The following is a 57,671-nucleotide window of genomic DNA, read 5'->3' on the forward strand; positions in this document are numbered from 1 at the left end:
TTAATAATAAATCTAAGGTAGTGATTGATTTATGATGTTTTTTAACAAAAGCGGATTAACATCTTATGGGCTTATTTCGAAATTAATACTAAAGTGGATCAACATTATCATGAAAAAAACATCTAAATACTTTTTAGTCAGTATCGCCTTATTAGTAGCTATAATGGCTTGTACTAAAGAAATAACAGACGATTTAATAATTTCTTTTAAAGTAGAATTTAGTGAAACAACTTTAAACTCTTTTCTTAACACTCCAAAAGCTACAGAATTTAGGATTACAGACAGTCCAGAACAGCCAGAAAATTTTAGTGTAAAATATAAAGTTAACGAAGGTTCAGGAAGTTATTTATTGAATAATCAATTGATAGAAGAAGATGAGTTCATAGTATTGTCGGATTTAACAAATACTATTTCTTATACGGGAGCCACAGTAGGAACTAATAAAGTAACGGTAACCATAAGAGATCAATATCAACAAGATAGAGAGTTTGTTTTAACCTACAATGTAAAAGATACAGCGTTTGATATAGAAATTATGCCTACGCCATCCTCTGCATATATAGGAGGAACGATCGATCTTAATTTTGAGATTAATAACGAAATTAGTCCAGCGGATTATACAATATCTTACAAGTTTGTAAATACTGGTGTTGATGGCAGTGGAACTGGCATTATGTATAAAGAAGGAGAAGTTTTAAGTCAGGAAGAATTTATCGCTATAGATCAAGGGAATACGTTCTCATGGCAATTAGAAGGAACTACCGTAGGGGATTTAGCGATAGAGTTTATTGTAGAAAGCAGCCTAAATGTTACGTTAGAAAAGAGTTTTATAATTCCTGTAACAGAAACTCCGGATTTCACTTTTACAGTAGAGGCGGTATCCTCAGAACTTGCAACAAATAGCGAGGCGATACTTAATTTTAAAATTACAGAAACTGTAGGGAGTTCTAGTTATAAAATGATATATAATACATCTAACACAGGTGTTTTGAGATTGAATGAAGTGGAATATCAATCAGGAGATGAAATACCTGTTGAGACAGGAGATTTTTCAGGGATTTATACAGGAACCGTTATGGGAAGTCATGAAATTCAATTTAATGTAATAAATGCGAATTCTACACCAATAGAAAAATTAGGTTCATTAATACTTATCTATACAGATTTAGATACAGAAGCACCAGTTATTGAACTTATAGGAGAACCAGAAATTACCATACGAGTAGGAGAAGAATATACAGATGCAGGAGTAACAGTGACAGATAATGTAGATATTAATGTGGAAGTGGAAACTACGGGTACTGTGGATACATTAACACCTGGAACATATATCATTACTTATACCGCTACGGATACCTCAGGTAATTCATCATCTATCACTAGAAAAGTAACGGTGATAGATGACGAAGCACCGGTTATAACCTTAATAGGAGATAACCCTTTAAGAATATTAATAGGGACTGTTTTTACGGATCCTGGAGTTACGCTTTCTGATAATGTAGATACTATGGCAATACTGCAAGAAAACCTTACGGTAACCGAAAATGTGAATGTAAATGTAGAGGGAGATTATACTATTACTTATAGCGTTACAGATTCATCAAGTAATACAACAACACTAAATCGAATAGTGACGGTAGTAGGTGATACTCCTCCAGTAATTCGAATTTTAGGACAGAATCCTTTAACTTTTAATGCCACTACAAGCTATATGGATGCTGGAGTAGAAGTTTCAGATGATATCGATCAGGATTTCGATATAAATATAGAAAACAATGTAATAAGTAATGATCCTGGTGAGTATAAAGTTATATATACAGTAACTGATTCAGGTGGTAATACTGTGAGTGCAGAAAGAGTGGTTATCGTCATTGATACCGAAGTACCTGTAATAACATTAAGTATATCAGGTTCTGAGATAATACATACTGTAAATACTCCATTCACCAATCCAACGGCCGTAGTAACTGATAACGCTAATGATCCTTTAACAGCAATGATAAGTGGATCTGTTGATATAAATACCTTAGGAGAGAATATACTAACATATACAGCAACAGATGTTGCAGGGAATACAGCGACGAAAAACCTAAAGGTTACTGTAGTAGATAATATAGCTCCAGAAATTACATTAAAAGGTTCATCTTTTATTCCGGTTCTAATTGGTTCATCCTATACAGAAGAAAGTGTGTTAGTTTCTGATAATTACGATCCAGTTCAGGATATAAGAATTTCTACTTCTGGAACTGTAAATGTAAACACTGCTGGTTTTTATACGATATCATATTTTGCTACAGATACTTCAGGAAATAATAGTGCAACTATTACCAGAACTATTCAGGTCTATAATCCTCCTGTTGCAAGATTTGATCCTAGAAATGTAACCGGTAAATCCCCACTAACTATTACTTTTAATGCAGGAGGATCTACAAGTGATGGTATTATTATAAATGCCAAATGGAATTTTGGAGATGGATCTCCTGAAGTGAATAGTGATATATTTGATAATGTAACACATACATTTACTGGTGCGCCAGGAACTGTTTTTAATGTAGGAATAGAAATAACAGATGAATTTGGTGCAACAGACATTACCGGAACTACGGTAACCATAACGAATTAATTCATCTAAATCATAACGATTAATAAAAATCACCTGATTCATCACATTGTATGAGTTGGGTGATTTTATTTTATAAAGAATGATCAGAAATCTTAAAAAGATGTAGTACTGTTAATGGAGTATGAAAAACTAGAGAATTATCCTTCAAACTCTTCATCACCACCGTTAAAGTTTCCTCTAGAACGTTGTCTCTTTTTCTTTTGATTGAATCGATATGTAAATGATAACGTAAAACTTCGCTCTCTCCATTGAAATTCACCATCTGTAGTAAAGGTTTCTGTAGTAGATACGCTTTGACGTTTCCTACTATTAAATAAATCACTTACATTGAAAGTTAATGATCCTTTATCTTTAAAAAAATCTTTACTAAAAGCTAAATTCACGCTCAGAAGTCCTTCTCTTTTAGTTTGTGCATTTTCACTTGGACCAGCATAAAAAGCGGTAGTTTGCCAGTCAATTTTTGCAGGGAGTGTAATTTTGTTACTTAACCTTGCAAACCAACTAAAGTTATCCGCATCAAAATTTTGACCATTGAAATCACCTCTGACATTGTTTTGAAAGGCGTTAAAATTACCATTAATCCTCCATTTTCTATTGGGACTATAGGTTAGTGTAAATTCAAATCCATATCGATCAGAACTGGATAAATTAATAGGTCTTCTTCGTATAATAGGAACTTCTGTTCCATCACCAATAATTGCCGTATCTCCAGTATCTTCAGCAATAAAAGTGAATACCTGAGTTGATCTATTATAATAAATAGAAGAGTTTAAGGTTAGTTTACCCATTCTATTAAGATATCCAAGATCAAAAGCATTGGAATAGCTAGGGTCTATATCTGGATTTCCTTGAAAAATGTTTGTAGCACTGGATCTGGACGGAAATGGATTAATAAAACGGGAACGAGGTCTTCGGATTCTACGATTATATCCAAGGGTTAAACTTTGCTTGTCAGATAATTTATATCCCAAATTGACGGTTGGAAAGATATCAGTGTATACTTTTTTGTTAAAGTCACCACTTGTTTTTTGATCTATTGTAATTCTGGTTCCTTCTACTCTTAAGCCCAGTAAATAAGAAAACTTTCCTGCTTTACTTCCAAACTGAGTGTAAGCGGCATTTACTTGTTCCTTAAAAATTAAATTGTTGGATAAATTAGTATCTGTAGTTATGGAACCATTGTTATCAAATTGAACTAAGAATTCTGTATCTAATTCATTAAAGTTCCCTCTATATCCCAATTCAAACTGACTCTTTTTACCAATTGGTAATACATAGTCGGTTTGAATAAGGATACGGTCTTGTTTCTCAATAGTATTTACCAGTTCTATAGTAGAAATATTTTCTTGAGTAATCCTAGAGTCTTCCTCCTCCTCACTGTTTTCTATTTGAAAATCAAAGGTAAGTTTGTGACCGCTATCGTTAAAATCTTTATTATAATTTAATGAATATTGTTTAGTCACATCATCCTCTACTTCAGGATCGATACGTAAATTACTGCTTAGGATATTTCCATTAGCATCTGGTTCCGTAATGAGATTAGTAGTATTTCTTTCATTGTCGCTAGAACGGTATAGAAAAGAAGTCGTAACAGAAGAACTATTATTGATATACCATTCTAGACCAACATTAGTATTAAGTCCTTTACGTATTCTATCAAAATCTCTTTTTTCATTTAGAAAAGTATCAGGATTATCAACTAGAGTTTCGGAGTCAATATTAAAAAACCGTGTTTCTGATAATGAATTTCCAGGTACTTCTCGATAGTTATATCCAGAGGTAGTGAAAAAATTTAGATCACCAGTTCTGTAGTTTAAGTTTCCAGATATACCAGCTTGCAGAGGATATCCGGTATTTACAGTTAGCGCCCCGTTTAAGCCTTGTAATTTGCTGCGACGTAAAATAATGTTAAGAATCCCTGCAGTTCCTTCAGCGTCATAACGAGCAGAAGGAGATGTGATTACCTCTACACGCTCAATAGATTCTGCGGGTAATTGGCGTAACGCGTCAGTACCGCTTAACCCGACAAGACCAGAAGGTTTTCCGTTAATCAATATCCTTACATTGTCATTTCCACGAAGTGCTACATTTCCTTCCACATCAACAGAAACAGAAGGGACATTGTCCAGTACATCACTAACGGTTCCACCACTTACGGTAAGATCTTTTCCTACATTGTATATTTTCTTATCTAGTTTTATTTCTACTGTTGTTTTTTCGGCAATAACGACAACATCGTCTAATGCTTCAGTATCTAATCCAAGATTTATAGTTCCTAAATTCGTGTTTTTAAAAATCTTTTGCTTTGTTAGTGTTTTTGTTTTAAAAGAAATAAATTCAACAGATATACTGTAAATACCTACCGGAACTTGAATGTTAAAATTACCATTTACCTCAGTTATTCCACCTGTAACAATTTTATTTTCTTTAGGATTTAGAAAAGAAATAGTGGCATATTCTAAAGGCTCTTTAGTTTCTTCATCAATAATTTTTCCAGTTACTTTTACTTCATTTTGTTGAGCGAAAGAAGATAATCCGATAAATATCGCAATTAACATTAAAGTAATTTTTCCCATATTTTTTTGATAGTAAGTGCTCAAAAATATGATTAGGGCGCAGTTATGAGGGTTAAAGGGGTGTTAAATATTGTATTTTACTTAATGTTAGGTGGTTATGGTCTTATGTTGTTAGGTTAATTTAACAATAATCTCGTCAAATTGAAAGTTTTTTATGATTTGAAAGAATTTAGTTACAACAAAGACACAATAATTATAGTGTAAAATACGTTTCGGTTTTTTAGTTTTGCAGCTCTTTTTTAAATAAAAAAGGTAAAACTAAATAATATCACAAATCAATAAAACAGGGTTTATGAAAAAACGTCTAATTAATAAGTCTTTATTAATTGTAGTTATTCTTTTTTCTTCAATTTCGATGTATTCTCAAAGTCATAAAATTGCACTATCGTTAACTGGTGGTTATGTTGATGGAGGTTTTGGAGGCATGGCAACAGTAGATTATAAAGTTAACGAATTTGATTACTTACAGTTTAATGTCCAGACTAATTTCACAAAATTAGAGTATGAGGATATAAAAATCCCTGTTGATCTATATGCTTTTAATGCAGGTTTCTTTTTTGATGTATTAAGAAATAATAAGAGAACTTTTGCTCTTGCTCTTGGAGCTGGAGGAACGGTGGGCTATGAGACCGTTAATAATGGAGATGAAACTTTAGAAAATAATCTACTACTGGATATAGAAACTAGTACTGTGGTTTTTGGTGCATATGCGGGATTGGATGCAGACATCTTTTTGATCCCTACGATAGCAATTAACATAAAAGCTCAAGAGATATATCATGTGAATAGTGAAATAGGAGAATTTACTCCTTATTTTGGCCTTGGGATTAAATTAATATTAAAATAGTTTTTTAAACGAGTTGATCATTATAATACTGTTTAAAATAAAAAATATAAAAGATGAAAAAGTTTAATCAATATATAATATCAGGAGTAGCTTTCTTATTTTTAGTAATTGCATGTACAAAAGAAATTACTGATGATTTAGTGCTGTTTTTTAAAGTAGAATTTAGCGAAACTACTATTGAAGCTTTTGTTGATACCAGAAAAGCATCTCAATTTACCATTACAGGTGGAGAAGATTTTAATGTTGGAGATTACCAAATAAAATACAATGTAACTGAGGGTGCGGGTTCTTATTTCTTAAACGACATAGCCGTAGTTGCAAATGAATTTATCGATTTACCGGAAGGCCCAGAATATACTATCGAATATTTGGGAACTCAGATAGGAACTAATAAAGTAACTATAACTATTAAAGATAGATCTAATAGAGAAGAAGAATTTTTATTGACATATAATGTAAATGATACTGATTTTACGTTTGATGTAGTACCATCTCCCGAAGCTACATATGTTAGCGGGGAAATAGATTTAAATCTTAATATTTCGGAAGTTAGTGAGGCAACTTATGATGTTCAATACGTTTTTGGTGCTGCAGTAGATGCAGATGTCTTAGGATCTGGAAATATAACTATAGGTGGAGCACCATTAGATCCAGAAACTACTACGGAAACTCCTATTGGCGATTCTACTTGGAAGTTCACCGGTGTAACGGTTGGAACTGTTGAGGTTGAATTTACAGCAACTAGTAGTTTAGGTATTTCCAAGACAAAAACTCTTCTAATAGTAGTAGGAGAGACACCAGATTTTACATTTACAGCTGCGTTAGGTAATGATATTATATATACTACAAACTCTGGTGCTGCGATTGATTTTAATATTACCGAAACTGTTGGTACATCCAGTTATGTAATGAACTATGCATCTTCAAGCTCTGGTAGCATAACTTATAATGGAGAAACTTATCAACCAGGAGATAATATTTCTGTACAAGTAGGTTCAAGTATTGGTACATATATTGGAACTGTAGAAGGCGCTCATATTTTAGATTTTAAAGTAGATAATGCTAATACTGTTACTATATCTAAAGAAGCATCTTTAACTTTAAATTTTAGAGATCCTGATGGTACAGCTCCAGTTATACAATTGATAGGAGATAGCGAAATTACTATTAATGTTGGGGATTCTTTTACAGATCCGGGAGCAACGGCAATGGATGATATAGATGGTGATATTTCTGCAAATATTGTAGTTACTGGTACCGTGAATGTAAATGTTCCTGGAACATATACTATAGTTTATAGTGTAGAAGATTCTTCAGGAAATACATCGTCGGTAGAGCGAATTGTAAATGTTATTGATAATATTCCTCCTGTGATTACGGTATTAGGGGATAATCCTTTAATCTTAAGAGAAGGGAATACTTTTAATGACCCTGGTGCAACTGCAACAGATAATATTGATGGAGATCTAACTTCGCAGATAGCAGTAACTGGTTCAGTTAATGTAAATGCGATAGGAACTTATGTATTGACTTATACAGTTAGTGATGCTGCTGGTAATGAAGTCTCAGAAACTAGGACTGTTAATGTTATAGGTGATAATCCACCAGTTATTACATTATTAGGAGATAATCCTCTAGAAATAAGTTATGGAAGTACTTTTACCGATCCAGGAGCAACAGCTGCAGATGATCTCGATGGCGATATTTCTGGTCAAATAACAGTTACAGGAACAGTTGATGTTAATACTCTCGGATCATATACCATAACATATAGTGTTACAGATTCTTCAGGAAATAATACACAAGCAACAAGAACGGTTAATGTCGTAGATAATATAAGTCCTGTAATTACTTTAGTTGGGGCTAATCCATTTATAGTGAATGTAGGAAGTACTTTTACAGATCCGGGAGCTAATGCAAGTGATAATGTCGATGGTAATTTAACATCAGATATTTCTGTTACAGGAACTGTAGATGTAAATACACCTGATGATTATATATTGACATACAGTGTCACGGACTCTTCTAATAACACCGCTACAATTACAAGAACTGTAAGGGTTATAGATAATGTAGTTCCTGTAATCACTTTAATCGGAGCACCTTCTTTTAATATTCCATTAGGAGGTAGTTATACTGATCCTGGTGCTACAGCATCAGATAATGTAGACGGGGATTTAACTTCGGCTATTGTTACAACCGGGAATGTAGATTTGAATACAGAGGGAACATATACAATAAGATATAATGTGACCGACTCTTCAGGAAATCAGGCTGTAGAAGTTACTAGAACAATAACCGTATTTAATCCTGATACAATTCCTCCTGTGATTACTCTAATAGGTTCATCTCCTACTATTACTCTTTTAAATGATCCGTATAGGGATCAAGGTGCTACAGCAACTGATAATGTGGATGGTGATATTTCTGCAAATATACAAGTAAGCTCTAATGTAAATACCAATGTAGTTGGAGTATATCAAGTACGATATAATGTGCAGGATAATGCAGGAAATCAGGCAACTGAAGTTATTAGAACTGTTAATGTTATTCAATTAACTGATGATTGCAACTGCCCTCCAGGACAAACTGCTTGTGAACCATTTCCAATATGTAATTGTATAGATCCAACAACTCAAGGTTGTCCATAAAAGGTATAATTGTGAATGAGTTGTAATAAAAAAGCCTTGAAATCGAATTTCAAGGCTTTTTTATTTTGCTATAAAATGTCAATAACTTTTTCGGGAGGTCTTCCTATAATTGCTTTATTGTTTTTTATAACAATAGGTCTTTCAATTAATTTAGGATGATCACACATCGCTTTTACAATTTGTTGATCTGTTATGTCTTTTCCTTTAAAATTTTCTTTCCAGATAACTTCATTTTTTCTAACTAAATCTATAGGCTTTATACCAAGAAGTTCGATAATCTCTGTAAGCTTTTCTTTTGTAACTGGAGTGTCTAAATATTTAACAATTTCTAAATCTTCATTTTTTTCTTCTAGAAGAGCAAGACATTGTCTGGACTTACTACATCTAGGGTTATGATATATTGTTGTCATATTTCTAATTATTAATCTTCATTTTTTTGTCCCATCATCATAAGATATGCTTTTAAGAAAGCGTCAATATTTCCATCCATTACGGCATCAACATTTCCTGTTTCTTCTGCAGTTCTGACATCTTTAACCAGTTTATATGGATGCATGACATAATTACGTATTTGAGATCCCCATTCAATTTTCATTTTAGAAGCTTCAATCTCATCACGTTGCGCTTGTTGTTTTTTGAGTTCAAGCTCAAAAAGCTGCGATTTAAGCATTTGTAATGCTTTTAATCGATTCTCTTGCTGTGATCTAGTATCTGAACATGAAATTTGAATTCCAGTAGGAAAGTGGGTAAGTTGTACTTTTGTTTCTACCTTATTAACATTTTGTCCTCCAGCACCACTTGATCTAGATGTGATAATCTCATAATCGGCAGGGTTAATATCGATTTCAATAGAGTCATCAGCCAATGGATATACATATATTGAAGCAAAAGATGTATGTCTTTTGGCGTTACTGTCAAAAGGAGAAATACGTACTAATCTGTGTACACCATTTTCACCCTTTAGCCAACCAAAAGAATACTCACCTTCAATTTCTAATGTTACAGTTTTAATTCCAGCAACATCTCCTCCCTGATAGTTAAGTTCTCTAATCTTATACCCTTGTTTTTCTGCCCACATCATATACATACGCATCAACATACTGGCCCAATCACAACTTTCCGTACCTCCAGCACCGGCCGTGATTTGCAGAACAGCACTCATATTATCTCCTTCTTCGCTGAGCATGTTCTTAAACTCAAGACTTTCTATAAGGTCTAAAGCTGTAGAATGACGTTCTTGTACTTCTGCTTCTGTTGCATCTCCTTCTTTATAAAACTCGTAGAGTATTTCTAGATCATCAACAAGAGTAACGCCTTTTTCGTACTCAGAAACCCATTTTTTTTCTGCATTTAGTGCACGCATTATTTTTTCCGCTTCCTGGGCATTGTTCCAGAAATCAGGCGCATACGTTTTTTCTTCTTCGTTAGCTATTTCGATAAGTTTGGCATCAATGTCAAAGATACCTCCTTAACGCAACCAGGCGCTCCCTAAGATCTTGTAAAGTCTCAGTATTAATCATATTTAAATTATTTTTGACAAAAATAGGATTTAACAGTTCAGTAGGAAATAATTTTACTATTATTTTATAGTTTTAATGCTTTTGCAAAATCACATAAATCATTTCAGAATGAAAATAAATATTACTTGCTTGTTTCTAGTAGTTTGTCACATAGTTTCCGGCCAATTTTTAGAAAAACAAAAAGATTTACAATTACAGAAAGGATATTTTAATTTCTACTATAATCAAAGTAAGGATGAAATATATTTAGAAGTAAATAAATTGAACACAGAATTTTTATATGTTCATTCTTTGGCCACAGGTCTGGGATCTAATGATATCGGATTGGATAGAGGACAGATAGGCGATGGTGTGATAGTCAAGTTTCAAAAAGCGGGAAATAAATTGTTATTGGTACAACCTAATCAGCGATATAGAGCTATTACTGAAAATGAGTTGGAGAAAAAAAGTGTGGAACAGGCATTTGCTAAATCCGTTTTGTTTGGTTTTCCTATAAAGGAAGAAAAATCAAGTACTTATATTATTGATTTAACACCATTCTTATTACAAGATACTCACGGAGTTATAAATAGATTAAAAAATCAAAATGAGGGTAATTATAGTATAGACAAATCTAAAAGTGCTTTAAGCTTAGAAAGAACGAAAGCATTTGCAAAAAATGTAGAATTTGAGGCATTGATCACTTATAAAGGATCTCCTAAAAGAGGAAATATCTGGTCGGTTGCACCAGATTCCAAATTTCTTACTGTCACTCAACATCACTCTTTTGTTGAATTACCTGATAATAATTATAAAAAACGAGAATTTGACCCAAGAAGTGGAGCTTTGTCTATTGCATATTTGGATTATGCAACACCTATACAAGAACCTATTGTTAAAAGGTATATAACAAGGCATAGGCTGGAAAAGAAAAACCCTGAATTAGCTGTAAGTGAAGCTAAAGAACCAATTATTTATTATCTGGATCCTGGCACCCCAGAACCAGTAAGATCTGCGTTGTTGGATGGAGCTAGGTGGTGGAACCAAGCTTATGAAGCTATTGGGTTTAAAGATGCTTTTCAGGTAAAAATGCTTCCAGAAGGTGCAGATCCTATGGATTTACGATACAATGTGATTCAATGGGTGCATAGATCTACAAGAGGTTGGAGTTATGGAGCTAGCGTTGTAGATCCTAGAACTGGAGAAATATTAAAAGGACATGTTAGTTTGGGTAGTTTACGGATTCGTCAGGATTTTCTGATTGCTCAAGCACTATTAAGTAAACCCTTTGCAGACAATGACGATAATTATCAACCCATGTTAGAAATGGCTTTGGCTAGAATTCGACAATTATCGGCTCACGAGGTAGGACATACCATTGGGTTTGCACATAATTTTGCAGCTAGTACTAGTAATAGAGCATCCGTAATGGATTACCCACATCCTACGGTGAGATTGAAAGACGGTAATATCGATTTGTCAGATGCTTATGATACCAAGATTGGTGTTTGGGATAAGGTAACGGTGGCGTACAGTTATTCTGAGTTTGGTAATGATGTTAATGAAAAAGAAGCTTTAAATGGCATTTTAAGTAATGCTTATGGTGCTGGTTTGCGTTTTATATCTGATAGTGATGCAAGGCCTCAAGGAGGTGCTCATGGTTTAGCGCATTTATGGGATAATGGTAAAAGCGCTTCTGAAGAATTAAAAAATCTACTAGAAGTAAGGAAAGTAGCGATAAATAATTTTTCTGAAGATAATATAAGAAATAGCGAACCGTATTCTGTTCTCGAAGATGTGTTTGTTCCTTTGTATTTTTTTCATAGGTATCAAACAGAAGCAGCGGTAAAATTGATAGGAGGTCTTAATTATAATTATTCTGTTAAGGGAGATGAGCAAACGATCGTAGAAGTAATTTCTGAAAATGAACAAAAGGAAGCATTAGAACAAATTTTGAAGACTTTATCGCCAGAAGTTTTGGCAATTCCAGAGGATAAGCTAAAGTTATTTCCTCCTAGAGCTTTTGGCTATTCTCGTACTAGAGAATCATTTAATAGTATGACAGGAGTAGCATTTGATCCTATGAGTGCTGCATCTACAGCCAGTGATATGAGTTTGTCACTTTTATTGAACCCTCAGCGAGCATCGCGATTAGTACAACAAAAGAGTTTAGATGTTAAACAGCTAAGTATTTCTGAAGTTTTAGACAAGTTGATTAAAGTAGTTTTTGAATCCAAATCCAAAAATGATTATACTAATGAAATTCAACATACTGTAAAAAGCAATACGTTAAAACATCTTATGAATTTAAGTAATGATATCAATGCCTATCCACAGGTACGAGCTCAGGTATATGCTTCTTTAAAGAAAATACAATCGTTATTATTGTCAGAAAAGAGGAAAGATTCCGAAGGTGTTTATAGTGATTATTATTTAAATCAAATTCAGGATTTTATGACTAAACCTGAAAAATTTAAAGCGTTACCTTCGCCAAAAATTCCTGATGGTTCTCCCATAGGAAGTTATAGATGTGAGTTTTAATCCATGTTTAGTAGTAATAAATATTCTAATTAAGTAATATAATATGATAATAGATCTTAGGAGTGATACGGTTACAAAGCCTACTCCAGAAATGCTTAACGCAATGATCAATGCAGAGGTAGGAGATGATGTTTATAAAGAGGATCCAACGGTTAATGCATTAGAAGAAAGAATTGCCACTATGTTTGGTAAAGAAAGTGCTTTGTTTTTTCCATCAGGAAGTATGGCTAATCAAGCGGCTATTAAGCTACATACACAACCTGGTGAACAACTAATAGCGGATAAATATGCTCATGTATTTAATTATGAAGGAGGAGGAGTTTCTTTTAATAGTGGGGTTTCTTGTAAATTGATTGATGGACATAGAGGTATGATAACTGCTGATCAGGTTCAGGAATCAATTAATCCACCAGATTTTTACCACAGTCCTTTGACAAGTTTAGTATGTATAGAGAATACTACTAATAAAGGAGGAGGAGCCTGTTATGATTTTGAAGAAATAGTAAAAATAAGAAAGGTATGTAATGATCATAATCTTGGATATCACTTAGATGGTGCTAGATTGTGGAATGCTTTGGTTGCCAAAAAAGAGCAAGCCATACAATATGGAGAAATGTTTGATACTATTTCTGTGTGTCTTAGTAAAGGTTTGGGGGCGCCAATGGGATCTGTATTGGTGGGAGATCAAAAGATCATGGAGCAAGCTATTCGAGTTAGAAAAGTATTAGGTGGAGGAATGCGTCAAATAGGCTATATGGCGGCTGCAGGATTATATGCTGTAGAAAATCATTTAGATAGATTACAGGAAGATCATAAAAGAGCTAATGAAATAGGAAAAATTTTAGAAGGAATATCTTTTGTTATCAATGTAGAGCCAATAGATACCAATATAGTCATATTTACGATTGAAGGAGATGAAGAAGATTTTATTTCGAAAATGGCTTCAAAAAATATTCATTTTTACAGTATGGGGCAAGGAAAATTAAGGTTTGTAACACATTTGGATTATACCCAGAAAATGCATGAATATTTTATAGAATTATTACAATCTTTGTAAAAAAAAGCTGTTCAAATACCTGAACAGCTTTTTTTTTAGAATTTATAAATAGATACTTAATAAATTTAAACTTCTTTAGTGTCAGCATCAGCGGCATTTTCTTTTACGGAATTGATGCCGTTTTCCATTCCGGATTCAGAAGAATACATTTGACTACTACCAATTACTTGACCATTCGTAGCTTTTAAGTTGAAAAAGAATTTTCCATCCTTTGCGGTTTTTCGCTCATATCTTCCATCTTCAACTGCGTTCTTTTGTACAGAGGCAATTCCATTTATGGCAGCAGCTTTAGAATTGTATACTTCACTGCTTAGAATTACTTGCCCATTTTTTGCTTTTAAAGTAAAATGATAACTAGATCCCTCTTTATTTTTGAGTTCAAACATATTGTCGCGTTTTAAATAATTTTAGAATGATTTTGATAAAAATATAGAATAAAAAGGAGAAAGAAAAATATAAAAAACGTCAAATACCGTTTTTTTAGTCTTTTATCGAATAAAAATACAATACATCGAAAATGCGGGAATTTTTTGAAATACTAATTTTAACATTTCTTTTTCATATGTATATTTTCGTATCTTTAAATGTAACATAATAATAACCACAAAAATCATCAACTATGAAAAGACACATTCTATTTGTGCTTCTTGCAATTGCAGGAATTACTGTCCAAGCTCAAGACCTACCTGCTAATCCTGAACCAGGAAAATGCTATGTACGTTGTACAACACCAGATGTTTACGAAAATCAAACAGTACAAGTACAAATCACACCAGAATACAAAAAACTAAAAACATTTCCAGCTACATTTGAAACTGTAACGGAAAAGGTATTGGTTAAAGAAGAGGGGAAAAAACTCTCTGTTGTCCCTGCTAAATATAAAACTGAAACAGTTACTTTTATCAAAAAACAAGGTGCATCTGCGTTAAAAGTAATTCCTGCTAAATTTGGTACTGGAGCAGAAACAGTTGAAATTAAGCCTGCATACGCTCAATGGGAACTAGGATCTCCTGCACCTGATTGTGCATCAAGTAATCCTGATGACTGTAGATACTGGTGTTATAAAGGATATCCTGCAGAGTTTACTACAGTACCAGTTCAAACATTAAGTACTGATGCTACTACAACTAGTAATTCTATTGCAGAGAAACCAAGTAGTTATACTAAAAGAGTAATTGCGGAACCAGCTAGAGTAATCGAAGAGATAATTCCTGCGGAATATGCTACTATTACTAAAACTGTTATGGTTAAAGACGCTTATACTGAAGAAGTAGTTGTTCCAGCTACTTTTAAAACAGTGAGTAAAGAAGTACTTACTCAAAAAGGAGGATTAACTACTTGGAAGGAAGTAGAGTGTTCTTTAGTAGAGTATTCTGCATTACCAATCAACTGGAATTTAGGAAGTGCTACATTAACTGCTCAAGCTAAGAGTATTATCGATACTAGATTGATGCCAGTACTAGCAAATAATCAAGGCGCTAAAATGGAAATTGCTTCTCACACCGATGCTAGAGGGTCTAAATCAAGTAACAAAAGTCTTTCTGAAAGAAGAGCACAAGCTGTAGTAACTTATTTACTTTCAAAAGGAGTGAATGGTAGTCGTTTAGTAGCTAATGGTTACGGAGAAAACAGACTAAAAAACAGATGTGCAGATGGAGTTTCTTGTACGGAACGTCAGCATGCATCAAACCGTAGAACGGAATTTAGATTAATAAACAACTAATCTATTTTGATATAATAATAATAAAAGGAAGCAAATTGCTTCCTTTTTTTATTCCTGTTGATCCCTTATTATTTAAACATGTCTAAACCAGGAATATTAGGCATTCCTTCTTTAGCTACTGCAGCTAACTCAGCTTCATTGACTGCTGTTGCTTTTGTAATAGCATTGTTTAGTGTAAGAATAAGATAATCCTCTAATTGTTCTTTATCATTTAGTAATTCATCAGCGATAGAAATACTTTTAATCTGCCTATTAGCTGTAATTGTAACTTTAAGAAGATTATCGGTACTATTTTCATCTACCAAAACAGTATCCAATCTTTTTTTTGTTTCTTCAACTTTTTTTTGGGTTTCTTTTAGTTTACCCATCATTCCCATCATATCTCCGAACATTTGTATTTTTTTTTATGATTTATTAAGAACAAAATTAGCACTTTAACTGTTAATAAACTAAGAGATTATTATGAAAAGTCTGTAAATTATATGGTTACTAACTATTACTTTTGCAACTTCGCGTAACTATAATAAATTAAGAACATTGGAGATAGAAATTCAAAACCCAATTGTAGCTAAGAAAGCTACAAATCTCGAAAAGCATGGAGATAATCGTATCGATAATTATTTTTGGCTTAATGATAAGGATAATCCAGAGGTAATTGATTACTTAAAACGGGAGAATGACTATAACGATAGAATGATGGGACATACAAAAGACTTTCAAAAAAGTCTTTTTGAAGAAATGAAAAGTCGTATTAAAGAAGATGATTCCTCTGTTCCATATAAACTAAATGGTTATTGGTATATCACTCGGTATGAAACAGGTAAGGATTATCCTGTATATTCTAGAAAAAAAGGAAGTCTAGATGCCTCAGAAGAAATACTATTCGATTGTAATAAAGAAGCAGAAGGACACGCTTACTTTAAGATGGTTGGTCTAAACATAAGTCCTGATAATACCTTAATCGCCTATGGACTGGATACCGTAAGCCGAAGAAATTATACGATACGCGTTAAAAACCTGATAACAGGTGAAATATATCCAGAAGTAATTGAAACAACTACCGGAGGAAGTACTTGGGCTGCTGATAGTAAAACTTTGTTTTACACAAAAAAGGATGATGAGACCCTAAGATCACACAAAATTTTTAGACATAATCTAGGTACAGACTCATCAAATGACATAGAGATTTATCATGAAACGGATGATACGTTTAATACTTTTGTTTATAAAACAAAGTCTAAAGAGTATATTGTAATTGGGGCCAGTAGTACATTAACTTCGGAGTATCATATTTTAAAAGCAGATAATCCTACTGGGAAATTTACAGTTTTTCAACCAAGAGTCAGAGGTTTAGAATATGGAATAGCTCATTATCAAGGTAATTTTTATGTATTGACGAATACGGATGAAGCTAAGAACTTTAAACTAATGAAGGTTTCAGAAGAAAATACGTTAAAGGAAAACTGGACAGATGTTATTCCACATCGTAAAGATGTTTTATTAGAAGATGTCGATATTTTTAAAGAGTACTTGGTAATAAGTGAGCGTAGTAATGGTTTAAACAGAATTAATATTAAAAGTTGGGATGGTACCAGTGATTATTATCTTCCTTTTGATAATGAAACATATACAGCTTATGTAAGTACTAATGTAGATTTTGATACTAAAACCCTAAGGTATGCGTATAATTCATTAATAACCCCCAACTCGGTTATTGATTTTAATATGGATACGAAGGAGAAGGAAATAAAGAAAGAACAAGAGGTGTTAGGCGATAGTTTTGATAAAAATAATTATATCTCAGAACGTGTTTGGGCAACTGCTATTGATGGCACTAAAATACCAATATCTTTGGTTTATAAAAAAGGAATCAAAAAAGACGGTACTAATCCTTTGCTTCAATATGCATATGGTTCATATGGATCTACTATAGATCCATATTTTTCTACAGTACGATTAAGCTTATTAGATAGAGGGTTTATTTACGCAATAACTCATGTAAGAGGAGGTGAATATCTTGGACGTTCTTGGTACGAGGATGGAAAACTTTTTAAAAAGAAAAACACTTTTACGGATTTTATAGATTGTTCTAAGTTTTTGATTAAAGACGGATATACATCTTCGGAACATCTATACGCTATGGGAGGTTCTGCAGGAGGCCTATTGATGGGAGCAATTGTAAATATTTCACCAGAACTGTATAATGGAGTAGTGGCTGCGGTACCATTTGTAGATGTAGTAACCACCATGCTAGATGATAGTATTCCATTGACTACAGGAGAGTATGATGAATGGGGGAACCCAAATGAAAAAGAATATTATGATTATATGAAATCTTATTCTCCTTATGATAATGTCGTAGCTCAGGGTTATCCAAACATGTTAGTTACAACAGGATTACATGATTCCCAGGTACAGTACTGGGAGCCAGCTAAATGGGTGGCTAAATTAAGAGAATTAAAGACGGATAATAATCTGTTATTACTACATACTAATATGGAAACTGGTCACGGAGGAGCTTCAGGAAGATTCGAAGCACTAAAAGAAGTTGCGGAAGAATATGCCTTTTTATTAGATTTGGAAGGGATAAAGAATTAATTAAAAAAATTAACGTAACTTCGTAGCGTTTTTGTGACGGTTTGTAGACTCCCCATTTTTTGTTCTGCAGATCTGTGTAAAACACAACCTTATGAGAGAAGATATTCAGGCTTATAATAATGTTTTAGAGCTTATAGGTGATACCCCGCTTGTAAAATTAAACAGAATTATGAAAGGCTTTCCAGGAAATTTCTATGCAAAAATAGAATCATTCAATCCTGGACATTCCACTAAAGATAGAATTGCACTTTATATTATAGAAGAAGCTGAAAGAAAAGGTATTCTAAAACCTGGTAGTACTATTATTGAAACTACCAGCGGGAATACAGGTTTCAGTTTAGCTATGGTCAGTGTAATAAAGGGGTATGAATGTATACTGGCAGTTAGCTCAAAGTCATCAAAAGATAAGATTGCTATGCTTAAGAATATGGGAGCAAAGGTATATGTGTGTCCAGCACACGTAAGTGCTGACGATCCCAGATCTTATTATCAAGTAGCTAAAAGACTTCATGAAGAGACTAAAGGATCTGTTTATATAAATCAATATTTTAATCAATTAAATATTGATGCGCATTATAATTCTACAGGACCTGAAGTTTGGAATCAAACTAATGGAAAACTTACTCATTTTGTTGCTTGTTGTGGAACAGGAGGAACCATTTCTGGAACTGCAAAATACTTGAAAGAACAGAACAGTAATGTAAGAGTATTAGGAATTGATGCTTATGGATCTGTTTTGAAAAAATATCACGAAACTAGAGAATTTGATGAAGAAGAAATCTATCCTTACCGAATAGAAGGTTTAGGTAAAAACCTGATTCCTACAGCGACAGATTTTGATGTAATTGATAAATTTGAAAAAGTAAGTGATGAAGATAGTGCGCACACGGCAAGAGAATTGGTGAAAACTGAAGGTATGTTTTTAGGATATACAAGTGGTGCAGCTATACAAGGTGTTAAACAATTAGCTAAACAAGGAGAATTTGATGAAAACAGTAATGTGGTCATTATTTTACCAGATCATGGATCTCGTTATATGAGCAAGGTGTTTAGTGATGAATGGATGATGGAACAAGGATTTTTTGATAGTGTCCATGAAGAAGATGCTACAAAGGTTCAGTTTGTTAAGTAATTTTAAATAGTATAAAAATATAAGCATCTGATATTTTACAGGTGCTTTTTTTGTGAAAAAATAGTTTATAGTAGTGATTTTAGATATAATTATGCTATCACATCAATTTTCTGTATTTTCGCACACTTAAAGAAATCAAATTTGCGGTAGATGAGAGATTTATTTGATAAAATATATGAGGACAAAGGACCTTTGGGAAAATGGGCGGATCAGGCAGAAGGATATTTTGTTTTTCCAAAGTTAGAAGGACCAATATCAAATAGAATGAAGTTTCAGGGAAGAGAAGTTGTTACCTGGAGTATTAATGATTATTTGGGGCTTGCTAATATGGAAGAAGTTCGTAAGGTTGATGCTGAAGCAGCCGCTGCATATGGTTCTGCATATCCTATGGGAGCTAGAATGATGAGCGGACATACAGATCTTCATGAGCAGTTGCAAGATGAGCTTGCCGAATTTGTAGATAAAGAAGCATCTTATTTATTGAATTTCGGATACCAGGGAATGGTATCTACAATTGATGCATTGGTAAGTAAAGATGATATCATTGTATATGATGTAGATGCGCACGCCTGTATTATTGATGGAGTAAGATTACATCAAGGACAAAGATATACGTATCGTCATAATGATATAGAGAGTATAGAGAAAAACTTAATGAGAGCCACAAGAATGGCAGAAAAAACTGGAGGAGGGATTTTATTAATCTCAGAAGGTGTTTTCGGAATGCGTGGTGAACAAGGAAGATTAAAAGAAATAGTTGCTTTAAAAGAAAAATATAATTTTAGGTTGTTTGTAGATGATGCTCACGGTTTTGGAACATTAGGAGCAACAGGAGCAGGAACGGGTGAGGAGCAAGGAATTCAGGATGAAATAGATGTGTACTTTGCCACATTTGCTAAATCTATGGCAAGTACTGGAGCGTTTATTGCGGCTGATCGAGAGATTATTGATTATCTAAAATATAATTTACGTTCACAAATGTTTGCTAAATCATTGCAGATGCAATTGGTGGTTGGTGCACTCAAACGACTTGATATGTTGAGAACTATGCCGGAATTGAAAGCAAAACTTTGGGAAAACGTGAATGCTTTACAAAATGGTTTGCGAGATCGAGGTTTTGATTTAGGAACTACTCAAAGTTGTGTGACTCCAGTATATCTAAAAGGAAGTATTCCTGAAGCAATGGCCTTAGTGAAGGATCTTAGAGAAAATCATGGTATTTTTTGTTCTATAGTTGTGTATCCGGTAATTCCTAAAGGAATGATTTTATTACGATTAATTCCTACGGCTTCACATACGATGCAGGATATAGAAGAAACATTAAATGCATTTTCTGCAATTCGAGAAACTTTAGAAAATGGAACCTATAAAAAAATGTCTGCTGCTCTTGCGGAAGCAATGGGTGAATAGTGTAAAATAATAAAAATGATATATAAAAAATCCGCTAATTAGCGGATTTTTTAGTTTCTAATATATCTTTCTATATGTATTTAAACTTCATTATAAAGCTTAGAAATGGGCTCTGGCGAAATTAAAAATATACCAAAGTGATAGTATTTTAAATAGTTTTAAAATATAATAGATTTTCCAGTGTATAGAATAAATCAGTTGAAACGAAAAATATATATAACAAACATTTTGTAGCCTATTGAGAGAGTTTAAACCGTTTCTATATACATTATTATCTACAGTCGCTGTCACAACCCTCAACACAAGTGCCATTGACACAAGTACATCTTCCATCTGTGTTTAAAGAACAATCGATGACAAATGGTCCTACATAACAACGAATCGTTCCACAAGGAGGAAGTGTAGGGTTACCGCTTCCTTTAATTATTTTCTTTTGCTGAGAACTTAATTTTTCAACACCGTTAAGGTTTAAAATTTTTTTTAACATAATAGGTAGGTTTTAAAAGTTTAAGAATCCTAAATTTTTAGAGACACTTAGGTTTATGTCTATTCTTGGAATAATAATTTTATAAAAGGTAGGTAGCCTTCTATAAAACAATAATAACCTAAAGATAGAAAATATTGCCTTTAAAATTTATTTTTTATTAGTTAATTAACTGTTATTGTTATGCTTAAAAAATATAATCAGGATATTGAAGAAACATTAAATGCATTTTCTGCAATTCGAGAAACTTTAGAAAACGGAACCTATTAAAAAATGTCTGCTGCTCTTGCGGAAGCAATGGGTGAATAAGAAAGGCTGAAAGGCATTTAAAACTAAAAAAATCCGCTAATTAGCGGATTTTTTTAGTGATTAACATGCTGGTAAATGCCACACTATTTCAGGATTTATACAAGTTCCAGAACAACAAATTTGTCTGTTTGGACATTCTTCACTATCAAAACAAGTTATACTAAAACCAAATCCTGCGGTAATTGATTTTTGTTGCTCTCTATTTAATTGTTGAACACCGTTAATTTTTAAAATACTGTCTAACATAATATTGAGTTTTAAATTCATAAAATGATCTGAAAACGTATAATGAACAGACCTACGTATTATGTTGACTAATTTAGAAATTACATTGGTGAATTTTCCCACCCGAAAAGGGTAGTTTTAGCTAGCTGTATTTTAAATATCTTTTCTGTATGTTCTTCGCATTTTGTGCTGTTCATGCTCATAGTCATTCCAAAGAGCTTGTATAGCTTTGTTTTCCTCTAATTCTGGATTAGTCTCTACCATTTCTATACCATTACGAAGAAAAGTTTCGTTCATTTCCTTAAATATAAGTGCAGTGACCCCTTTATTTTGATATTCAGGATCAACACCAATAAGATAAAAAGCAGCGGTGTCGTTTCTTCGTTGAGCTTTGAGGATATGCAAGAACTTTAAAGGATATATTTTACCATTCATCTTCTTAAGAGCTTTAGAAAAGGAAGGCATGACGATGGAAAAAGCAATCAATTTACCATCTTTATCCGCAATACAAGTAATATACTCTGGGTTTAAATACGGCAGATATTTTTTCTTGTACATTTCGATTTGATACTGCTGTATTGGTACAAATGTTTGCAGACTACTGTATGTTTTATTAAGCAGGTCAAACATATCATCTGCGTATTTTAGAAGCTCTTTACTTTTCTTAAACTTAAGTAATTGAAGCTGATAGCGTTTTTTAATGATTTTAGCAAACTTAATAACCTTTTCTTTGGTTTCTTTAGGAACTCTTATTTTATATTCTACCCAAGTCGCTGCATCTTCAAAACCTAATTGCTCCATATGTTTTTGATAATATGGATAATTATACCAAGTTATCATGGTATTAAGTTCTTCAAAACCTTTGATCAAAATACCTGCTTTATCCATATTAGAAAACCCTACTGGACCTTCCATATATTCTAATGAATTCTTTCTTCCAACCTCAGCAACTTTTTCTAATAATGCTTTTGTAACTTCAATATCATCAATGACATCATACCATCCAAAACGTACTTTCGGTTTTTGTTGTTCTTTTACTTCGATCCAATTAATAATTGCTGCAATTCTTCCTACTATCTTGTCATTTCTATATGCTAAGAAATATTTAGCCACCGCATTTTTAAAAACAGGGTTTTTTTTGGGATTCATTACATCTAACTCTTCTTTAATAATAGAAGGAACGTAATAGGGAGAGTCTTTATATAATTCAAAAGGAAACTTAACAAATGTAGTTAAATCTGCTTTAGAAGTAATTTCTTTGATCGTAATCATACAGCTGCACTAATTCGTAACAAATATATGACCCTTTTATTAAAAACACTTAATAGAAATGTATCATTTTATGAATCAATTGATGACTATGTGGTATTAATAGTACTGGCAATCCGTTTATAAAAAAATACTCCACTGATCAAACTAATGATTAGTGGAGTAAGGGATACATAACAAATAATAATTTTACTTATTATTTATACACACACAACTTTAGTATCCAGGATTTTGAGAAATTACGCCATCACTAGCAAGTATTTCTGAAACAGGAATTGGAAATACATGATAATTAGGATTAATCGTTTCTCCCATTTCTGCATCTACGGTACCTGTTCTAACTAGGTCAAACCATCGTTGTCCTTCAAAGGCTAATTCGAATCGTCTTTCGTCTGCAATAGCTTGTCTAACTTCCACTTGTGTATTTGCAGTACCGCTTAAACTGGCTAAGCCAGCTCTAGTTCTAATATCATTTAGTAAACCTAAAATAGATGCTGATTGCGAACCATCTGCATTGATATTTTCATTACGTGCCTCTGCATATAACAAAATAACATCCGCTAATCTCAATTCTATCCAATCTTGATCTGGATTTTCTGATAGATATTTTATTCCTCTTACACCAACTTCATCAACTGTAAGAGCTTTTCTTGTAACATCACCTGCAGCATCATAAGCAGCAACTAAATCCAAATCTAATGGTTCAAAAGATTTTGAATCATTACCAATATACCATCCGGTAAACTCTGTAAAACCATATTCATCCGGAATTGAACTTGATACTTGAGTTGCAAAGAGAATTTCTGGATTTAAATCATTGGCATCTCCAAAAATATCAGCAAAGTTAGGTTGTAAACTTACGCCAGCTGCTGCTGCACCATTTACTACAGCAGCAAGATGTGATTCTGCACTGCTAAAGTTACCAATTTGCATATATACTTTACCTAATAAGCCTTGAGCAGCTATTTGCGTTGCTCTACCATTAGATAACCCTGAATTATCTAATGCTACTATGGCATCTTGTAGATCAGGAATGATGACATTATTGTATACCTCTGCAGATGGCTGTCTCGTTGGGTCTAAACTAAGATCTCCAGAACTTAAATTTACAGTGACATCTCCAAAAACACGTACTAATTTAAAGTAAGATAAGGCTCTTATAAACTTTGCTTCGCCAATATCAGTTGTACTAGCTGAGTTTTCAATAACGTTATTTGCACTTAAGATTGATCTATATAGAGCAATATAAAATGGTTCAAAAAACTGATCTTCCATATCTAACAGATCACTATTAAATCTATCAAAAGATGGGTAGGGTTCTTCTATCATTAACGCGTTGTCTGCTCTGAAATCTCCCATCACAGCCATTGGTGTTACAGAGCCTAACTGGTAATAGTATGCTGCATTTAAAACACCTTCAAAATCTGTCAATGAATCTGAATTTGCAATATTTGATGGCACTTGTTCTAAATCTTCACAAGCAGTGATGAAAGAAACTATTGCCAATAATAAAATTATTTTTTTCATTTTTATTTTTTTAAAAATTAACATTTACACCAAACGTAAAACTTCTTATAATAGGGCTAGCACCAACTTGCACACCATAAGTTGTTGGTCCTGCATAACCAGAATTTCCGGTTTCAATACCTTCGGGATTGTATGAAGTGTAATCATCCCCCATAATGTATAATAAGTTAGTTGCTGCACCATAAATTCTAGCAGAACTTAAGCCTATTTTGGTTATTAATTTTTGATCGAAGGTATACCCTAAGGTAAAATTTCTTAATGCTATATAAGACGCGTCCTGAATACCTGAGTCCGTTTGTCTTCTGTTACCTATATAATGCTCTCCATTATGATCAGCAATACCATCATCATCAACATCAAAAGAATCTACTAACCTACCAGACCATTGTGACTCATAGTAAAGCGGGTCAATGTTATATACTTCTGCTCCTTGAGAACCTTGAAATTGCATTGATAAATCAAAAGCTTTATAGCTCATAGAAGTATTTAATCCCCAGTAGAAATCTGGAGTGGCTTGTCCTATTTTTACATAATCATCACTATTAATAACTCCATCTCCATTTTGATCCACTACATAAGATTCACCAGAAGTATTATTAGGGTGTCTTGTTGGATCTTCTAAAAATCGCATTTCTACTTCACCAATGGTTTCTAAGCCCCACATTTCACCTATTTCTCCCCCAACATAATTTCTAAAAACAGGGCCTCTACCACTTTGACCATATTGTATTTGCGGTAGTTCATCTACCGAATCTAAATCTGTAATTTCTGTATTAACAGTAGATAGGTTAGCACTAATATTCCAAGAAAAATCTTGGTTTTGAACAAGACCTGCAGAAAGTTCAAACTCTAATCCAGAACTTTTCATATCACCATTATTTACTATTATAGAAGATTGACCAACGGTTGTATAAGACACTGTTCTTCCTATTAGCATATCTTCAATATCTGAGTTGTAATAATCCACACTCAATCTAAAACGGTTATTTAGGAATCCTAAATCTATACCATAGTTCGTTTCTGTATTGGTTTGCCAGGTTAAATCTGGATTATTTACGTTTCCAGAAATTCCAAACCCAGTACCAAAAGTAGTTGGAATAGGATTTAAAAGGCTTTGTGCATCAAAATCATTTAAGAAAGAGCTTGTTCCTAAAGAACCTGTGCTAAATCTTAATTTAAGTAAATTAAAGGCATCAATATTCCAAAAGCCTTCATTATGAACATTCCAACCTAAAGACATTGCAGGAAAAACTCCATATTGTTCATTAGCTCCAAAACGAGAATCACCATCTCTCCTTAAAGAAGCTGATACTAAATAACGGTCATCATAAGCATACTGCACTCTACCAAAAACACTCTTTCTTGCTCTGGTGATCTCAGCTTCAGTTGTTGTAATATCTTCTGGATCCAATAAGTTGTAATTAATAATATCACTATTAGGGACATTAGTACCTACTAGAGAAATAGCATTGATGTAATTATTTAAAAACTCATAACCAATCACTGCATCAATATCGTGTTTGCCTATTAATTTCTTGTAATTTAAGGTTGTAGTACTTAGAATAGATGTTGCAATCCTAGTACTTTCATCTAAATCTGTTTGATCTGTACGTGCTCTGGAGTCTGCTCCAAGGCCTTGGTAATAATAATTTTGAGTATTATTTAAATCACCACCTAAAACAGCTTTTATGGTTAGACCATCTATGATTTCATATTGTAAATACGATGAAATATTAGCAAAATAGGTTTTCTGCCAAGCATCTGCATTATCCAATTTTTGAGCTGGTCCAGCATCTCCCGAGCCTCCAATACCATTATTATCTCTACCATAATGCCAATCATCCACTCTATCTCCTGGTGTTAAATCATATATGCTTGTTGGTCCAATACCACCTCTATAACCATTATCAAATGCTGCTAATCCTAATCCTTGCGCTTCTACATCTAATCCTTGTACAAATGCAATAGATTCGGCTGTGTGATAAACAGGATGAACGCCATAAGCTCTTAATAAATCTCTCATGTCGTGAGCCAAGATGTCTCTTTTCGAAGCAAAACCATTAAAGCTTAATCCAGCCTTAAATTTTTTACCTAATTTGGTATCGATGTTTAAACGAGCATTAAATCTTTCAAATCCCTGCGTTATTGCTACTCCTTCTGCATTTTGATACCCTACTGATGCAAAGTACTTGGAATTTTCAGAGCCACCTGCCATACTAAAATCATGATTAATGGTAGTACCGGTTCTAAATAACCAGTCTTCTGGACTGATGGCTCCTGGTGAGTTTTCATACGCACTTAATCTATATTCCACAAATGCTGGGTCAACTTGAGATAAATCCCAATTACCAGCAGCAATTTCTTCTCTCGAAATTGCAGCCCATTCTGGTCCTGATTTTAAGATGTTCTTACGATATTTATTTGAAAAACTAACGTAGGCATTATAGCTAAATTGCGGCTGACCCAATTTACCTTTTTTTGTTGTTACTAAAATAACTCCATTAGCACCGTTAGCACCATAAATAGCTGCCGAAGCTGCATCTTTTAAGACTTCTAAACTTTCAATGTCATTAGGGTTTACAGTGGCTAAATTTCCTGAAATTTGATAACCATCCACTATAATTAATGGCCCTGAATCACCAGCAAGAGAAGACGCTGCTCTTATTTGAATTTTTGGGTTTGCACCTGGTTCAGGATTTTGATTTTGAATAAAAACACCGGATAATTTACCTGCCAGTGCTTCATCCACTCGAGTTGCTTGTATGGCCGCTACATCACTTCCTTTAACTTGTGCAATAGCGCCAGTATTGTGTGATTTTTTTCTTGTTCCGTATCCTACAACTACGATTTCATCCAATGCTTCAGAATCTTCTGTCATGGTGAGATCTAATGTTGTTTGCCCCGAAATTGATATAGTTTCTGTAGTAAGCCCTACGTAAGAGAATTGTAGTATATCTCCTGCTTTTACATTTATAGAGTATTTTCCATCAAAATCTGTTACGACTCCGGTATTAGTTCCTGTTATAAGGACACTCACTCCAGGAATAGGTGAATTTGTCTCTGCAGATGTTACTGTACCCCTTAACTCATAATTTTCTTGTGCATATGAGGTAAAATGATACAATAGCGATAGTACTATGATTAAAAATTTTTTAAGCTTCATGTGTAATTGTTTCATTGTTTAGTTTTGTTTTAGACATAAGCATATAGCCTTTTTCTAAGCTATTTTGACTTGTGTGTAATTCGATTACTTAACTAAACATTAACAAGAGCAAAATTTCAACCATGTTATGATTTGTTATATTTGCAATTGCATGTTTACCTAGGTAATAGTGCGCTATTATTCGTTTTAATTAACTTCTCCCTCTAACTTGAAGTGATTATAGAATAATATAAGAGGATGGGTCTTACCTGTCCTTTTTTATTTTACTGTGTGGATTCACATAGGCGTGGTTTTTAATTAGTATTACAATAATTATATAAATCTTCAAAATGCGTTTTTAGGCTTTCGGTAGCTTGATAGGGATCTTTATTTCTTATAGCGTCCACTATATTTTGATGTTCCTGTATTAGAGTAGAAAAATTTGTTTGATCACAAATTTTATTAGCAACTAAATTGGTGATTATCTCAGGAGTGATAACAAGCATTAATGAGTTGATAACACTATTACAGCTAGCTTCGGCAACCTTAAGATGAAATAGTAAATCTTCGTCTACAGCGTTTTGACCGTTAATAGATTTTTCTATATATGCCTGATGTGCTTTTTCAATTTGGCACAATTGCTTTTCAGTTCTTCTTATAGCTGCTAGTTTTACTGCTTTTGTTTCCAGTATTAATCTTGTTTCTACTAAAGATTTAAAATGTGGTATTTGTAAATGCAAGATGTTAGCCATCATTGAATTCAAAGCACCAACACCAATTTTGGAAACAAAAGTTCCGCTCTTTGGATATCTTTTTACTAATCCATAAAATTCTAATTTTTGTATAGCTAATCTTAATTGACTTCTACTAGCGTTAAATTTCTGAGATAGTGTTCTTTCTGAAGGTAATTTGTCTCCAGGTTCAAGTTGACGAGTAATAATTAGTTCTCTTATTTTTGATATTACCGTTTCTACTTCATCTTTGGGGGATAATGGGTCTGGTTCTAGGTTAATTCTCATAATTTTAAATTGGTCAACCAAATTGGTTAACCAAATATAAGAGAAATATTTTAACCTACGTATTTTTAATGTTAAAAAATGGTGATAATGATAAAAAAAAGTTCTTATTTATTCATTATTGTTATATGGAGAGTAGTGTGTTAAGTGAAATTTACTTTAAGAATATTAAATAAAAAAGGCCGAGTACATTGTACTCGGCCACATTTTTTTGAGTTAAAAAACTAATAAAAACTAATCCCCATTGTCCTCATCTTTATTTTCGTCATTTTTTTTCTGTTCTTCTTTTTTCTTTTTTTCTTCAGCTTTTTTACGTTTTTCTTCTTCTTTCTTCTTTCTCTTTTCTTCTTTTAAACGTTTTTTATCTTCTTTCTTTTTGCGTTTCTCATCTTCTTTTTTAGCTTTTTCTTGCTCTTTTTGAAGCTTATCATAAGCGGCATCCACATCCTCATCTTCCTTTTCTTCTTTGGCTTGTTTTTCTTCTTCTTTTTGCTCTTTCTCTTTTTCAGGATCAATATCTTTCTCCATTTCTTCCAGCTTCTTAAGTTCCTCATCAATTTTCTTTAACTCATCATCTACACCATCATCTTGTTCCATTTTGTCAAGTTCAGCATCTATATCCTCGATCATTTTCTGTTTTTCTTTTTCAGCTTTGATTCGAGCTTTTTCTGCTTGCTTGGCTTCTTTAGCTTCACGCTTTAATCTTCTACGTTCTTCTTTCTGAAACTTTTTATCGTCTTTCTTATCTTGTTTTTCCTTTTCAATTCGTTCACGTTCCAAACGTTGTTCTGTTCTTCTCTCATCCAGATCTTGTTCCATAGCATCTCTATGACTTCCATCTTCAAAATCATTGATGAATGGTGTTTTTTCAAGTTTTAAGCTATCATTTTCTAGTTCTTCAAATTCTTGATTGATATTTAGGCTATCACTTTCTTTTTTATTTAATTCTTCCTCACCTTCTTTTTCTTTTATACCACTTTCAAAACCTGGTTTTTCGATAATTTCATCTTTATAATGCCAGTCGAATCTATAAGAAGCACCGACACTGACTCTAAAAATTGAAGGAGTATCTTTAAAGTTAGTGGCTATATTGGCGTCAATTTGTAAATCATTATTGAATAAATATGCTCCACCTAGCCTAAGTATGTTATCACTATAAAAATCACTTTTTTGCCCTTGATATTCTCCAAAGACGGCCCATTTATTATTGAGTGTATGCGTACTGGTTATAAACCAACCATATGCAGGATTATCTGTAGTTATTTTATCAATCACAAGGTTTGTTACAAGAACCCAACTACCAGCATTACTCGTCCACCAGTTGTTTTGTGTCATTAGTACAATTTTTGGGCTAATTGTTTGATCGGTAGGAAAAGTAAAAGCATTATCTGCGTTTACGTAATTCATACCTACGTATGCTGATACAGCAGGAATAAGGCTTTTCCATTTGAACCTGTATCTTTCTTTCCAGCTTTTTAATTCATCATAATTTATTGAATCTTGATCTTTTGGCTTTTTGTATGGATCATAAATAAGGTATTTAACTCCAATAGTATTGTATTCAAAATCTGTTTTTCTTATTTTTTCTTCGTTAGCTCCAACGGTTTGTTTAATACCATCAGTTCTAAAACTACCATTTAGATTAATTTCTAATTGTTCAATAAGTAATCCATATCTAATTGTATAATCGAAATTAAAAGTATTTGTTTTAGTGTCAAACAGTTTATGCTTTTCTTTTCCAACACCAAATCCACCTTCTATTTGTAATACATTATTACCAACAGAGAAAGCACCTTGAGATGTTCCAGGTCTATTAGTGTTAATTTTCTCAGTGTATTGCGCAGATGCAGTTAAGCCAAGTAGGAATAGGCTAACTAACAGTAGCAAGGATTTAGGGCTCATATTCAATAGATTTGGTTCAAATATAGCAGATTTTATCATTTTTTTAGGATTGACTTCATGTAATTGTATAGAGAGTTCCTTATTTTTGAAAAAAAATAATATGCAAGAGGCTTCTTTCTCAGGAGTATTAAAGGTAATTCTCATTCTGTTATTAATATATTACGGATTAAAGATACTAACGCGTTTATTTGGCCCTCTATTGCTTAAATATGTAACAAAGAAAGCTGGGGAAAAGTTTCAGCAACAATTTCAACAACATCAACAGCCTCAATCTTCGCCAAAGGATGATGTTACTATAGATAAAAAAACTAAACAAAAATCTGCTAATAAAGATGTGGGAGAGTACATCGATTTTGAGGAAATTGATTAATTTGCCGCTTCATTAGTAAATTGTTTCGCACATGATGTCTTATCTAAAAAGATTCTTACCTCATTTACTTGTTATTTTAGGTTTTATAATTGCTTCCCTAGCTTTTTTCAACCCTGTTCTTAGTGGAAAAATGATATATCAGAATGATATTAAACTGTATGAGGGTATGGCTAAACAGCAGAAGGACTTTCGTAAAGAGACAGGAAAAGAAACTTTTTGGAACAATTCTGCTTATGGAGGAATGCCTACCTATCAGTTAGGGGCAAGGTTTCCTCATGATTATATGGACAAGTTGGATCGTTTGATTCGATTTTTGCCAAGACCAGCAGATTATTTATTTCTATATCTTACTAGCTTTTACATTCTATTGTTGGTAATGAGAATACCATGGAAAATAGCAATTATCGGAGCATTAGCATTTGGGTTTTCAGCATATCTTATCATAATTATTGGAGTGGGGCATAACTCAAAAGCGCACGCAATTGCTTATTTTCCTCTCGTAATATCAGGAATTTTACTAGTTTTTCAGAAACGATATGTCTGGGGGTTTATCCTTACAGCATTGGCTATGGGGTTAGAAATCCAGGCTAATCATTATCAGATGACGTATTACCTTGGGTTGTTAGTATTTGTTATCGGAGTAACTTATTTTATTGATGCTTTTAAAAGAAAAGAATTGCCACATTTCTTTAAGTCCTCTGTGATATTAATTATTGCTGCTATATTAGGATTAGCAACCAATGCTACTACATTGTTATCTACATCTGAATATGCTGATACGAGTATAAGGGGAAAGAATTTATTAGCGGAAACAACCGCTACCTCTTCAGAGAAGAATGGATTAGATTATGAATATATAACAGAGTATAGTTATGGTAAATTAGAATCGTTAAATCTTTTTATCCCTAAGTTAATGGGATTAGGTAGAGCTTCTGATTTAGGTAAAGATTCTGCTTTTTATCAAAAATTGATAACGTTAGGTGAATCTCCAGAACGTGCAGATTATTACGCCAATGTTACGGGATTATATTGGGGAGCACAACCTTTTGTAGAAGCACCTCCATATCTTGGGATCACTGTAGTGTTTCTTGCATTGCTAGGATTGTTATTAGTTAAAGGTAGATTAAGATGGTGGCTTTTAGGAGGTATTATTTTATCACTTGCATTGAGTTGGGGTAAGAATTTAGATTTTCTGACTCGTTTCTTTGTAGAGTATGTTCCTTTATACAATAAATTTAGAGCAGTTTCTAGTATTCAGGTTATTCTGGAATTAGTAATACCAATTGCAGCAGTATTTGGGCTTTATCAACTGTTTAATGAAAAGACTTCATTTCAGGAGAGGCAAAAGAAATTTTTAATATCAATAGGCGTTTTTGGTGGTTTATGTATGATTTTCTGGTTATTTGGAGGTAGCTTATTTAGTTTTAAATCTCCTGGCGATGTTCAAATAGCAATAGAACAACCCGCTATTTTTGATGCGATTAAAGAAGATCGTATCACGATTATGAAAAGTGATAGCTTAAGGTCACTCATTTTTATAGTATTAATTGGTGCTTTAATCTGGTTTACCTTAAAGAAAAAACTTTCTGAAAACATCATGTTAATCGGTGTGGGTATTCTTATTCTGATAGATTTAGTTGGTGTAGATCGTCGTAGTGTGGATAGTGATTCATTTATCTCCAAACGAACATATAAATCTTATTTTCAGGCTACAGCGGTAGATAAAGAAATTTTAAAAGATAAATCTTATTATAGAGTATTGGACCAAGCAAGAGGGTTTAATAATTCACATACCAATTATTTCTTTAATTCAGTAAATGGATATTCTGCAGTACGCCCAAGAAAAATGGAAGACATCTTTTTTGGTCATATAGCAAAAGGAAACCTGCAAGTTGTTAATATGCTTAATATAAAGTATGTGATACAGCAAGATGAAGAGAGACGTTTGGATGTACAGAAGAACCCTTCTGTAAATGGTCCAGCCTGGTTTATAGAAGAATTAAAGTTTGTAGATGGCTATAAATCAGAATTTGAGGCTTTAAACGCTATAGACACCAAGAATACTGCTGTTGTTAGAAATGATTTTAGAGAGGAATTAGAGGATTATAAACCTTTTAAAGATAGCACTTCGACTGTTTCTATATCTAAAACAACACCGGACCACTTAGCTTATAACGTATATACAGAAAAACCTGGGTTTCTTGTTTTTTCTGAAACGTATTATAAAGATGGATGGAATGCGATTATTGATGGAAAATCAGAGATCATTTTCCCAGTTAACTATATGCTAAGAGGTTTAAAAGTTCCAGCGGGTAAGCATACCATAGAATTTAAATTCGAACCACAAGTGGTTAAGACAGGAAGTACAATTACTTTAGCAAGTTCTATTATCTTTGTTTTATTATTTCTCGGTGCGTTGTTTTTGGAATATAAAAAACGGAAAACTGACGTTTCAGAAGAGAATTCATAATTGATTTTGAAAGTATTACTTATCACATATTATTGGCCACCTGCAGGAGGTCCTGGAGTACAACGATGGCTTAAATTTGTAAAATACTTTAAAGACTTTGGGATTGACCCTATAGTTTATATTCCAGAAAATCCAACATATCCTTTAGAGGATGCATCATTGCTTTCGGAGGTTCCTGAGGGAACTACAATTATAAAACAGCCTATTTTTGAACCCTATCGTTTTGCTGAAATTTTTTCTAAAAAGGAATCCAAAACTATTAGTAAGGGTATTATAGCCAAAAGCGAGAAGCAATCTTTTGTACAGAGATTATTATTGTATATAAGAGGTAATTTTTTTATTCCAGATGCGCGTAAATTTTGGATAAAACCGTCTGTAAAATTTCTTGAAGCATATATTTCTAAAGAAAACGTAGATGTTATAATCACAACAGGTCCACCGCATAGTGTTCACTTGATAGGGAAGGAGTTAAAAGAAAAACTGAATGTTAAATGGATAGCAGACTTTAGAGATCCTTGGACCACGATTGGTTATCATAATAAATTAAAGCTTACAAAACGCTCTTTAGCTAAACATAAACAATTAGAAAAGGAGGTTTTAACCTGCGCAGATCGTTTAACCGTAACAAGTTATATTACTAAAGAAGAATTTGAAGAGATAACAAATCAACCTGTATCAGTTATTACTAACGGATATGACACTGAAATAGTTGCTGAAGTAAAATTAGATAAAGAATTTACAATTTCTCATATAGGTTCACTGCTTTCTGGTAGAAATCCAGAAAAGTTATGGCAAGTGCTTTATGATCTTACTCAAGAAAATATTGATTTTTCTAAAGCTTTTAAAATTAGATTAGTAGGAGCAGTAAGTGAGGATGTATTATCCTCTATTAAAGAAGCGGGTTTATCAAGTTTTTTAGATATTAAAGGATATGTTTCTCATAAAGAAGCAATAGAAATTCAACGAAGCTCACAAGTTTTATTGTTGATAGAGATTGATAGTGATGAAACTAAATGTATCATACCGGGTAAATTATTTGAATATATGGTTTCTAAAAGACCTATTTTGGCTATTGGTCCAAAAGGAGCTGATATTTCAAAATTAATACGAGAAACAAATTCTGGTAATTTCTTTGAATATAATGAGTATAACGAAATTAAAAAAACGGTACTCACTTACTTTGAAAAATTTCAAGAACATAAGTTAATAGCATATACCCAAGGAATTGAAAAATATAGTAGGAGGGAGCTCACAAGAGAAATGTCCTTATTGCTGAAAAGTTTAGAAAGTAACATTTAAGATAAAGCCTAAGCGTTAAATAATGGGAATAGTAGTTAATCAATCCATAAAGAATGTAATCATTACCTGTTTGGGTTTTGGGATCGGTGCGATTAACACATTGTTTCTGTTTACTAAATTTTTAGAAGAGGAGTATTATGGCCTGGTTTCTTATTTGCTATCCGCCTCTAATTTGATATGGCCTTTGATGGCATTCGGTGTTCATAATACATTGGTAAAATTTTATTCTGCATACACTAGTAAAAGTGAGCAAAACAAGTTCCTGACTATGATGCTTGTTTTACCAATGTGTATCGCATTATTCGTTGGTGCTATAGGATCTGCGTTGTATTCTTATATTCTTGATTTTTTTAGTGAAGACAATACAATTGTACAACCTTATGTTTGGACGATTTATATCTTGGCTATTGCGTTATCTTATTTTGAAATATTTTTTGCTTGGTCTAAAGTGAAAATGAAAAGTGTCTTCGGCAATATCTTGAAAGAATTATTCGTACGAATATGCGTTATGATTCTTTTGATTCTTGTGTCTTTTGAAATAATCACAGTTCAGGAATTCATATATGCCATTGTAATCGTATATATGCTGAGATTAGTTATTATGCTTATATATGCATTGGGATTACACGAGTTTACGTTTAGTTTCTCATTACCCAGTAACTACATTTCAATTTTTAAATACTCTGTATTAATTTTATTAGCGGGATCGGTCGCCACATTATTAATAGATTTAGATAAAACTATGATCGAACGTTATCTTCCTATTGAAAATGTGGCCAAGTATGGTATCTGCGCTTATATTGCTAGCGTGATTATCATTCCATCTAGGGCGATGCATCAGATCACATATCCATTAACAGCTAAATTGATAAATGAAAAGGGGTTTGTGCAACTGCGTGAATTATATAAAAAAAGTTCTTTGAATCTTTTTGCAATTAGTGGATTACTATTTATACTGATCATATGTAATGTTAATGAGCTTTTTGAACTGATTCCAGATGAATATGAATTGTTTATATGGGTAGTATTGTTAATTGGAGGCGCTAAGTTATTTGACAACTTATTAGGGAATAATAATTCTATATTATTCAATTCTGATTATTATCGATTGATTTTATATATAGGAATTGGTATGGCAATTCTAGCATTTATTCTTAATTGGATTTGTATTCCAGCTTTTGGTGTAACTGGAGCGGCTATTGCTACTTTTACTGCTGTGTTTTGTTACAATTTGGCAAAGTTATGGATTGTTAGTGTCAAGTTTAAAATGCATCCATTTTCCAAAAACACTTTAATAACAATGACATTGATTATTGTATTTGTGTTTGGGTTTTATTTTTGGGATTTTGGATTTCATCCAATAGTAAATATTATGTTGAAAAGTGGTTTAATCGGAGCAGGATATATTATTTTGTTATATCTTCTTAAGATATCAGAAGATATTAATGATATACTAAAGAAAATCCCCCGAGGTGCCTAAGCATACAACTCTGGGGGATTTTCCAACTAACCAACCAAAAAAATAAATTCTTTATAATTTTTTAACTTCTACTTCTAGCAGTACGCGATCTTGAATTGTTTGATCTTGCGGATCTGTTAGAAGAGTTACTTCTTTGTTTTTTTACTTTTGATCTAGAACTATTTGTTCCTTTATTAGTATATCGACTGTTATTAGAACGTTTTGTTACATTTCCAGAACGATTACTTCTATTAGTTCTATTAGTTCCTACTTTGTTGTTATTTCTTGTAGACCTGTTTCCAACCGTATTTCTGCTTCGCTGAGATCTTTGAGTTGACTGTACTCTATCTCTATTATTAGTACTTCTAGGTTTTGATACTACTCTATTCCTGTTAGAACCATTGGTAGCCGTATTTCTGCTTCTTTGAGTTGTTTGTACACGACTTCTATTTTGAGTTCCTCTAGTATTAGTTCTTGCACGATCTCTAGATTGAGTACTTCTGTTTGCAGTTCGAGTTCTAGTTGAGTTTCTTGATGTATTATCATTTACCCTAGCTCTATTTCTGTTTACAGATGTTGATCTACTGCGATTTACAGTACTATAATTACGATCGTTTCTAGTGTACATCGCCGTTCTTCTATCACGATTCCTATAGCTAATGTTTCTAGCTCTACTAACTCTATTACCTCTGTTGTAACTAGTTACTCTTTGGTTAGGTCTGTAGTAGTTACGACTTCTGTAAGGTTTAGCATAGTATCCGTTATAATAGTTTGTTCTATATACATTAAAAGAACATCTATATGGGTTATAAAACCTTCTGTAAGGTCTATTGAATACAATACATCTACTTACTACTGGTACCGAAAAATAAGCGTGAAATGGTCTATATGTGTAGTGTCTATTATAATTGTTAATATATCCTGTACAGTTTATAAAATTACCATAAGAGTTATAATTCACATATAATCCTCCAACTCTAGATACTCTACCAAAACGATTATAATTAACGTATACATCACCAGCTTGACTAATTCTACCGTAGTAATCATAAAAGATAGGTACATTTTCGACCTGTACTACAGCTCCATAATCATCATATTGTACGTAGGCATCATAATCATATCCAGAATTAAAACTTATGTTTACTCCAGGTTTATTGATGTTTACACTAACGCCTCCCGTAGGTCTGTTTACGTAAAAATCAAACTGACCATCGGCATATACAGAAAACTCAACTCCGTTTTCACTAAAGATGAAAGATTTCCCATAATTATAATATCGAGAAACGGTTTCTGAATTAGTGTCTAACGCATTAGCAGTAAAAGAAGCTAATAATAAGCCGGTAAAAAGTAAAACAATATTTTTCATAATCTGTGATTTTAAAAGAAGTGTAAAATTAGTTTTTATCACTCTCTTTTATAGTATCAAGCAGCGTGCCAAAAAAAGGTTTTAAAGTGAAAATCAAAACTTTTAATGAGTTTAAATTAATTAGGTTGACGTATTTTTTGCATTTAAGTACTTGTTGTTCAGTATTTTATGTTTTTGATGTTTTTTTTAGAACGAAATGTTAACCTTGAGGAGGAAATAATCACAAAGAGATATCAATTCATCTTAAAACAAAAAAAATGAAAACTTATTTCTTAAAACTTAAATGCGTTATCACCTTATTTATGGGGTTGATCGCCCACGCAACTTTTGGGCAATGTTCCTTAGGGCAACCTAATATTTCTATACAAGCAGAAGCTTTTTCAAACATCACAATTGTTGAAGGAACAACTGTTACCTTAACTTCTCCCGTATCAGGAAGCACCTATCAGTGGACTGCTACTTTTGGAGCAAATATTAATGCCGCAAATGTTAGTGGAGCAACCACTTCTACACTAACAATAACTAACTTTAATAATGAAAATTTAGGGGGTTATAATGTAATTGTTGATGGTATAGAGCTTCCAAACAGTATTAGTCTCGGTATTTTTAATTCGAGTATTAGCGATTACGATCGTGATCGACAGGCATTAATTGGTTTATACAATGATACGAACGGAAAGGATTGGTTAAGAAATACAAACTGGCTTACCGGACCGATGGAAACATGGGAAGGTGTTAAGGTAGAAAATTGTAGGGTTACCGGACTAAGTTTATCTTCGAATAATATGGATGGTACAATCCCATCATCTTTTAAAAATTTGACAGCATTAAAAAGAATTGGGATGAGTAATAATGATAAGCTTTCTGGAATACTAGATATATCTGATATGCTGGGATTATTACAATTATTTACTTTTAATTCGAATCTTGAGGATATTGTTTTTGGTAGTAATGTACTGTTACAATCTATAGAAATACAGAATAATCCATTTATAGTGGGAAAAACAATAGATATTTCCTCTATGAGACAGTTAATTGATTTAAATATCTCTAATTTGGGATTAGATAATCTTATAGTTTCCGCTACCGGAGATTATAATAATTTGCAGAATTTTAGAATTCGAGATAATAATATTTCTGGAATTTTGGATATTTCTAATATGCCAAATTTAAAAACTTGTTTTGCTCATAATAATCAATTTACTGATTTTATTTTAGGGACTGGTGCTGAGTTGCAAAGATTCTATTTTTACAATAACCCAGTAGTTTCAGGAGGAGAAAAGGATATTTCCGGTATGAGAAAATTAATAGAGTTTAATGTAAAAGGACTGGGTTTAAGTACGTTGATTATATCTGGTATGTATAACGAGATGTTAAATCTTATTATAAGAGATAATAACCTAGGAGGTGCATTGGATATTTCTAATATGCCAAAAATTAGGACTTGTAGTGCAGATAATAATGATTTTGAAGAATTGATATTACCTTCGAATGTGTTTGGGGATAGTAGGACTTTAAATAATCTATATGTACGAAACAATAAATTGGATTTTGGAGATCTTCTTCTCTATAACAGTACATTTGAATCTTTTAATTTCAGCTATAACCCTCAACAAGATGTACCTACAGAAGTAGTTGGTAATAGAGTTTCCGTAGATGTTGATGGTATGGACATGGGTAATGTGTATACCTGGACACCTCCAAGACTAGTAAATGAAAGCTTTTTTATAGCAACAGTTGATGGGTTGTATTCTTGTGCAGTAACCAATACTACTGGCGGACCAACAGGCCTTGGCGTTCCCGGATTAACGATACAAAGTATTCCTGAACCGGTTGTGGTAACCTCTACCAGATCCACAGATGACTCATCATTTGATAAAAGATTTGATCGAAATGAAGAAATAAAAGTTTACCCTAATCCTATTAAAAAAGGTACGTCTATTTATAGCGATGTTAGTTTAGGTATTATTAAACCAGTTAATTTTACGCTGTATTCATTGAATGGTAAGAAAATGAAAGAATTTAATTTTGAAGGAAAAGTTGGTCTTAATACGTTTCAATTGAATTCTGAAGGATTATCGTCTGGACAATATATTTTGACTTCAGAGTTTGGAGCAAAGAAAGTATCTAGTATGATTATTATTCAATAAGATTTTCTGAAAATAATAAGAGAGTATTTTCGAAATACTCTCTTATTATCTTATTTACCTAAACACTATTTCGGAAACAAACTAGCATCTATATTAGGAACTACTTTTAGAGCATTTTTATAATAGATTTTTTTTAAGACTTCATCATTCAAATCTAATCCATACATTTTCCAGAATGCGTGATATCTTTTATAATATGGGAAATATTCATCATCAGATTCTAATACTCTAAAATAAGTATAGTATTCTTCTGGTTTCCACGAATCTTTTCCGAACATTACTCTATCCTGGTATTTAGTTAAGAATGCTTTGGCATTGCGAGGTTGTCGTCCTAGCTCAGCAATTACAGCTCCGATTTCGGAATACATATTTGGTATTTCATCCATTAGTTTAGCAAGTTTTGCTAAATTATTACCATACCACCCTAAATGTGCATTGATAAACTTAGTGTTTTTGTGTTTCCTGAAAATGTTATGTTGTTCTTGTATAATAGTTTCCCAAGAGCCAGTTACATTACTATCTCTTTTTCTTCTGGAACGTAGCTTTAATTCTAACCAACGTTCATTTTGATTATCGTGCGCATCCCAGAAAGGTTTTGGGTCGGCAGCATGGATTAATACAGGTATTCCCAATTCGCCACATTTTTCCCAAACTGGTCCTATACGAGGATCATCAATTTTTATTCTATTCCCATTACTATCCTTGCTATCCATTCCTTGGCTTTTGTATATTTTTAAACCATTTGCGCCAAGAGCAACATCTTTTTCTATCTGAGCAACAGTTTTAGTTGTCCAGTTAGGATCATCGATGCCTTCTAGTTTAATATTCGTAAAAACAATAAAACGATTGGGGTGATTGGTTTTTACATTTTCTAAAGCTCCCTTAAGATGTTCATCAGATCCTCTTCCACGTCCAGATAAATTAACCATTACCGCCATGTTCAATTTATTCATTTCTGATACAACTTCACTAAGATCCTGAGTAGGCATCCTAAATTGGTGATTATGAACATCAATAAAAGGAAACTTAGCCTTTTTTATAATAGTTTCGGGAACTACTAGGGTAGAAGGTGGATCATAATCTTCGAATTCCATTTTTTGAGCAGTGGCTTGATTCACTAAAAAAACAAAAAGTAGTAACAACGAGAATTTGTGAAATTTCATAAGAAGAATGAGTTTTTAATATTATTGACATAAATATAAAATAATCACCCTGTTTGGAAGAAAGCTTAACATTTTTAGTTAAAAAAAAACAGAAAGCCCGTTACTAAGACAGTAACGGGCTTTCCAACAACTAACCAACTAACTAATTTATACTAGTCATCATCTTGATCACTAGATTTCTTTTTTCTTTTTCTATTCTTATAATGATGATCATTACGATTGTGATCATCTTGATCATAATAGTTTGATCTAGCATTAAAGTTATAATATGGATCGTGGGTTATACTACATCCATCAACTCCACAATAACCACATCCTGTATAATGGATATTACCTTCTATATGTTTGATTCTACCTCTTTTTCCGTAATAGATACGTAATCCACCAACCTGAGCTAATTTTCCTCTTCTGTTGTATCTCATTAAGACAGAACCAATTCTTCTTACTTGATCAAATCTATTATATCCTATAGTGGTAAGACCAACACGCTTTAATCTTCCGTAGTAATCATATCTTACCGTAAAACGATTATTATATCTATAACCTCTAGTATGTCCTGGAGAATTATAGTTTCTCGAGTTTCGGTCCCAATTATTATAGTTTCTACGTTTTGGAGTTTTAAAATCAATTTCTCCATTAGGATATACAAAGAATTTTACACCGCCTTCGACAAAAACAATAGGTTGTGCATAACGATAACGTTTTGTAACCCTATCTACTTGATCCGACAATTTTTGATCGGTCGCTTGTGCAGCTGTTCCAACTAGTAACATTGCTGCAATAAAAAGTATCATTTTTTTCATAACTCAAAATGTTTTGGGTTTTTACCTACTCATTAGCTTTTCGGTTTCCGCTATTTGATTAATAAGTAACCAAATCGCGTGCCAAATTTTTTTTGGTTGTGAAATAAAACAACAGAAAAAGTGCTTAATTAATTGTTTTTCAGCAGGTTTAAAATATCTTCTGGATCTGCTCTTTCTTTATAATCTTCCTTGATAAAATCATAGATAATTGTTCCATCTTGATCAATTACATAAGTTGCTGAGATCGGTAATTGATGATCTTCATTACCATTACTCTTAATTAAATCGATACCAAATCCTTTATACACTTCTATTAAATCTTTGGGTAATGTAAACACTAGATTGAATTCATTTGCAATTTTATTATTAATATCAGAAAGAACTTCAAAGCTAAGATTGTTTTTTTCTGAGGTATTCATTGAATTATTCGGCGTTTCTGGACTTATAGCAACTAAAGTAGCTCCTAATGCTGAGAATTGATCTTGATATTTTTGTAATGATTGTAATTCAATATTGCAATATGGACACCAACCACCTCGATAAAAGGAAAGAACTACTTTTTTTGTAACGAGCAATTCTTGCACAGATATACTTGTATCTGCAGCATTAGGTAATTGTATTTCTGGTATTTTATCTCCGGTTCTTAAGGCTCTAGTTATAAGTTGACTGTCTTTAAGCCTATCAATTCCATTATTCATTATTCTATGAATTGTTTCTGGATATTTTGTAGCAGATTGTTCAGCACGTGCTTTTAATTCTTCTGTAAGTGACATTCCTTTGGTTTTTATTATTTAAAGGCTTAGCCGAAATATTGTTCTTCACTTTACAGAATTTTGTATTACAGTTTTGTTAATGTTTGAATGGTGTAAAATTAGTGTAGTATTATTTCTAAAATTTATAGAGGATTTTAAGAGCTTGTTTAAAAAGACATATGAATAGATATTTGTTGTTAACTATTTGTAAACGAGATTAATGCGGATTGACGAGTAAAAGTGTTTTTTGACGGAAATCCACACTTTTACTTACTTCACTTTTCTTAAATTTTTGAAGAGTGAAGTTATTTTGCCAATACTAGTTTAATACGCTAGAGCACTACACAAATCAATTTAAAATTAAAACTCATGAAAAGAATTATCTTATTTGTTATTTGCAGCATAGTTTTTTCAACAGCCCATAGTCAAAAAGAAAACTATATTTTAGATCCGTATACTACTATGAAACTTATAACAAAATTAGAATATGAACCTGTAGTATATAAGGTAGTAGTTAAAGAGGTGAAGAATCAATCGGGAGTAACGAAGGAAAAACTATTTGTTGGAGATTTAATTGCTAGTAATTCTTTATCTGGATCTTTTATACAGATGGATAATTATGTTATGATGAAAAGAAATAATGACGAGTTTTTGAAACATGAGTTAGCACTAAAAGATTTAGTATTAAAGTTTAAGCTTTCTAATAAAAGCTATTTCTCAACTACATCTCAGGTTTTAATTAGGAACATTGAAACGGATAAATATTATTATACTGAACCTTACTTTCTGAAACGATTTGATATTCAGTGGGAGCAAAAAAAACAATCTAGAAAATTAGCTATAAAAAATAAAAGGAAGATGAATGTATCTCGTATTGATAATATGAAATATCCTCTAAAAGAATATAGTATAATGATGAATGAATGTAAGAGTTTGACTATAAGGCTTAAAGGGCATAGGGTGATATCTGAAACAGGAAAAATGACTAAAACCCAGATGTTAGACTGGAAGCGAGATATTATAGAAGCAAAACTTCTAAACTACAGAATAGGCGAATTAAAAGAATCTTATGAAATGAAAAAGTATGCTAGTTATTTAAATAGGACCGATACTTTGTCAAATAGTTATGATACATTTTACGAAATATTAAATGCGGCTAATAAATATACGGGATTGTAAACTCAATAATCTTAGGAATATCCATGAAGCAGTATTCGGATTAATGAAGTTGGAGACCTAATATGTTAATTATAATTTCTCTTTTAGGTACTGACCGGTATATGATTTTTTATTTTTGCTAACTTCTTCTGGAGTTCCTTGTGCTATGATCATTCCTCCATTTTTACCTCCTTCAGGTCCTAAATCAATTACATAATCTGCACATTTTACAAGATCTAAATTATGTTCTATAACTAAAATAGAGTGGCCTTTGTTAATCAATTCATTGAATGATTTTAATAACTTTTTAATATCATGAAAATGCAGTCCTGTAGTTGGTTCATCAAAAATGAATAGCGCTTTGTCTTTTGTATTTCCTTTTACTAAAAAAGAAGCAAGTTTTATCCGTTGTGCTTCACCGCCTGATAGGGTAGAGGAGCTTTGGCCTAATTGAACATATCCAAGTCCTACGTCCTGTAATGGCTGTAGTTTTCTTATAATCTTAGCCTGATTATGAGTTGAGAAGAAATCAATCGCATTATCGATAGTCATGGTAAGGATATCGTCTATGTTTTTTTCTTCAAAAGTAACTTCTAACACATCTTTTTTGAAACGTTTCCCTCCACAGGTTTCACATTCTAAATGCACATCAGCCATAAACTGCATTTCGATAGTTACTTCTCCTTCACCTTTGCAAGTTTCACAACGTCCACCATCTACATTAAAAGAAAAATGTTTAGACTGATAGTTACGAATTTTAGAAAGTTTCTGACTAGCGAACAGGCTGCGTATGTCATCATATGCTTTGATATAAGTTACCGGATTGGATCTTGAAGAACGACCAATAGGATTCTGGTCTACAAACTCTACGTGTTTAATATTACTATAATTCCCTTTGAGTTCTGTAAATTGACCTGCTTTTTCTCCATATCCTCCTAGTTGTTTCAATATGGAAGGATATACAATCTTCTTGACTAATGTACTTTTTCCACTACCGGAAACACCTGTGATCGCGGTGAAAATACCTAGCGGGATCTTTACATCTATATTCTTTAGATTGTTTTCACGAGCACCAATAATATCTAGATAGTATTTAGAAGTTTTCCTTTCTTTTGGAACTTCTATTTCTAGATTACCATTAAGGTATTTTGCAGTAAGTGAATCAGATTTAAGAATTTCATCATATGTTCCATTAGCAACTAAATTTCCTCCAAGTGTACCTGCTTCAGGTCCGATATCTAATATTTCATCAGCAGCTTTCATGATATCTTCATCATGTTCTACTACGATCACTGTATTTCCTAAATCACGTAAAGATTGTAATACTATGATTAATTTTTCGGTATCTTTGGGATGTAGACCTATACTTGGTTCATCCAAAATATACATAGATCCTACTAGACTACTACCTAAGGAAGTTGCGAGGTTTATTCGTTGGGATTCTCCACCTGATAAGGTATTTGATTTTCGGTTTAACGTTAGATACTGAAGACCAACGTTATCCAAAAAGGTTAGCCTACTATTTATTTCTTTCAGTAATCGTTTACCAATTTGTGCATCATACTCATTAAGTTCGAGGTTTTTGAAAAATTCAGTAAGCTCATTTAATGGTTTCTCTACTAAATCTGTTAGTGTGGCATCACCAATTTTTACGTAATTCGTTTCTGGACGAAGACGTTTTCCTTTACACGTAGCACATTTAGTTTTTCCGCGATAGCGCGATAGCATTACACGATTCTGTATTTTATATGCTTTAGCCTCTAATTCGATAAAGAAACTATCAATGCCTTCAAAATATTCATTTCCTTTCCAAAGTAATTCTTTGTGCTCCGATGATAATTCGAAATATGGTTTATGAATGGGAAAATCAAATTTATAAGCACTATTTACCAGTTGGTCCTTATACCAACCCATAGTATCCCCTTTCCAGGGAAAAACAGCCCCTTCATAGATACTAAGTGAAGTATTAGGAACGACCAAATCTTCATCGACACCTATCACATCACCATAGCCTTCGCATTCTGGACAAGCGCCATATGGATTGTTAAAACTAAATAAATGCACATTTGGTTCCAGAAAAGTCATTCCGTCTAATTCAAACTTATTACTGAATTGTCGTAAATCATTGTCTTTTAAAGTTTCAACAAAGCAAGTTCCTTTTCCTTCAAAAAATGCAGAACTGACAGCATCTGCAAGACGATTATAGAAATCTTCTTCATTTCTTTTTATGATTCGATCTATTACGAGATGTACAGTATCTTTTTTTGTGATGTGTGCCTCTTCTATTCTATAGACAGTATCATTAATTTTTACACGAGCATATCCTTGTTGCTGTAATACTTTTAATTTTTCTTCTGTCGTTCTTCCATTTTCCACGTGAATTGGCGCCAGTAATAGAAGTTTTTCGCCTTCATCAAATGTTTTTACATATTTGATAACATCAGTTACAGTGTCTTTTTTAACCTGATTTCCTGAGATAGGAGAGTAAGTTCTGCCAATTCTGGCAAAAAGCAATTTTAGATAATCATAAATCTCTGTGGTAGTTCCAACAGTCGATCTAGGATTGGTAGAATTTACTTTTTGCTCAATAGCGATTGCGGGTGCTATACCCTTTATATAATCAACTTTAGGTTTATTGAGTCGTCCTAGAAATTGTCGAGCATATGAAGAAAGACTTTCTACATATCTTCGCTGACCTTCTGCGTATAAGGTATCAAAAGCCAAACTGGATTTACCGGATCCTGATAACCCTGTGATTACCACTAATTTATTTCTTGGAATAGCTGCATCTAAATTTTTTAGGTTATGCAGCTTAGCTCCTTTAATTAATATATTATGTTTCGGATCTAAGGTACTGATGTCTTGAATCATAGGAAATATGCGGTGTAGGGGCAAATATAATAATAACTTAAGAAGTATTCTAAAGGATTAAGATTGAAAGTTAAGTTAAAAAAATTAACAGAAAATAGTTTGATTTTCAATGATTGTTACTATATTAGCCCCAGTAATTAAACCAAAATCTAAAAAAGAATAGCCTATAGCGAACCTTTACTTTAAAGTTTAACATAGCCCGAGCCCCAAGCTTGTTGGTACTAAAATTAAGTAATAGGTATGAAGGATTACACTATAAAGGACGCTGTTCTGGTAAACAATTACATCAAAGGTGACGAAAACGCCTTATCTACACTGATCGAACGTCATAAGCAACGTATTTACAGTTTTATTTATTCCAAAGTTTTTGATCGCGATGTATCTGAAGATATTTTTCAGGATACATTTATTAAAGTCATTCGTACTTTAAAACTTGGAAAGTATAATGAAGAAGGAAAATTTTTACCTTGGGTAATGCGTATTGCTCATAACTTAGTTATCGATCACTTCAGAAAAGGAAACCGTATGCCGAAATTTGAAGATAATGGAGAGTTTAGTATTTTCTCAATTATTAGCGATGGAGATCTGAATGCGGAAAAAAGAATTATAAAAGATCAAGTAGAAGAAGATCTACGTAATTTGATTCAGGAATTACCTGAAGACCAAAAAGAAGTATTAGTGATGCGTATGTATCGTGATATGAGTTTTAAAGAGATATCTGATAAGACAGGTGTTAGTATCAATACAGCTCTTGGGAGAATGAGATATGCCTTGATTAACCTTAGAAAGGTTATTGAGAAAAACAACATTGTTTTAACGAATTAACATTTCTTTATGCAATAAAGTATATTTTGCCTCGTTATTTATAAAAATAACCCTTAATTTAAGATTAATTAATATGGCAAAATTTTACTTTAAGTCTTCTCGAAAAGAGGAGCAACAACAATTAGTACCAACGAAAACAACAGTAGATTTTCTACTGAATTATTCAAAGGCTTTAAGTGTTATAGATTACAAGAATATGAAGTTTGAAGCGCTTCTAAATTAAAACTAAACTTTGTGAAAGACCTGTTATTTTATAGCAGGTCTTTTATTTTTTTAGATATTCATTAATTACAGTTTTCCTTCCAATAGTTTTGGTGATAATATCTTTATCAAGATTCCAACCTCTTGCAGGAGAGTATTCTCTTCCGTACCATATTATCTGTAAATGAAGATCATTCCATATTTCTCTGGGGAATAATCGTTTTGCATCTTTTTCAGTTTGGGTTACATTTTTACCATTGCTAAACCCCCATCTATACATTAAACGATGAATATGAGTATCCACAGGAAATGCCGGAACACCAAACGCTTGAGACATCACTACACTAGCAGTTTTATGACCGACAGCAGGTAATTCTTCTAAATATTCAAAACTCTGAGGTACTTCTCCGTTATGTTTATCTATTAATATCTGAGATAATCCGTGGATTCCTTTAGATTTCATCGGACTAAGACCAACAGGTCTTATGATATCTCTAATTTCTTCTACAGATAATTTTACCATAGCATATGGATTATCTGCTCGTTCAAATAGAAGAGGAGTGATCTTATTAACTCTAACGTCGGTACTCTGAGCACTCATAAGAACAGCTATTAGCAAGGTATATGGATCTTTATGATCTAATGGAATGGGTATTCTGGGATATAGTTCCTTAAGTGTTTTGATAGTGAAATCAACCTTTTCCTGTTTGGTCATATAATTAGAAAATTATTTTATGCTAAAATATAAATATTTAAGAGGTTTAGTATGTTCAATTAAAGCTTAAATTTTTAATAAAATCATCTATGAATTATAATTTTTGTTTTAATTTTATCAAAAAACTTTAAACAAACTTATATTTTAAGTTTTTCACATTAATCACAAAAGAATGACATCATTAAAAGTAGGAGATAAGGCTCCTAATTTTTCGGCATTAGATCAGGATGGGAATACCATTAGTTTAAAAGATTACAAAGGAAAGAAGCTAGTGGTTTTTTTCTACCCAAAAGCGAGTACACCTGGTTGTACGGCAGAAGCTTGTAATCTAAAAGATAATTATCAAACATTTCAGAATCAAGGGTATGAGATTTTGGGAGTAAGTGCAGATAGTGCAAAACGCCAACAGAATTTCAAAAATAAATATGAATTACCTTATCCATTGCTAGCAGATAAGGATAAGAAAGTAATAGAAGCTTTTAATGTTTGGGGTCCCAAAAAATTTATGGGTAAAGAATATGATGGAATCCATCGTACTACTTTTGTTATTGATGAAAACGGAGTGCTTTCTGAAGTAATTACCAAAGTAAAGACTAAGGATCACGCTGCTCAAATACTTTAGGTATGTAATCAGTTTGATTAAATATGTAAAAAGGATTGCCAGAAAAGTAATCAAATTTTTATTCTGTCACATTGAGCCCTTTGACAGGGCTCAGGACAGGCTATAGTCGAAATATATTTATAACCAATAGTAACTATTTTTTGACTCCGTTCGAAATGACAAATGAAAAGCTTTTAAGTAGCGTGTTACTATGCTTTTTATATACCTAAGGTAGGTAATTGCTTTACCTTATGATAGGTTAGCGCTGCTGTAATGCAATCCTTTAATTCTTTCTTAGGAATAGTAAAGTTCATAGGGAAAATTATAGCTCGATTCCCTTCAAACTGAAATGTGTCTTTATATAGAACCCTAAATGTAGGCACTAATTTGCTTGTACATTGAAAATACATGGCATATTGATCCGGCTTGTTTTTCTTCCAGTCAATCCTAAAAGTGCTTCCTTTTTTAGCTATAAAACTGGGTTCTCCCCATTTTAAAGTTTCTTCTAAACTTGTTATTCCCTCTTGTTCTTGTGCAGTTTGTATAATTAAATTTCGAAGATCAAGGATTTTCTCACGTACATAATCCGGATAAGTATCGTAAACCAATTCAACATCAGGGTTTGTTTTTACTTGTAATGTTTTCATTATCTATAATAGATGGATGATTAATTTTTGGTTAAATTACAATTTACTATAGTTAAGACGTTATTAACTTCTTTTTTTTATCTTTTCTCTTAGTTTTTCTGAGTATTCTAACAACAATGAAGATTTCTTTATTGATTTTGCTAAATTGAGAAGCGCTGAATTCATAGGTTCTTCCCCTTCTTTTAGATTTTTTTTTCTGTAAATTAATTCTTTGATATTTACTAAAGATGATTCTATTTCATTGCTTTCACAAGTAGGTAATTCGCCCCAGTAGAGTTCCCAAAACCTTTTGTAAGCAGAAAGAAATTCTTCAGATTTTATATCTTTGTTTAATACAAGAACAGACACAACCTTTAGTGTTTCTGCATAGAGTTTGTTTTGATATTCCCAGAACCCTTTTAGATTTTCTAAAAGAAACTGATATTCTTTTTGTTCTATTTCTTTCTTCTTATTTTGAATTACTAAATACCAATTACCAATAATTCCAATAATGGCAATTGTAATTGGAACAATTGCTGAACTAAAATCTATAGTTAATAGTTTTAAAAGATGTATATGTAACATATTAGTAAGGCTTTGTTATCTATTAAAGATAACAAACTTGTAATGAACTCAGGCTTTTGTATAGAGAACCAAGAACCTGGTTATAAGAGTATCATAACTTTATCTATGTGTTTTTTGCTCAGCTAAAGATGTAATTATATACAAGAAGTAATAAAACGATAGCTAACTAGTAGCTCATAATTTTTTCCAAAATACCGTTTTGTCATCTCCTTCAGCATAAAAATCTCTGACGACTGCTTCTTGTGTATAATTACATTTTTTATAGAATTTTCTGGTTAGGTTAAATTCTGGAGTTCCTGATGTTTCTACTATCAGAATTCGATTTCCTTTTTCTCGTAGTAAGTTTTCAATGTATAGCATCATTTCTTTTCCAACTCCTTTACTTTGAAAGTCTTTTTTTACCGCAATAGCATATAGGTTGTAAGTACCTTCTGTAAGCCTTTCTGGAGCACAATATCCTATAGAAATTGGGGCTCCCTTATGTAGTGTTGTAAACCAAATATCTTTGGAAGATGTATTAGTTAGATAATCAGATATCATGTCGTCAAGATATTCTGAAGGAAATAATTCACTCGAATCTAATACGATTTTCAGAGCTTCTACGTCTTCTTTTATAACTTCTCTAATACTTTGTTCCATTTCTTAAATTTTATAACAAAGTTAGTATAGTAAAATCTTTTACAATTGTAAGATTCTGCTATTATAGGCTTTTGATGGAGCAATCCCCAATACGTTTTTAAAAGCATTACTTAAATGCGCTTGATCATAAAACCCAACTTCTAAAGAAGCCTCAGTTAAACTGATATTTTCGTTTAGTACAGCATGTATAGCTTTCTTCAGTTTGCTCCAAACAAGATATTTCTTTATAGAAATACCAATATGCTCTTTGAATAGGTGAGAAAGCCTACTTTCGGATAGAAATACCTTCGAAGTTAATACGGAAATTACTTTATCATAATCTAAATTTTCAGCCTCAAGAATCTCTAAACATTTTTGAATTCTATCATCATCAGCTTTTTTTAAATTATTATTGAAAGCAAATGATTTTATTTCGTTTAATAGATCCTTTTTATTTGTATCAATTTTCGGAATATATATACCATTGGTCAATCGAATTCCAAGTTGGTCAAAAAAAAATTTAATAATTGATTATGACTTTCTATCATTAATAGTTCTACTGTACAATTTTCAGCAGTTATTTTATGTTTTTTATTAGAATCAATGATTACAAAAACTAAATTGTCTTCCTTTTGATTATTTGTCTCTATTGAAAAACTACCAATTGATGCACTAATGATTTCTATCACAGGATGTATGTGATTATCAGAATTTAAATGATCAATTTCGAAACTATAAATTCCTTTTTTTATATTAAAATCGAATACTTTCATTAGGTTTGGTCATTATATTGTTCCGTTTGGTTTTAATATATGAAAACAACTCTAAAAATTGGGTATTTTGCTTCGTTAAAATAATTACAATAATGATACAAAGCTACTTCACTTTATTAAATTTATAAATATCCCCTTGTTTTACAGTATATCCATTTATTTTATTGGTGTTATCTCGTTGAAATTTAAATACAGCATTAGCAGCTTTAAGGATAAAAACATCTTTCTCTGAAGGAGTTAGTATAGCATCATTTTCAGGAGCTTTAGGATCGCTAAGAACTAGTAAATTATCAAATAGTTTTATCTGAAAAGTCCTATTGATTTTTTCATTTAGCAATTCATAAATCCCTACATAATCCTTTAGTAGTTCTTTGGAGATTTCTTTTTTAGTGAAAATTTCTATCGGATTATTGAGAAAAACACTTCCTATATATTGTGTAAGTTGTTCTGCTCTGTCAAATTTTGTATTCGCCAAAATGGAAATAAAAATATCTTCATTTGGTAAAAATATACCATAACTCGTATAACCAAATAGATTGCCGCCATGTTGTATGGTGGGACTTCCTTGTAGTTTTTTAAGAAAAAATCCATAACCATATCCTGTGCCTTCTCCAGCAGTATTAGTTTTTTCGGTTGTCAATTGTTTTACTACATATTTAGAGATTTTAGTCTTTTCTTTCAATGCTTTATTCCAAAGAAACAAATCCTGCACGGTAGAAACGATTCCTCCAGGTGCATATAGTGCTGATCCAACAATTTTAGGCCCTGGAAATAGTTTTCCGTTTTTATTATTGTATCCAACTGGAATTCTTTTCTTTTTTGTGGTGTTGGTATACCAAAGCCCAGTAGATGTCATGTTTAGAGGTTCGAAAAGATTAATTCTGAGGTATTCTTTTAAAGACAATCCAGTTACTTTTTCTATAGCCGCACCTAATAATGGATAGTTAGAATTGCTGTAACTCCATTTTTCTCCAGGCTTAAATATAAGTGGTCGATTTTTGTAATATTCAATTAATTGTTTTGGAGTGTGTTCTTTAGCGAGTAAATAAAATTCATTGTCATCCACATCAAAATATTCTGGAATCCCAGAAGTTTGTGATAGTAAATGATGAATAGTAATTGGATATTTTTTTATTGGGTAGTAAGGGACATATTTTTGAATAGTATCCGACAACTTCATTTTCCCTCTTTCTACTAATTGCAAAATGGCTGCAGAGACAAATTGTTTACTCATTGAACCAATCTGAAAAACCATATTGCTCTTTAATTTTCGTTTAGGTTTAAGAGAAGCCAATCCATACGCTTTTTCAAAAATAATAGTACCTTTTTTAGCAATTAATACAACAGAACCGGGTTCTCCTTTTGGATATTCTTCGATTAAAAATTGATCAATTGTTTTCAGATATTTAGTATCGTTTTGTGCATTACAAAGACCAATACACAGGAAAACCAGTATTACCGTAAAATTCTTTTTCATTTGTTATACTTTTCAACAAATAAATTGATTTTAAAGGCTTTAATCTATTCAAATCTAGATTTGAGTATATGTTGTACTATTTTTTTAGATGTGTTTTTCTGAATTCGCTGGGAGATTGATTTGTAATTGCTTTAAAAGCTCTTTGAAAAGTAGCTTGAGAATTAAAACCACATTCAAAAGCGATTCCTGTAATGGTATATTTTTCCGATTTTTCTTCTAAGAGCCTTACTTTTAACGCTTCTATTCGATACGTATTTATATATTCATTAAAACTTTTAGATACATGCTTATTCAAAACGGCAGAAATTGTTTTTTGCGGGATACCGGTTTTTTGTACAACATCAGAAAGCTTAAGAGATGGATTCAAATATAATTGTTCATTTTTCATTAAATCCTCTAAAGCAGAAATAGTAGTTGTAATAGTTTCTTTTGAGATTTCTAGAGAGTTCGATTCTTTTTTATAAGTATTAAAACTTATGATATATCCATTGATACCTAGCCAGTATACTAAAACAATTAGTGGGATGTATATTGGATACCAACCAACAGAGTCGAGTAAGATATTAGATAATGAAGGAATAATATAGGGCACTAAATGAAACAACCAGATAATAGAAAATATAGCAAACCCTATAATAAAATGTCGTACCCATTTTACTATAGTTTTGTTTTTTTTATTTTTATAAGATTTTATAATAGTATAAGAGAGCCATAAATAGATTACTAATGATATCCATCTGGGAATGTCTACGTACATAGTATAGGTTCCTATAAAATTATCGACAGTTATGTAATTATACGAATGAATGAAACCTAAGAAAACTCCAATAATACAAATGATTGTAGTTAGTTGAGGAATTATATCTAGTATACCGCTAAAGAAATGATATTTATCCTCTTTTCGGATTCTGAAATCTGGATTAAGTATTGATTTCGTATAAAAATAAATCAAAGGGCCGATAGGCATAATAATAACTAATGGTATAGTAGCTTCTAGTATACTGAATATTGTAGCGTCATTATTTACTAAGGTTTCTAAAAAATAGATATTAAGACAGGCTAGAGAAATCAATAGAATAATCCAGGCAAGTAACTTATTAGCTTTTTTGTTGATCTTTAATCTAAAAAGTAGAATTGAAGTAATTATGCCTTGAATTGTTCCAAGTAAAATAATAATATTTAAAAGGTTATTCATGGAAATTACAAAATTTTACGTGTTCTAATATGTAATTATGAACCACTGTTATAGAAGCTAAAAAAGGAAAATTTCATCAAATCTTAAGTAAAATCTGATGAAATCTTTAAACCCTATAAATATAATGCAGCTTAGATGTATGCTAAACTTTTTCCGTTTCTTTATATCCGAAGAAGTTATTCTCCTTAATCATTTCAGGGATAAGTTCTGGTAATTGCTCTTCCCATCCAGGTTCTCCTTCTTGGATTTTCTGAAGTACTTCTCTGGAGTATATATCCATTATAGAAGGATCATAATCTACAATATCCTGAAGTTTACCATTGTATTTAAAGAATTTATATAATTCTTTCATTCTAGGATGTACTTTAAGGTTTTCACTAGTAGTAAGTTCTCCTGTTTTAGGGTTTTTTAATGGGTATAGGTATACTTTTAAATCTTTAAAAAACAGTTTGCCAAAGGCTTCCAGAATACCACCACTAAGATGTCGATAATATTTTTCATCAAAAATATCTACTAAATTGTTTACACCCATGGATAGTGCCATGCGTTCTTTAGTATAATTAGAGAAATAGTCGACAACTTTATAATATTCCTGGAAATTAGAGATCATTACTGTTTGTCCCAGAGAACATAATAATCTTGCTCTGGACATAAAATCTTCTTCATCAATTTCTCCTTCTGCTCTAAGGTTAGATAATGTGATTTCAAAAATCTCTATTGTTTTTTCCTTACGTACCTTATTTTCATTTAGAAACATGTTAAGTGACTTCTTGTAAATATCCATATTTACTTTAGTCACAGGTCTAAAACTTCCTCTAAGGGCAAGAATATTCTTTTTGTATAAAACAGCTGCTGGTAAAACATTATTACCATCTGGGCCAAACATTACGGCTTCTGTCATTCCATTCTTAACCAATTGTAAACTCATCAATCGGTTATCTACTTTTTTAAATCGAGGCCCAGAAAAATTGATAGTATCAATTTCAATCTGATCTTTATCTAAATGGTCATAGAGGTAACGCAATAATTTTTTTGGGTTATCATATTTATAATAAGCTCCATAAATAAGATTAACTCCTAATACTCCTAGTGTCATCTGCTGCAACCTGGCATCGTTTTCATGAAAACGAATATGGAGAATAATCTCGTTATAATCTTCATCTGGCTTGGTTTGGTATCGAATACCTACCCAACCATGTCCTTTATATTTTTTAGCAAAATCTATCGTTGCTACAGTATTGGCGTAACTAAAAAATAATTTATTAGGATGTTTTTCCCTTGTTATTCGTTCTTCTATAAGACGAACTTCATGTCGAAGCATTTTTTTTAGTCGTGCTTCAGTCACATAACGCTTGTCATCTTCTATTCCGTAGATGGCGTCACTAAAATCTTTATCATAGGCACTCATAGCTTTTGCGATGGTACCAGAAGCACCACCAGCTCTAAAGAAATTACGGGCTGTTTCCTGACCGGCACCAATTTCTGCAAAGGTACCATAGATGTTAGCATTTAGATTAATTCGTAAGGCTTTGCTCTTAAGCGAAGGGACAGACTCGAATTCCTTGTCTCCCATGATAGTAATAGGCATAGCGAAATGGGCTTTTTTTGTTTATGTAAAGTTACTAATACATTAAGTATTATTAAAAAAAACTGGAAGCAATTTTTTACATTTTATAATAGATATAAATAATAGAGGGTGACAATGAATTACTTTTTGAGCAAAAAAATTATAATTACATTTGCCTTAATTCAAAATCACCTATGGAGGTTACATTTCTTGGTACAGGAACATCACAGGGAATCCCGATAATAGGGAGTACACATCCTGTATGTTTAAGTAAAGATCCAAAAGATAAAAGATTGCGTGTGTCCGTCTTAGTTTCTTGGGATGAGTACCAATATGTTATTGATTGTGGACCTGATTTTAGACAACAAATGCTAGCGAATAATATAGCCAGTATAGATGGAATTGTTTTTACCCATGAGCATGCAGATCACACCATGGGAATGGATGATATCAGGCCATTTTTTTTTAGGCAAGGAGATATTCCTGTTTATGCTCATAAAAGAGTATTAGAGGCATTACGATCAAGATTTAGTTATATTTTTTCTTCAGAGAATAAATATCCGGGAGCACCCAGTGTTATAGAAAATGAACTAACTAACCAACCATTTACACTGGGCAACCTGGATGTGATTCCGGTAAATTTAATGCATAATCGATTACAAGTTTTTGGATTTCGGTTCAAAGATTTTGCCTACCTAACAGATGTAAAAACCATAGAAAAGGAAGAAACTAAAAAGCTAAAAGGGGTTAAGGTTTTAGTGGTTAGCGCTTTACGAATTGAGCCTCATCACTCTCACTTTAATCTTGAAGAAGCATTAGAATTTATTAATGAAGTAAAACCCGAAAAAGCATATTTGACTCATATTAGTCACATGCTGGGTTTTCACGAAGAAGTACAACAACAATTACCAAAAAACGTTTTTATAGCTTACGATAATTTAAAAATTACAATTTAATATGCGAAGTAGAATATTTTTATACCTATTCATTTTTTCAGTACTATTTGTATTATTTCAATTTATGAATGCTAAAAAGGCTAAAGAATCTTATGATGGTAAGATTGATAATTTAATGGCTAAAATAGCAGAGAAGGAAGAGGAAATAAAATCAAAAGATCTAGAAAAAGACTCACTAATAGAAAAAGCCTTGGATCTTACGTATTTTACATTAGATGGAGATGAGGAGGCTATCAATTATTTTGAAGAACAAGGATATGATGCTAAAAAATTGGAATTAACAATTAGTGATCAAATTATAAGTCAAAATAAAGCTGGTGCTGATAATCCAATCGTTCCTTTTGTTGGTATGGAAGGTAATATGGCAATCAACAAAGTTAGATTACTTAATCATAAGTGGATTATAGCCGATTTTACAGATGGAGTGTATTGGGGGCAATTGTTTATTACTTATGATGTTCAAAAAGATGGAGTAGTAGATTTTGAGGTTGTAAAGTCATTTTTGTACCCGAGAAATTAGAAAAAGATAAAATTTATAAAAAAGACCTGTTTTTAGCAGGTCTTTTTTGGTTTTATAGAGATAGTTGGTTAATTCTTCTTCTCATTCCTTTACAAGCTTCTTCTTAATGAATTCTCCATCTACTTCGATAATTGCAATGTAAATACCTGTAGATACTTCAGTACCTTTATCCGATTGACCATTCCAAGTATATTCAAAACCATTTTCATTAATATCTGGTGAATTGATCCTTTTTACTAAATTTCCGGCCATATCAAATATGTCAATTGCTACAAAATTTAAATTTTTCTTAGTAGAAGAAAAAGTTATTTGATTGGAAAAGGTATTTGGATATGTTTTGATATCACTACCGTTTAGTTTTAGTACACGATCATTCTTATTATTATACCAAGGCATTCCCAATCGTTGATCTAGCCAAAGAAGGATAAATTCATTATCATCTGGTAACCTTTCACCAACGTGTCTTCCCACACTGAAGGGATAGTTATTGTCATTTAAAACACCAATTAAATATGGATTGAATACAACAACACTTTCTATAGTTACAAAAGGAAAAGCAAAATCTCTACCAATTCCGATATCACCTGGTAAACCTGGTTCAGAAATTCTGCGTGGAT

47 protein-coding genes (1 of these 47 cut by a window edge) are annotated in these 57,671 nt (G+C 32.4%); 20 read left to right on the top strand and 27 right to left on the bottom strand.

Translation table 11 applies throughout. From position 1 onward, the window contains the following. Positions 1–109: 109 nt before the first annotated feature. Positions 110–2,623, top strand: a complete 2,514-nt coding sequence (locus Q0975_RS22085) for an immunoglobulin-like domain-containing protein (RefSeq protein ID WP_299440747.1) — start codon at positions 110–112, stop codon at positions 2,621–2,623. 137 nt (positions 2,624–2,760) lie between these two features. On the opposite strand, the gene Q0975_RS22090 is transcribed toward Q0975_RS22085, so the two are convergent. Beyond that, positions 2,761–5,199: a TonB-dependent receptor gene (locus Q0975_RS22090; RefSeq protein WP_299440749.1), complete on the bottom strand. Its 2,439-nt coding sequence runs from the start codon at positions 5,197–5,199 to the stop codon at positions 2,761–2,763. Positions 5,200–5,491: 292 nt separating this feature from the next. Between Q0975_RS22090 and Q0975_RS22095 the strand changes: the two genes are divergently transcribed. Both Q0975_RS22095 and Q0975_RS22100 read left to right on the top strand, forming a co-directional pair. Beyond that, on the top strand, positions 5,492–6,046 hold the full coding sequence (locus Q0975_RS22095; RefSeq protein WP_299440752.1) for a conjugal transfer protein TraO: 555 nt from the start codon (positions 5,492–5,494) through the stop codon (positions 6,044–6,046). Positions 6,047–6,099: 53 nt separating this feature from the next. Beyond that, positions 6,100–8,697 carry a DUF5011 domain-containing protein gene (locus Q0975_RS22100; RefSeq protein WP_299440755.1) on the top strand — a complete coding sequence of 866 codons (2,598 nt, stop codon included), beginning with the start codon at positions 6,100–6,102 and terminating at the stop codon, positions 8,695–8,697. A 68-nt stretch (positions 8,698–8,765) separates the two neighbouring features. Here the strand turns inward: Q0975_RS22100 and arsC are convergent, their stop codons facing one another. Further along, a complete protein-coding gene (arsC, locus tag Q0975_RS22105) occupies positions 8,766–9,107 on the bottom strand; it encodes an arsenate reductase (glutaredoxin) (protein WP_299440758.1) in 342 nt (113 codons plus the stop codon). An 11-nt stretch (positions 9,108–9,118) separates the two neighbouring features. Continuing rightward, positions 9,119–10,217 (bottom strand): peptide chain release factor 2 gene (prfB, locus tag Q0975_RS22110; RefSeq protein WP_299440761.1). Its coding sequence is split into 2 segments (ribosomal slippage): positions 9,119–10,153 and positions 10,155–10,217, totalling 1,098 coding nucleotides; the frame shifts between segments, so codons are not numbered across the junction. A 108-nt stretch (positions 10,218–10,325) separates the two neighbouring features. Here prfB and Q0975_RS22115 point away from each other — a divergent pair. Both Q0975_RS22115 and Q0975_RS22120 read left to right on the top strand, forming a co-directional pair. Then, positions 10,326–12,737 carry a zinc-dependent metalloprotease gene (locus Q0975_RS22115; RefSeq protein WP_299440764.1) on the top strand — a complete coding sequence of 804 codons (2,412 nt, stop codon included), beginning with the start codon at positions 10,326–10,328 and terminating at the stop codon, positions 12,735–12,737. Between the two features lie 43 nt (positions 12,738–12,780). Further along, positions 12,781–13,794: a GntG family PLP-dependent aldolase gene (locus Q0975_RS22120; RefSeq protein WP_299440767.1), complete on the top strand. Its 1,014-nt coding sequence runs from the start codon at positions 12,781–12,783 to the stop codon at positions 13,792–13,794. A gap of 65 nt (positions 13,795–13,859) precedes the next feature. Here Q0975_RS22120 and Q0975_RS22125 read toward each other — a convergent pair whose 3' ends face one another. Next, positions 13,860–14,180 carry a YegP family protein gene (locus tag Q0975_RS22125; RefSeq protein WP_299440769.1) on the bottom strand — a complete coding sequence of 107 codons (321 nt, stop codon included), beginning with the start codon at positions 14,178–14,180 and terminating at the stop codon, positions 13,860–13,862. A gap of 233 nt (positions 14,181–14,413) precedes the next feature. Here Q0975_RS22125 and Q0975_RS22130 point away from each other — a divergent pair, with 233 nt between their 5' ends. Then, complete coding sequence (locus tag Q0975_RS22130; RefSeq protein ID WP_299440772.1) at positions 14,414–15,517, top strand: OmpA family protein; 1,104 nt, start codon at positions 14,414–14,416, stop codon at positions 15,515–15,517. 68 nt (positions 15,518–15,585) lie between these two features. Here the strand turns inward: Q0975_RS22130 and Q0975_RS22135 are convergent, their stop codons facing one another. After that, a complete protein-coding gene (locus tag Q0975_RS22135) occupies positions 15,586–15,909 on the bottom strand; it encodes a YbaB/EbfC family nucleoid-associated protein (RefSeq protein WP_299440775.1) in 324 nt (107 codons plus the stop codon). 145 nt (positions 15,910–16,054) lie between these two features. Here Q0975_RS22135 and Q0975_RS22140 point away from each other — a divergent pair, with 145 nt between their 5' ends. The 3 genes from Q0975_RS22140 to Q0975_RS22150 all read left to right on the top strand — a co-directional run bounded on the left by Q0975_RS22140 (position 16,055) and on the right by Q0975_RS22150 (position 20,657). Continuing rightward, positions 16,055–18,115 carry a S9 family peptidase gene (locus Q0975_RS22140; RefSeq protein WP_299440777.1) on the top strand — a complete coding sequence of 687 codons (2,061 nt, stop codon included), beginning with the start codon at positions 16,055–16,057 and terminating at the stop codon, positions 18,113–18,115. Between the two features lie 91 nt (positions 18,116–18,206). Further along, the gene (locus Q0975_RS22145) at positions 18,207–19,247 is read left to right on the top strand and encodes a cysteine synthase family protein (protein ID WP_299440779.1); all 1,041 of its coding nucleotides are present in this window, start codon (positions 18,207–18,209) and stop codon (positions 19,245–19,247) included. Positions 19,248–19,397: 150 nt separating this feature from the next. After that, positions 19,398–20,657, top strand: coding sequence for an aminotransferase class I/II-fold pyridoxal phosphate-dependent enzyme (locus Q0975_RS22150; RefSeq protein WP_299440782.1), 1,260 nt, complete (start codon positions 19,398–19,400; stop codon positions 20,655–20,657). Positions 20,658–20,928: 271 nt separating this feature from the next. Here Q0975_RS22150 and Q0975_RS22155 read toward each other — a convergent pair whose 3' ends face one another. The 7 genes from Q0975_RS22155 to Q0975_RS22185 all read right to left on the bottom strand — a co-directional run bounded on the left by Q0975_RS22155 (position 20,929) and on the right by Q0975_RS22185 (position 30,531). Beyond that, on the bottom strand, positions 20,929–21,144 hold the full coding sequence (locus Q0975_RS22155; RefSeq protein ID WP_299440785.1) for a hypothetical protein: 216 nt from the start codon (positions 21,142–21,144) through the stop codon (positions 20,929–20,931). Between the two features lie 366 nt (positions 21,145–21,510). Then, positions 21,511–21,696: a hypothetical protein gene (locus tag Q0975_RS22160; RefSeq protein WP_299440788.1), complete on the bottom strand. Its 186-nt coding sequence runs from the start codon at positions 21,694–21,696 to the stop codon at positions 21,511–21,513. Between the two features lie 132 nt (positions 21,697–21,828). Beyond that, entirely contained in the window at positions 21,829–22,947 is a 1,119-nt protein-coding gene (locus Q0975_RS22165) for a GNAT family N-acetyltransferase (protein ID WP_299440790.1), read from the bottom strand. 213 nt (positions 22,948–23,160) lie between these two features. Then, positions 23,161–24,471, bottom strand: a complete 1,311-nt coding sequence (locus Q0975_RS22170; protein WP_299440793.1) for a RagB/SusD family nutrient uptake outer membrane protein — start codon at positions 24,469–24,471, stop codon at positions 23,161–23,163. 10 nt (positions 24,472–24,481) lie between these two features. After that, on the bottom strand, positions 24,482–27,649 hold the full coding sequence (locus tag Q0975_RS22175) for a TonB-dependent receptor (protein ID WP_299440796.1): 3,168 nt from the start codon (positions 27,647–27,649) through the stop codon (positions 24,482–24,484). 278 nt (positions 27,650–27,927) lie between these two features. After that, a complete protein-coding gene (locus Q0975_RS22180) occupies positions 27,928–28,632 on the bottom strand; it encodes a FadR/GntR family transcriptional regulator (RefSeq protein WP_299440799.1) in 705 nt (234 codons plus the stop codon). Between the two features lie 231 nt (positions 28,633–28,863). Beyond that, complete coding sequence (locus Q0975_RS22185; protein WP_299440802.1) at positions 28,864–30,531, bottom strand: transporter; 1,668 nt, start codon at positions 30,529–30,531, stop codon at positions 28,864–28,866. 85 nt (positions 30,532–30,616) lie between these two features. Between Q0975_RS22185 and Q0975_RS22190 the strand changes: the two genes are divergently transcribed. From Q0975_RS22190 to Q0975_RS22205, 4 genes are read left to right on the top strand one after another with little or no spacing between them, the layout of a single operon-like run. Beyond that, positions 30,617–30,901, top strand: a complete 285-nt coding sequence (locus Q0975_RS22190; RefSeq protein WP_366889394.1) for a DUF4834 family protein — start codon at positions 30,617–30,619, stop codon at positions 30,899–30,901. Positions 30,902–30,932: 31 nt separating this feature from the next. After that, the gene (locus Q0975_RS22195; protein WP_299440805.1) at positions 30,933–33,371 is read left to right on the top strand and encodes a YfhO family protein; all 2,439 of its coding nucleotides are present in this window, start codon (positions 30,933–30,935) and stop codon (positions 33,369–33,371) included. A gap of 3 nt (positions 33,372–33,374) precedes the next feature. Next, entirely contained in the window at positions 33,375–34,670 is a 1,296-nt protein-coding gene (locus tag Q0975_RS22200) for a glycosyltransferase family 4 protein (RefSeq protein WP_299440946.1), read from the top strand. Positions 34,671–34,692: 22 nt separating this feature from the next. After that, the gene (locus Q0975_RS22205; protein WP_299440808.1) at positions 34,693–36,150 is read left to right on the top strand and encodes a polysaccharide biosynthesis C-terminal domain-containing protein; all 1,458 of its coding nucleotides are present in this window, start codon (positions 34,693–34,695) and stop codon (positions 36,148–36,150) included. Between the two features lie 61 nt (positions 36,151–36,211). Here the strand turns inward: Q0975_RS22205 and Q0975_RS22210 are convergent, their stop codons facing one another. Further along, a complete protein-coding gene (locus tag Q0975_RS22210; RefSeq protein ID WP_299440810.1) occupies positions 36,212–37,498 on the bottom strand; it encodes a hypothetical protein in 1,287 nt (428 codons plus the stop codon). A gap of 257 nt (positions 37,499–37,755) precedes the next feature. Here Q0975_RS22210 and Q0975_RS22215 point away from each other — a divergent pair, with 257 nt between their 5' ends. Then, positions 37,756–39,648: a T9SS type A sorting domain-containing protein gene (locus Q0975_RS22215; RefSeq protein ID WP_299440813.1), complete on the top strand. Its 1,893-nt coding sequence runs from the start codon at positions 37,756–37,758 to the stop codon at positions 39,646–39,648. A 65-nt stretch (positions 39,649–39,713) separates the two neighbouring features. Here the strand turns inward: Q0975_RS22215 and Q0975_RS22220 are convergent, their stop codons facing one another. The 3 genes from Q0975_RS22220 to Q0975_RS22230 form a co-directional block, all read right to left on the bottom strand. Continuing rightward, positions 39,714–40,811 carry an amidohydrolase family protein gene (locus tag Q0975_RS22220; RefSeq protein WP_299440816.1) on the bottom strand — a complete coding sequence of 366 codons (1,098 nt, stop codon included), beginning with the start codon at positions 40,809–40,811 and terminating at the stop codon, positions 39,714–39,716. 152 nt (positions 40,812–40,963) lie between these two features. After that, positions 40,964–41,614 (bottom strand): hypothetical protein, encoded by a 651-nt coding sequence (locus Q0975_RS22225; RefSeq protein ID WP_299440819.1) that lies wholly within the window; start codon positions 41,612–41,614, stop codon positions 40,964–40,966. 128 nt (positions 41,615–41,742) lie between these two features. Beyond that, positions 41,743–42,387 carry a peroxiredoxin-like family protein gene (locus Q0975_RS22230; RefSeq protein WP_299440822.1) on the bottom strand — a complete coding sequence of 215 codons (645 nt, stop codon included), beginning with the start codon at positions 42,385–42,387 and terminating at the stop codon, positions 41,743–41,745. 348 nt (positions 42,388–42,735) lie between these two features. On the opposite strand from Q0975_RS22230, the gene Q0975_RS22235 reads away from it, so the two are divergent. Beyond that, on the top strand, positions 42,736–43,545 hold the full coding sequence (locus tag Q0975_RS22235) for a hypothetical protein (RefSeq protein ID WP_299440825.1): 810 nt from the start codon (positions 42,736–42,738) through the stop codon (positions 43,543–43,545). Positions 43,546–43,614: 69 nt separating this feature from the next. On the opposite strand, the gene uvrA is transcribed toward Q0975_RS22235, so the two are convergent. Next, positions 43,615–46,395, bottom strand: a complete 2,781-nt coding sequence (uvrA, locus tag Q0975_RS22240; RefSeq protein ID WP_299440828.1) for an excinuclease ABC subunit UvrA — start codon at positions 46,393–46,395, stop codon at positions 43,615–43,617. A 240-nt stretch (positions 46,396–46,635) separates the two neighbouring features. Between uvrA and Q0975_RS22245 the strand changes: the two genes are divergently transcribed. Continuing rightward, positions 46,636–47,220, top strand: a complete 585-nt coding sequence (locus Q0975_RS22245) for a sigma-70 family RNA polymerase sigma factor (protein WP_299440831.1) — start codon at positions 46,636–46,638, stop codon at positions 47,218–47,220. Positions 47,221–47,293: 73 nt separating this feature from the next. Further along, complete coding sequence (locus Q0975_RS22250; RefSeq protein ID WP_299440834.1) at positions 47,294–47,443, top strand: hypothetical protein; 150 nt, start codon at positions 47,294–47,296, stop codon at positions 47,441–47,443. A gap of 42 nt (positions 47,444–47,485) precedes the next feature. On the opposite strand, the gene nth is transcribed toward Q0975_RS22250, so the two are convergent. Continuing rightward, complete coding sequence (gene nth / locus Q0975_RS22255) at positions 47,486–48,136, bottom strand: endonuclease III (protein ID WP_299440837.1); 651 nt, start codon at positions 48,134–48,136, stop codon at positions 47,486–47,488. A 172-nt stretch (positions 48,137–48,308) separates the two neighbouring features. Here nth and bcp point away from each other — a divergent pair, with 172 nt between their 5' ends. Continuing rightward, complete coding sequence (gene bcp / locus Q0975_RS22260; protein WP_299440840.1) at positions 48,309–48,758, top strand: thioredoxin-dependent thiol peroxidase; 450 nt, start codon at positions 48,309–48,311, stop codon at positions 48,756–48,758. A gap of 197 nt (positions 48,759–48,955) precedes the next feature. On the opposite strand, the gene Q0975_RS22265 is transcribed toward bcp, so the two are convergent. The 8 genes from Q0975_RS22265 to Q0975_RS22300 all read right to left on the bottom strand — a co-directional run bounded on the left by Q0975_RS22265 (position 48,956) and on the right by Q0975_RS22300 (position 55,599). Beyond that, positions 48,956–49,384 carry a DUF1801 domain-containing protein gene (locus Q0975_RS22265; protein WP_299440843.1) on the bottom strand — a complete coding sequence of 143 codons (429 nt, stop codon included), beginning with the start codon at positions 49,382–49,384 and terminating at the stop codon, positions 48,956–48,958. 63 nt (positions 49,385–49,447) lie between these two features. Next, positions 49,448–49,948: a hypothetical protein gene (locus tag Q0975_RS22270; protein ID WP_299440846.1), complete on the bottom strand. Its 501-nt coding sequence runs from the start codon at positions 49,946–49,948 to the stop codon at positions 49,448–49,450. A gap of 174 nt (positions 49,949–50,122) precedes the next feature. Further along, positions 50,123–50,587: a GNAT family N-acetyltransferase gene (locus Q0975_RS22275; RefSeq protein ID WP_299440849.1), complete on the bottom strand. Its 465-nt coding sequence runs from the start codon at positions 50,585–50,587 to the stop codon at positions 50,123–50,125. Positions 50,588–50,626: 39 nt separating this feature from the next. Beyond that, entirely contained in the window at positions 50,627–51,058 is a 432-nt protein-coding gene (locus tag Q0975_RS22280; RefSeq protein WP_299440852.1) for an AraC family transcriptional regulator, read from the bottom strand. Continuing rightward, the gene (locus tag Q0975_RS22285; protein WP_299440855.1) at positions 51,055–51,339 is read right to left on the bottom strand and encodes a hypothetical protein; all 285 of its coding nucleotides are present in this window, start codon (positions 51,337–51,339) and stop codon (positions 51,055–51,057) included. The genes Q0975_RS22280 and Q0975_RS22285 overlap by 4 nt, the downstream gene beginning before the upstream one ends. 103 nt (positions 51,340–51,442) lie before the next feature. Then, positions 51,443–52,816: a serine hydrolase domain-containing protein gene (locus Q0975_RS22290; protein ID WP_299440858.1), complete on the bottom strand. Its 1,374-nt coding sequence runs from the start codon at positions 52,814–52,816 to the stop codon at positions 51,443–51,445. Between the two features lie 76 nt (positions 52,817–52,892). After that, positions 52,893–54,011: a helix-turn-helix domain-containing protein gene (locus tag Q0975_RS22295; RefSeq protein ID WP_299440861.1), complete on the bottom strand. Its 1,119-nt coding sequence runs from the start codon at positions 54,009–54,011 to the stop codon at positions 52,893–52,895. Between the two features lie 142 nt (positions 54,012–54,153). Then, positions 54,154–55,599: a TonB-dependent receptor gene (locus Q0975_RS22300; protein ID WP_299440864.1), complete on the bottom strand. Its 1,446-nt coding sequence runs from the start codon at positions 55,597–55,599 to the stop codon at positions 54,154–54,156. 173 nt (positions 55,600–55,772) lie between these two features. On the opposite strand from Q0975_RS22300, the gene Q0975_RS22305 reads away from it, so the two are divergent. Then, positions 55,773–56,534, top strand: a complete 762-nt coding sequence (locus Q0975_RS22305; protein WP_299440867.1) for an MBL fold metallo-hydrolase — start codon at positions 55,773–55,775, stop codon at positions 56,532–56,534. Between the two features lies 1 nt (position 56,535). Then, complete coding sequence (locus Q0975_RS22310; protein ID WP_299440870.1) at positions 56,536–57,054, top strand: hypothetical protein; 519 nt, start codon at positions 56,536–56,538, stop codon at positions 57,052–57,054. Positions 57,055–57,135: 81 nt separating this feature from the next. Here Q0975_RS22310 and Q0975_RS22315 read toward each other — a convergent pair whose 3' ends face one another. Further along, on the bottom strand, positions 57,136–57,671 hold the final stretch of the coding sequence (locus Q0975_RS22315) for an esterase-like activity of phytase family protein (RefSeq protein WP_299440873.1). Its footprint extends 2,326 nt past the window's final position; 536 of the gene's 2,862 nt are visible here — the last part of the coding sequence; the start codon falls outside the window, past its right edge — the gene reads right to left on this strand; it ends in the stop codon at positions 57,136–57,138.

Origin of the sequence: uncultured Aquimarina sp., assembly GCF_947500065.1 — a bacterium.
Classification (GTDB): domain Bacteria; phylum Bacteroidota; class Bacteroidia; order Flavobacteriales; family Flavobacteriaceae; genus Aquimarina.

What these genes read in the sequence shown, in the direction of transcription:
- Q0975_RS22085 (WP_299440747.1), top strand. Translation starts at nt 110, where the DNA reads ATGAAAAAAACATCTAAATACTTTTTAGTCAGTATCGCCTTATTAGTA.
- Q0975_RS22090 (WP_299440749.1), bottom strand. Translation starts at nt 5,199, where the DNA reads ATGGGAAAAATTACTTTAATGTTAATTGCGATATTTATCGGATTATCT.
- Q0975_RS22095 (WP_299440752.1), top strand. Translation starts at nt 5,492, where the DNA reads ATGAAAAAACGTCTAATTAATAAGTCTTTATTAATTGTAGTTATTCTT.
- Q0975_RS22100 (WP_299440755.1), top strand. Translation starts at nt 6,100, where the DNA reads ATGAAAAAGTTTAATCAATATATAATATCAGGAGTAGCTTTCTTATTT.
- arsC (WP_299440758.1), bottom strand. Translation starts at nt 9,107, where the DNA reads ATGACAACAATATATCATAACCCTAGATGTAGTAAGTCCAGACAATGT.
- Q0975_RS22115 (WP_299440764.1), top strand. Translation starts at nt 10,326, where the DNA reads ATGAAAATAAATATTACTTGCTTGTTTCTAGTAGTTTGTCACATAGTT.
- Q0975_RS22120 (WP_299440767.1), top strand. Translation starts at nt 12,781, where the DNA reads ATGATAATAGATCTTAGGAGTGATACGGTTACAAAGCCTACTCCAGAA.
- Q0975_RS22125 (WP_299440769.1), bottom strand. Translation starts at nt 14,180, where the DNA reads ATGTTTGAACTCAAAAATAAAGAGGGATCTAGTTATCATTTTACTTTA.
- Q0975_RS22130 (WP_299440772.1), top strand. Translation starts at nt 14,414, where the DNA reads ATGAAAAGACACATTCTATTTGTGCTTCTTGCAATTGCAGGAATTACT.
- Q0975_RS22135 (WP_299440775.1), bottom strand. Translation starts at nt 15,909, where the DNA reads ATGTTCGGAGATATGATGGGAATGATGGGTAAACTAAAAGAAACCCAA.
- Q0975_RS22145 (WP_299440779.1), top strand. Translation starts at nt 18,207, where the DNA reads ATGAGAGAAGATATTCAGGCTTATAATAATGTTTTAGAGCTTATAGGT.
- Q0975_RS22150 (WP_299440782.1), top strand. Translation starts at nt 19,398, where the DNA reads ATGAGAGATTTATTTGATAAAATATATGAGGACAAAGGACCTTTGGGA.
- Q0975_RS22155 (WP_299440785.1), bottom strand. Translation starts at nt 21,144, where the DNA reads ATGTTAAAAAAAATTTTAAACCTTAACGGTGTTGAAAAATTAAGTTCT.
- Q0975_RS22160 (WP_299440788.1), bottom strand. Translation starts at nt 21,696, where the DNA reads ATGTTAGACAGTATTTTAAAAATTAACGGTGTTCAACAATTAAATAGA.
- Q0975_RS22165 (WP_299440790.1), bottom strand. Translation starts at nt 22,947, where the DNA reads ATGATTACGATCAAAGAAATTACTTCTAAAGCAGATTTAACTACATTT.
- Q0975_RS22170 (WP_299440793.1), bottom strand. Translation starts at nt 24,471, where the DNA reads ATGAAAAAAATAATTTTATTATTGGCAATAGTTTCTTTCATCACTGCT.
- Q0975_RS22175 (WP_299440796.1), bottom strand. Translation starts at nt 27,649, where the DNA reads ATGAAACAATTACACATGAAGCTTAAAAAATTTTTAATCATAGTACTA.
- Q0975_RS22180 (WP_299440799.1), bottom strand. Translation starts at nt 28,632, where the DNA reads ATGAGAATTAACCTAGAACCAGACCCATTATCCCCCAAAGATGAAGTA.
- Q0975_RS22185 (WP_299440802.1), bottom strand. Translation starts at nt 30,531, where the DNA reads ATGAGCCCTAAATCCTTGCTACTGTTAGTTAGCCTATTCCTACTTGGC.
- Q0975_RS22195 (WP_299440805.1), top strand. Translation starts at nt 30,933, where the DNA reads ATGATGTCTTATCTAAAAAGATTCTTACCTCATTTACTTGTTATTTTA.
- Q0975_RS22205 (WP_299440808.1), top strand. Translation starts at nt 34,693, where the DNA reads ATGGGAATAGTAGTTAATCAATCCATAAAGAATGTAATCATTACCTGT.
- Q0975_RS22210 (WP_299440810.1), bottom strand. Translation starts at nt 37,498, where the DNA reads ATGAAAAATATTGTTTTACTTTTTACCGGCTTATTATTAGCTTCTTTT.
- Q0975_RS22215 (WP_299440813.1), top strand. Translation starts at nt 37,756, where the DNA reads ATGAAAACTTATTTCTTAAAACTTAAATGCGTTATCACCTTATTTATG.
- Q0975_RS22220 (WP_299440816.1), bottom strand. Translation starts at nt 40,811, where the DNA reads ATGAAATTTCACAAATTCTCGTTGTTACTACTTTTTGTTTTTTTAGTG.
- Q0975_RS22225 (WP_299440819.1), bottom strand. Translation starts at nt 41,614, where the DNA reads ATGAAAAAAATGATACTTTTTATTGCAGCAATGTTACTAGTTGGAACA.
- Q0975_RS22230 (WP_299440822.1), bottom strand. Translation starts at nt 42,387, where the DNA reads ATGTCACTTACAGAAGAATTAAAAGCACGTGCTGAACAATCTGCTACA.
- Q0975_RS22235 (WP_299440825.1), top strand. Translation starts at nt 42,736, where the DNA reads ATGAAAAGAATTATCTTATTTGTTATTTGCAGCATAGTTTTTTCAACA.
- uvrA (WP_299440828.1), bottom strand. Translation starts at nt 46,395, where the DNA reads ATGATTCAAGACATCAGTACCTTAGATCCGAAACATAATATATTAATT.
- Q0975_RS22245 (WP_299440831.1), top strand. Translation starts at nt 46,636, where the DNA reads ATGAAGGATTACACTATAAAGGACGCTGTTCTGGTAAACAATTACATC.
- Q0975_RS22250 (WP_299440834.1), top strand. Translation starts at nt 47,294, where the DNA reads ATGGCAAAATTTTACTTTAAGTCTTCTCGAAAAGAGGAGCAACAACAA.
- nth (WP_299440837.1), bottom strand. Translation starts at nt 48,136, where the DNA reads ATGACCAAACAGGAAAAGGTTGATTTCACTATCAAAACACTTAAGGAA.
- bcp (WP_299440840.1), top strand. Translation starts at nt 48,309, where the DNA reads ATGACATCATTAAAAGTAGGAGATAAGGCTCCTAATTTTTCGGCATTA.
- Q0975_RS22265 (WP_299440843.1), bottom strand. Translation starts at nt 49,384, where the DNA reads ATGAAAACATTACAAGTAAAAACAAACCCTGATGTTGAATTGGTTTAC.
- Q0975_RS22270 (WP_299440846.1), bottom strand. Translation starts at nt 49,948, where the DNA reads ATGTTACATATACATCTTTTAAAACTATTAACTATAGATTTTAGTTCA.
- Q0975_RS22275 (WP_299440849.1), bottom strand. Translation starts at nt 50,587, where the DNA reads ATGGAACAAAGTATTAGAGAAGTTATAAAAGAAGACGTAGAAGCTCTG.
- Q0975_RS22285 (WP_299440855.1), bottom strand. Translation starts at nt 51,339, where the DNA reads ATGAAAGTATTCGATTTTAATATAAAAAAAGGAATTTATAGTTTCGAA.
- Q0975_RS22290 (WP_299440858.1), bottom strand. Translation starts at nt 52,816, where the DNA reads ATGAAAAAGAATTTTACGGTAATACTGGTTTTCCTGTGTATTGGTCTT.
- Q0975_RS22295 (WP_299440861.1), bottom strand. Translation starts at nt 54,011, where the DNA reads ATGAATAACCTTTTAAATATTATTATTTTACTTGGAACAATTCAAGGC.
- Q0975_RS22300 (WP_299440864.1), bottom strand. Translation starts at nt 55,599, where the DNA reads ATGCCTATTACTATCATGGGAGACAAGGAATTCGAGTCTGTCCCTTCG.
- Q0975_RS22305 (WP_299440867.1), top strand. Translation starts at nt 55,773, where the DNA reads ATGGAGGTTACATTTCTTGGTACAGGAACATCACAGGGAATCCCGATA.
- Q0975_RS22310 (WP_299440870.1), top strand. Translation starts at nt 56,536, where the DNA reads ATGCGAAGTAGAATATTTTTATACCTATTCATTTTTTCAGTACTATTT.